50 protein-coding genes and 1 tRNA gene (1 of these 51 running past the window's edge) are annotated in these 57,671 nt (G+C 50.9%); 22 read left to right on the forward strand and 29 right to left on the reverse strand.

Annotated elements, in window-relative coordinates; translation table 11 throughout:
* Positions 1-172: 172 nt before the first annotated feature.
* Complete coding sequence (locus KDM89_RS17700) at positions 173-973, reverse strand: nucleotidyltransferase domain-containing protein (protein ID WP_212689260.1); 801 nt, start codon at positions 971-973, stop codon at positions 173-175.
* A gap of 185 nt (positions 974-1,158) precedes the next feature.
* Here KDM89_RS17700 and KDM89_RS17705 point away from each other — a divergent pair, with 185 nt between their 5' ends.
* From KDM89_RS17705 to sorU, 4 genes are read left to right on the forward strand one after another with little or no spacing between them, the layout of a single operon-like run.
* On the forward strand, positions 1,159-1,857 hold the full coding sequence (locus tag KDM89_RS17705) for a glutathione S-transferase family protein (RefSeq protein WP_212689261.1): 699 nt from the start codon (positions 1,159-1,161) through the stop codon (positions 1,855-1,857).
* Positions 1,858-1,916: 59 nt separating this feature from the next.
* Entirely contained in the window at positions 1,917-3,152 is a 1,236-nt protein-coding gene (locus tag KDM89_RS17710; protein WP_212689262.1) for a DUF2863 family protein, read from the forward strand.
* 59 nt (positions 3,153-3,211) lie between these two features.
* Positions 3,212-4,450 carry a SorT family sulfite dehydrogenase catalytic subunit gene (gene sorT, locus KDM89_RS17715; RefSeq protein WP_212689263.1) on the forward strand — a complete coding sequence of 413 codons (1,239 nt, stop codon included), beginning with the start codon at positions 3,212-3,214 and terminating at the stop codon, positions 4,448-4,450.
* A 41-nt stretch (positions 4,451-4,491) separates the two neighbouring features.
* Positions 4,492-4,821, forward strand: coding sequence for a SorU family sulfite dehydrogenase c-type cytochrome subunit (gene sorU, locus KDM89_RS17720; protein WP_212689315.1), 330 nt, complete (start codon positions 4,492-4,494; stop codon positions 4,819-4,821).
* A 127-nt stretch (positions 4,822-4,948) separates the two neighbouring features.
* Here the strand turns inward: sorU and KDM89_RS17725 are convergent, their stop codons facing one another.
* Positions 4,949-5,779, reverse strand: a complete 831-nt coding sequence (locus tag KDM89_RS17725) for a hypothetical protein (RefSeq protein ID WP_212689264.1) — start codon at positions 5,777-5,779, stop codon at positions 4,949-4,951.
* A gap of 190 nt (positions 5,780-5,969) precedes the next feature.
* Here KDM89_RS17725 and KDM89_RS17730 point away from each other — a divergent pair, with 190 nt between their 5' ends.
* A complete protein-coding gene (locus KDM89_RS17730; RefSeq protein ID WP_212689265.1) occupies positions 5,970-6,272 on the forward strand; it encodes a hypothetical protein in 303 nt (100 codons plus the stop codon).
* A 147-nt stretch (positions 6,273-6,419) separates the two neighbouring features.
* On the opposite strand, the gene KDM89_RS17735 is transcribed toward KDM89_RS17730, so the two are convergent.
* The 3 genes from KDM89_RS17735 to KDM89_RS17745 all read right to left on the reverse strand — a co-directional run bounded on the left by KDM89_RS17735 (position 6,420) and on the right by KDM89_RS17745 (position 9,595).
* A complete protein-coding gene (locus KDM89_RS17735; protein WP_212689266.1) occupies positions 6,420-7,577 on the reverse strand; it encodes a rhodanese-like domain-containing protein in 1,158 nt (385 codons plus the stop codon).
* Positions 7,578-7,934: 357 nt separating this feature from the next.
* A complete protein-coding gene (locus KDM89_RS17740; RefSeq protein WP_212689267.1) occupies positions 7,935-8,399 on the reverse strand; it encodes a CYTH domain-containing protein in 465 nt (154 codons plus the stop codon).
* A 65-nt stretch (positions 8,400-8,464) separates the two neighbouring features.
* On the reverse strand, positions 8,465-9,595 hold the full coding sequence (locus KDM89_RS17745; RefSeq protein WP_212689268.1) for a M14 family metallopeptidase: 1,131 nt from the start codon (positions 9,593-9,595) through the stop codon (positions 8,465-8,467).
* 224 nt (positions 9,596-9,819) lie between these two features.
* Between KDM89_RS17745 and KDM89_RS17750 the strand changes: the two genes are divergently transcribed.
* The 4 genes from KDM89_RS17750 (at position 9,820) to KDM89_RS17765 (ending at position 14,737) form a co-directional block, all read left to right on the forward strand.
* Positions 9,820-9,896 (forward strand) — tRNA-Pro (locus KDM89_RS17750).
* 181 nt (positions 9,897-10,077) lie between these two features.
* Positions 10,078-10,914 (forward strand): DUF2806 domain-containing protein, encoded by an 837-nt coding sequence (locus KDM89_RS17755; RefSeq protein WP_212689269.1) that lies wholly within the window; start codon positions 10,078-10,080, stop codon positions 10,912-10,914.
* A gap of 80 nt (positions 10,915-10,994) precedes the next feature.
* Positions 10,995-11,930 (forward strand): histone deacetylase family protein, encoded by a 936-nt coding sequence (locus KDM89_RS17760; RefSeq protein WP_212689270.1) that lies wholly within the window; start codon positions 10,995-10,997, stop codon positions 11,928-11,930.
* A 128-nt stretch (positions 11,931-12,058) separates the two neighbouring features.
* Positions 12,059-14,737, forward strand: coding sequence for a bifunctional acetate--CoA ligase family protein/GNAT family N-acetyltransferase (locus tag KDM89_RS17765; protein ID WP_212689271.1), 2,679 nt, complete (start codon positions 12,059-12,061; stop codon positions 14,735-14,737).
* Between the two features lie 231 nt (positions 14,738-14,968).
* Here KDM89_RS17765 and rdrB read toward each other — a convergent pair whose 3' ends face one another.
* Both rdrB and rdrA read right to left on the reverse strand, forming a co-directional pair.
* Positions 14,969-17,671, reverse strand: coding sequence for an antiviral RADAR system adenosine deaminase RdrB (rdrB, locus tag KDM89_RS17770; protein WP_212689272.1), 2,703 nt, complete (start codon positions 17,669-17,671; stop codon positions 14,969-14,971).
* A 56-nt stretch (positions 17,672-17,727) separates the two neighbouring features.
* Positions 17,728-20,478, reverse strand: coding sequence for an antiviral RADAR system adenosine triphosphatase RdrA (gene rdrA, locus KDM89_RS17775; protein WP_212689273.1), 2,751 nt, complete (start codon positions 20,476-20,478; stop codon positions 17,728-17,730).
* A 612-nt stretch (positions 20,479-21,090) separates the two neighbouring features.
* Between rdrA and KDM89_RS17780 the strand changes: the two genes are divergently transcribed.
* The 3 genes from KDM89_RS17780 (at position 21,091) to KDM89_RS17790 (ending at position 22,664) form a co-directional block, all read left to right on the forward strand.
* Positions 21,091-21,675, forward strand: coding sequence for a hypothetical protein (locus KDM89_RS17780; RefSeq protein WP_212689274.1), 585 nt, complete (start codon positions 21,091-21,093; stop codon positions 21,673-21,675).
* A gap of 88 nt (positions 21,676-21,763) precedes the next feature.
* Positions 21,764-22,039, forward strand: coding sequence for a hypothetical protein (locus tag KDM89_RS17785; RefSeq protein ID WP_212689275.1), 276 nt, complete (start codon positions 21,764-21,766; stop codon positions 22,037-22,039).
* A 181-nt stretch (positions 22,040-22,220) separates the two neighbouring features.
* Positions 22,221-22,664 carry a hypothetical protein gene (locus KDM89_RS17790; protein WP_212689276.1) on the forward strand — a complete coding sequence of 148 codons (444 nt, stop codon included), beginning with the start codon at positions 22,221-22,223 and terminating at the stop codon, positions 22,662-22,664.
* Positions 22,665-22,812: 148 nt separating this feature from the next.
* Here the strand turns inward: KDM89_RS17790 and KDM89_RS17795 are convergent, their stop codons facing one another.
* From KDM89_RS17795 to KDM89_RS17820, 6 genes are all read right to left on the reverse strand, one after another.
* On the reverse strand, positions 22,813-23,475 hold the full coding sequence (locus KDM89_RS17795; protein ID WP_212689277.1) for an imm11 family protein: 663 nt from the start codon (positions 23,473-23,475) through the stop codon (positions 22,813-22,815).
* A gap of 435 nt (positions 23,476-23,910) precedes the next feature.
* Positions 23,911-24,513, reverse strand: a complete 603-nt coding sequence (locus tag KDM89_RS17800) for a hypothetical protein (RefSeq protein ID WP_212689278.1) — start codon at positions 24,511-24,513, stop codon at positions 23,911-23,913.
* A gap of 101 nt (positions 24,514-24,614) precedes the next feature.
* Entirely contained in the window at positions 24,615-25,820 is a 1,206-nt protein-coding gene (locus tag KDM89_RS17805) for an SGNH/GDSL hydrolase family protein (RefSeq protein WP_212689279.1), read from the reverse strand.
* Between the two features lie 10 nt (positions 25,821-25,830).
* Positions 25,831-27,063: an SGNH/GDSL hydrolase family protein gene (locus KDM89_RS17810; RefSeq protein WP_212689280.1), complete on the reverse strand. Its 1,233-nt coding sequence runs from the start codon at positions 27,061-27,063 to the stop codon at positions 25,831-25,833.
* 31 nt (positions 27,064-27,094) lie between these two features.
* Positions 27,095-28,486 (reverse strand): MBOAT family O-acyltransferase, encoded by a 1,392-nt coding sequence (locus KDM89_RS17815; protein ID WP_212689281.1) that lies wholly within the window; start codon positions 28,484-28,486, stop codon positions 27,095-27,097.
* Positions 28,487-28,633: 147 nt separating this feature from the next.
* Positions 28,634-29,578: a 2-hydroxyacid dehydrogenase gene (locus tag KDM89_RS17820; protein WP_212689282.1), complete on the reverse strand. Its 945-nt coding sequence runs from the start codon at positions 29,576-29,578 to the stop codon at positions 28,634-28,636.
* 90 nt (positions 29,579-29,668) lie between these two features.
* Here KDM89_RS17820 and KDM89_RS17825 point away from each other — a divergent pair, with 90 nt between their 5' ends.
* The 7 genes from KDM89_RS17825 (at position 29,669) to KDM89_RS17855 (ending at position 38,134) form a co-directional block, all read left to right on the forward strand.
* Positions 29,669-30,091 carry a ribonuclease HI family protein gene (locus KDM89_RS17825; protein WP_212689283.1) on the forward strand — a complete coding sequence of 141 codons (423 nt, stop codon included), beginning with the start codon at positions 29,669-29,671 and terminating at the stop codon, positions 30,089-30,091.
* Positions 30,092-30,287: 196 nt separating this feature from the next.
* Positions 30,288-32,522: a YgiQ family radical SAM protein gene (locus KDM89_RS17830; RefSeq protein ID WP_230427958.1), complete on the forward strand. Its 2,235-nt coding sequence runs from the start codon at positions 30,288-30,290 to the stop codon at positions 32,520-32,522.
* 128 nt (positions 32,523-32,650) lie between these two features.
* Positions 32,651-32,941 carry a hypothetical protein gene (locus tag KDM89_RS17835; protein ID WP_212689285.1) on the forward strand — a complete coding sequence of 97 codons (291 nt, stop codon included), beginning with the start codon at positions 32,651-32,653 and terminating at the stop codon, positions 32,939-32,941.
* Positions 32,942-33,034: 93 nt separating this feature from the next.
* Positions 33,035-34,139, forward strand: a protein-coding gene (gene prfB, locus KDM89_RS17840) for a peptide chain release factor 2 (RefSeq protein ID WP_212689286.1) whose coding sequence is annotated in 2 segments (ribosomal slippage) — positions 33,035-33,115 and positions 33,117-34,139 — 1,104 coding nt in all. Because the reading frame shifts where the segments join, the coding sequence is not laid out codon by codon here.
* Between the two features lie 100 nt (positions 34,140-34,239).
* Complete coding sequence (lysS, locus tag KDM89_RS17845) at positions 34,240-35,778, forward strand: lysine--tRNA ligase (protein WP_212689287.1); 1,539 nt, start codon at positions 34,240-34,242, stop codon at positions 35,776-35,778.
* A 75-nt stretch (positions 35,779-35,853) separates the two neighbouring features.
* Positions 35,854-37,644, forward strand: coding sequence for an ABC transporter ATP-binding protein (locus KDM89_RS17850; protein WP_212689288.1), 1,791 nt, complete (start codon positions 35,854-35,856; stop codon positions 37,642-37,644).
* A gap of 25 nt (positions 37,645-37,669) precedes the next feature.
* Positions 37,670-38,134 carry a cupin domain-containing protein gene (locus tag KDM89_RS17855; RefSeq protein ID WP_212689289.1) on the forward strand — a complete coding sequence of 155 codons (465 nt, stop codon included), beginning with the start codon at positions 37,670-37,672 and terminating at the stop codon, positions 38,132-38,134.
* A gap of 66 nt (positions 38,135-38,200) precedes the next feature.
* Here the strand turns inward: KDM89_RS17855 and KDM89_RS17860 are convergent, their stop codons facing one another.
* Positions 38,201-39,199: an NAD(P)/FAD-dependent oxidoreductase gene (locus KDM89_RS17860; protein ID WP_212689290.1), complete on the reverse strand. Its 999-nt coding sequence runs from the start codon at positions 39,197-39,199 to the stop codon at positions 38,201-38,203.
* Between the two features lie 81 nt (positions 39,200-39,280).
* On the reverse strand, positions 39,281-39,733 hold the full coding sequence (locus KDM89_RS17865) for a CBS domain-containing protein (protein WP_212689291.1): 453 nt from the start codon (positions 39,731-39,733) through the stop codon (positions 39,281-39,283).
* Positions 39,734-40,042: 309 nt separating this feature from the next.
* On the opposite strand from KDM89_RS17865, the gene KDM89_RS17870 reads away from it, so the two are divergent.
* Both KDM89_RS17870 and KDM89_RS17875 read left to right on the forward strand, forming a co-directional pair.
* Positions 40,043-40,852 carry an alpha/beta fold hydrolase gene (locus tag KDM89_RS17870; RefSeq protein ID WP_212689292.1) on the forward strand — a complete coding sequence of 270 codons (810 nt, stop codon included), beginning with the start codon at positions 40,043-40,045 and terminating at the stop codon, positions 40,850-40,852.
* Positions 40,849-41,466, forward strand: coding sequence for a LysE family translocator (locus KDM89_RS17875; protein ID WP_212689293.1), 618 nt, complete (start codon positions 40,849-40,851; stop codon positions 41,464-41,466). The genes KDM89_RS17870 and KDM89_RS17875 overlap by 4 nt, the downstream gene beginning before the upstream one ends.
* A 78-nt stretch (positions 41,467-41,544) precedes the next feature.
* On the opposite strand, the gene KDM89_RS17880 is transcribed toward KDM89_RS17875, so the two are convergent.
* From KDM89_RS17880 to KDM89_RS17915, 8 genes are all read right to left on the reverse strand, one after another.
* On the reverse strand, positions 41,545-42,579 hold the full coding sequence (locus KDM89_RS17880; RefSeq protein WP_212689294.1) for a sulfotransferase family protein: 1,035 nt from the start codon (positions 42,577-42,579) through the stop codon (positions 41,545-41,547).
* Between the two features lie 50 nt (positions 42,580-42,629).
* Positions 42,630-43,607, reverse strand: a complete 978-nt coding sequence (locus tag KDM89_RS17885; protein ID WP_212689295.1) for a hypothetical protein — start codon at positions 43,605-43,607, stop codon at positions 42,630-42,632.
* Positions 43,607-44,374 carry an adenylyl-sulfate kinase gene (cysC, locus tag KDM89_RS17890; protein WP_230427953.1) on the reverse strand — a complete coding sequence of 256 codons (768 nt, stop codon included), beginning with the start codon at positions 44,372-44,374 and terminating at the stop codon, positions 43,607-43,609. The genes KDM89_RS17885 and cysC overlap by 1 nt, the downstream gene beginning before the upstream one ends.
* Complete coding sequence (locus KDM89_RS22895) at positions 44,349-46,031, reverse strand: methyl-accepting chemotaxis protein (RefSeq protein ID WP_329604692.1); 1,683 nt, start codon at positions 46,029-46,031, stop codon at positions 44,349-44,351. The genes cysC and KDM89_RS22895 overlap by 26 nt, the downstream gene beginning before the upstream one ends.
* 390 nt (positions 46,032-46,421) lie before the next feature.
* Positions 46,422-46,856: a GNAT family N-acetyltransferase gene (locus KDM89_RS17900; RefSeq protein WP_212689296.1), complete on the reverse strand. Its 435-nt coding sequence runs from the start codon at positions 46,854-46,856 to the stop codon at positions 46,422-46,424.
* An 11-nt stretch (positions 46,857-46,867) separates the two neighbouring features.
* Complete coding sequence (locus KDM89_RS17905; protein ID WP_212689297.1) at positions 46,868-47,860, reverse strand: NADP-dependent oxidoreductase; 993 nt, start codon at positions 47,858-47,860, stop codon at positions 46,868-46,870.
* A 35-nt stretch (positions 47,861-47,895) separates the two neighbouring features.
* Positions 47,896-48,384: a PaaI family thioesterase gene (locus tag KDM89_RS17910; RefSeq protein WP_230427954.1), complete on the reverse strand. Its 489-nt coding sequence runs from the start codon at positions 48,382-48,384 to the stop codon at positions 47,896-47,898.
* Between the two features lie 74 nt (positions 48,385-48,458).
* Positions 48,459-50,276 carry an acyl-CoA dehydrogenase gene (locus KDM89_RS17915; protein WP_212689298.1) on the reverse strand — a complete coding sequence of 606 codons (1,818 nt, stop codon included), beginning with the start codon at positions 50,274-50,276 and terminating at the stop codon, positions 48,459-48,461.
* Between the two features lie 339 nt (positions 50,277-50,615).
* On the opposite strand from KDM89_RS17915, the gene KDM89_RS17920 reads away from it, so the two are divergent.
* On the forward strand, positions 50,616-52,295 hold the full coding sequence (locus KDM89_RS17920) for an MFS transporter (RefSeq protein ID WP_212689299.1): 1,680 nt from the start codon (positions 50,616-50,618) through the stop codon (positions 52,293-52,295).
* 352 nt (positions 52,296-52,647) lie between these two features.
* Here KDM89_RS17920 and KDM89_RS17925 read toward each other — a convergent pair whose 3' ends face one another.
* The 6 genes from KDM89_RS17925 to KDM89_RS17950 all read right to left on the reverse strand — a co-directional run.
* Positions 52,648-53,598: an LD-carboxypeptidase gene (locus tag KDM89_RS17925; RefSeq protein WP_230427955.1), complete on the reverse strand. Its 951-nt coding sequence runs from the start codon at positions 53,596-53,598 to the stop codon at positions 52,648-52,650.
* Positions 53,599-53,635: 37 nt separating this feature from the next.
* Positions 53,636-54,190, reverse strand: a complete 555-nt coding sequence (tadA, locus tag KDM89_RS17930; protein ID WP_212689300.1) for a tRNA adenosine(34) deaminase TadA — start codon at positions 54,188-54,190, stop codon at positions 53,636-53,638.
* Positions 54,190-54,633, reverse strand: a complete 444-nt coding sequence (gene queD / locus KDM89_RS17935; RefSeq protein ID WP_189354991.1) for a 6-carboxytetrahydropterin synthase QueD — start codon at positions 54,631-54,633, stop codon at positions 54,190-54,192. Before queD ends, tadA begins: the two co-directional genes overlap by 1 nt.
* A gap of 18 nt (positions 54,634-54,651) precedes the next feature.
* On the reverse strand, positions 54,652-55,287 hold the full coding sequence (gene queE, locus KDM89_RS17940; RefSeq protein WP_212689301.1) for a 7-carboxy-7-deazaguanine synthase: 636 nt from the start codon (positions 55,285-55,287) through the stop codon (positions 54,652-54,654).
* Between the two features lie 434 nt (positions 55,288-55,721).
* Positions 55,722-56,459 carry an HNH endonuclease gene (locus KDM89_RS17945; RefSeq protein ID WP_212689302.1) on the reverse strand — a complete coding sequence of 246 codons (738 nt, stop codon included), beginning with the start codon at positions 56,457-56,459 and terminating at the stop codon, positions 55,722-55,724.
* A gap of 3 nt (positions 56,460-56,462) precedes the next feature.
* Positions 56,463-57,671, reverse strand: partial view of an AAA family ATPase gene (locus KDM89_RS17950; protein WP_212689303.1) — the 3' portion only. Its footprint extends 231 nt past the window's final position; the window shows 1,209 of its 1,440 coding nt (coding positions 232-1,440); its start codon lies beyond the right edge, outside the window — the gene reads right to left on this strand; its stop codon occupies positions 56,463-56,465.

The following is a 57,671-nucleotide window of genomic DNA, read 5'->3' on the forward strand; positions in this document are numbered from 1 at the left end:
CTCATAGCGCACGCTGGACAGCGTTGGACGCGTTGTGAATAGCACCGCTATTCACTGCCTTGTCCGCCTTGCCAGCCCGCGCTATGAGACAAACGCATCTCGCGGGTATTGATGAAATGAGTTCTAACTTTTTTCATTCTTCGTTAATTTTATTAATTTAATTATTTATATTTTATTCTCCCCATGTCTGCTGCAATACCTTGCGGAACAGTGCAGATAACTGGGGTTCAACCGGTGTACGGGTGAAACGCGGCGGCACGATGGCATCTAAACGCGCCAGTTCTTCCGCAATAAACTGATGAATTACCGGCACTTGCGGACCAAGTTCACTTTCGTTGGCGCGCTTTTTCTTTTCCAGCAGACCCGCAATCGCTGATGTCAGTTCCGGCTGATCGCTGATCAGTGTCATCAGCTTATCGAATTCAATCGGCGCGGGGGTTTGATAACGTTCCAGCCAGCGTGTCGCCAGCAATGGGCGCAATACGTAAAAGTATTTTTTGTAACGCACCAGTTCTGATTGCAGCTCAGAACGGAAATTGGTTTTGGCCGTACTGCGGTAGTGATACATACCGTTTTCAACCGAATACACCGTTGGCATTAAATTCAGGGCTTCCTGATGAAAACACCCGCTTTGCTCATACTGCACCGGTGACAGCATCCATTCCACAAATGCCGGGTTCGATTTCCAGAACAAACGCAGCGCTTTGCGAATATCCCAGCCGTTGATATCCATCTCATCGACAATCGGATATTCAATCACATCGCGTTTCTCTTCCAGTCCGACCGATAAATACCATTCCGGACGATGGACATAAATAAAGCGTGCATCGTAATCGCTGTCGGGAGATGCAAAGCCCCAGGCGCGGCTGCCGGATTCCACTGCCAGCAAAATCTTCACGTCGTGCTCTTGCTCTGCGGCACGCAAGCGACGCGTGATTTCTTCTCTGGCCTGCTGGCCGATGATGTCCTGCATGTATTTCTCCTTGATAAAACCCGGACAGGAAACATTGAATTTTCTGCCATATCGTGACAGCATACCTTGCATGGATGGAAACGTCTGCAAAAAGTCCGGTGCAGGTTCATAATCTGCATGAAGCCGGACGCAACATTCGCCGGATTGCCCTGTTGTCATCACCCTCTGAACACGGAAGGAAAACCATGATTGATGTTTATTCCTGGCCCACACCAAACGGCCACAAAGTGCATATCATGCTGGAAGAATGTGGCTTGCCATACCGGGTGTTTCCGGTGGATATCGGTGCGGGCGATCAGTTCAAGCCGGAATTTCTGGCGATTTCTCCTAACAATAAAATTCCGGCGATTGTGGATTCTGACGGGCCGGACAATAAACCGATCTCTTTGTTTGAATCCGGTGCGATTCTGGTCTATCTGGCGGGTAAAAGCGGGCAGTTTCTCGGTGATACCGACCGTGAAAAATATCAGACCCTGCAATGGCTGATGTTTCAGATGGGTGGCTTTGGCCCGATGCTGGGACAAGCGCACCACTTCCGCATTTATGCACCGGAAAAAATCCAGTACGCCTACGACCGTTACACCAATGAAGCACGCCGCTTGTACGGTGTGATCGATACCCAGTTGTCGCGCACGCCGTATCTGGCCGGTGAGCAATACACGATTGCCGACATGGCCGTGTTCCCGTGGGCACGCTCTGCGGCAAATCAGGGCATCAACTGGGAAGAATTCCCGCACGCAAAACGCTGGTTTGATGAAATCGCTGCCCGCCCTGCTGTGCAACGCGCGGTGCAGGTGCTGGCCGATTACCGCAAGCCTTTAACCACGGATACCGCGCGTGATGCGCTGTTCGGCAATAGCCAGTATCAGTGCAAGACAGCGTAAATAATTGCTGCGCTGATCCCGGCGCAGCAAGGTTTCCGCACACAAGAAAAGAGATGAATATGCGCCGCCCAATCAAACATTCCAGACAAAAACTGGCCGCTGAAAGTCAGCGCCTCGTCAACCTGGCCGTGGCTGTTGCGCAATCTTCCAGCCGTTATGAAGATCAGTTCTGGCAACAGCAGCTGGATGAACAAGTGATCCGCAGCCTGCATCTGCACCATCAGGATATTCTGGATGGTGCGACCGAGCACTTGCTGCAAAAATCCCCGAATGGCTACGAAGTGCTGGCGGAAACCATGGAAACCGTCAGCACTTCGCTGCAGTTTGAACACGAAGGCAAACCGTGGCGCAGCTTAATAATCGCTGCGCCGGTACTGGCCTGGACCCGCTTTGAAATTGCCTCCGGCCCGCTGAACGCCGATATGCAACAGCAATTCGCGCACTGCTTCAGCAAAATCCTGCTGGCACCGGATGCGCGTTTACGGCTGCTGCCGCATTTATTTTCGATTGAACAATTACCGCGCCAGCACTGCGAAACCTTTGCGCTGCTGGAGCAGCAAACCGCCGTGCTGATGCAAGGCAAAACCAGCCAGTCTGCTCCGGAAAATCCGCCAACCGTGCCGTTTCTGGCCGACGTGCGCTTCCTGATGGCAGTGGTGGCTGTACCGGAAGGCGCGCCTGTATTCCGCTGGCAATTAAGCGCAGCGCCATTCGATATCGAAAAAGCGAAAGATGCAGCGCTGAAAGACTGGACGGAAAGTACAGAAGTATTGCTGAACCATCTGATTCCCGGCTGCAATACCGAACCATTGCTGCCGGAATCGTATTTCAGCGCCTGCCGCGAAGCGGATCTGCGTATCCGTCCGGTATCGTTGCAATCGGCGGTGTACTATCTTGGCGAAACCTTTGAACTGCATCCGGATTCAATCCGCGCCGTGATTGCCGGTTTCCGCCATCCAGATACGCCGGATAACGGCGATGATATTGACGAATACCGGATTGGTTTTGCTGCTGCCGATAAACCGGAAATTTTGTACGGTGTGGTCTGGCCTTTGTATCAGCCGGACGACAAAAACACAGCGGTGCAATTCGATGACGCTGGCCGTTTAACCGGCGAAATTTCCGCTTTACTGCGTGAATGCGGTATCGTCGACGTCATCTGGCATAACGAAATTTTTGATGCTGAGTTTTGTGACGATTGCGGCACCCCGATGTTCGCTGATCCTGACGGAGAGCTGGTACATCCGGAAGCACCCGAAGATACACCAGCGCCGGGAACTGCCCATTTTCACTGACGAGATTTTTCTGTTTTGCAGCGGCAGCATAGCCGCACCGATCACATAAGGAGACTTGCATGTCATCACATTCCTCTGAAAAGCAGCCACAAAGTCTGACACGCCGCCACTGGCTGGCTGGCACCGGTCTGGCATTGTCTGCAGCCGGTTTAAGCGGATTTTCCAAAACCGCGATGGCACAGGCCGCAGCAACCGCCGCAGCACCAAAACCGCTGCCGCCATTTGCGAACTGGAAAACAGCGGATGCGATGATCGTGCATTCCTCCAGCACCATCGAACTGAAGCGCAGTGCCTTTGGCAGCAGTGTAATTACACCGTCTGAAAAACTGTTCATCCGCAACAATCTGCCAACACCGGATGCCGCCATCGTGGCAGATCGCGACGCCTGGGTTTTACAGGTGGAAGGCGTCAAAAAACCAGCCAGCTTCAGCCTGAAACAATTGCGTGCCATGGGAGTGGAATCTGTAACCACGGTGTTGCAATGCTCCGGCAACGGGCGCGGATTTTTCCCAAGCAAGCCAAGCGGCACCCCGTGGCAAGTCGGCGCTGCCGGTTGCGTGGTCTGGAGCGGTGTTCCTGTCAAAGCCCTGATTGAAGCCTGCGGTGGCGTGGCCGATGGCATGGCGTTTATGACCGGTACCGGCGGCGAAAAACTGCCGGAAGGCGTGGATCCGAAATCGCTGATCGTTGAACGCTCAATGCCGCTGAAAGCCTTTGAAGATGCGATTCTGGCGTGGGAGCTGAATGGTTCTCCTCTGCCGCTGGCCCACGGCGGCCCGCTGCGCCTGATCGTACCGGGTTACACCGGCGTCAATAACATCAAATACATCAAGCGTCTGGCATTTACCTCCACGCAAACCGAAGCCAAAATTCAAAAGCATGGCTACCGCATTACCGCTGCCGGTCAGGAAAGCAGCCCGAATGATCCATCCGTCTGGGAAATGCCGGTGAAATCCTGGATTACCGCACCGCTGGCAGACAACGGCGAACTGAGTGCAGGTCAAACCGTGATTCAGGGCGTGGCATTCGGCGGCGTACATGCGGTCAAGCTGGTGGAAGTTTCTGCTGATGGCGGCAAAAGCTGGCATAAAGCCCGTTTCTTTGGCCCGGATATGGGCAAATACGCATGGCGTCAGTTCAGCGTTACCCTGCCTTTATCCGCAGGCGCACACAAGCTGGTCAGCCGCGCTACCGATACCGCGGGCAATGTGCAACCGGAACAGCGTCTGGAAAACGCGCATGGCTACAACAATAACAGCTGGGCAGACCATGCCGTCAGCGTGACGGTGGCAGCATGATGCGACATACAATGAACCAAGCATCTGCTGCATTTGCAATGATGCTGGCACTCTGTACCGGCTCTGCGTTCGCACAGACAGCGACATCTGCGGCGGCAAATGCTGCCCCGCCCACCGCTGCAGAACTGGCTGCAGGCAAAAAAATCTTCACCACCAAAGCAGCACCCGCCTGCGCGCTGTGCCACACGCTGAAAGATGCAGACAGCAGCGGCGATATCGGCCCGGTGCTGGATGAGTTAAAACCAGATGCAGCACGCGTCGAAAAAGCAGTACGCGGCGGCATCGGCGTGATGCCTTCGTTTAAAGGCTTGCTCAGCGAGGATGAGATCCGGACGGTAGCGAAATACGTGTCTGCGGTAGCCGGAAAATAATTCTTCATTCCAAGCCCGGAAACAAAAAGCGATGCCGCTGAAACCGGTATCGCTTTTTATTTTCCGGCTGACGCTTCAAAGAGCGTGCTATCCGGCTCTGCTTGTTCGGAATGACGCCAGCAGAAAGTTACTGACGCACATAATCACCAATCAGTTTGATATCTAAATCATCCTGATCAATCAGGCGTTTTGCCAGCGCATCCATCGCTTGCTGATCTGCCGGATACGGATAGTCTGTAATGCCGGTTACACCGTACTTCGTCAGCATGTGCAGATTCGGGAAATAAACCAATGGAGAATCCGGACTGAAGGACATACTACTAACCTGCTTTATATGTGCTTTTATAAAGGCTTGAAAACGCTTTTCTTCTGTAAAGACTTTTTCCTCACTACTATCTTTGAGCTTAGCACGATATACGGTCGGCACGGACCGGGTCAGTTTTCCCGAAATGCGTAAGAGTTCATCATCGAATCCAACAGCATCAAAAAAAGCCCGGCCTCTTTCATTCAGCTGCACAAACTGCTGAAACACTTCATTTTTGCTCGCCTTCATTTTTCGGAATTCATCCGTTCGGGTATTCATTGCACCACCATGAATACCCAGCATCGCTTCCGGTAACAATTTTTTCTCTGAGGCTGCGATAAATAAAAAATTCGCACAAGCTGAGATGCAATAGTCTTTTACTTCCATAACGATTTTATGCTTCTGCATCACTTCGGCAATATTCAGCGCATCTTCCATGCTGCCCCCTTGCGAAGTGATGACGATACGGTTGGTACCTTCATTAATGGCCGCAATCAGGGCCTCAGAAGAAGCCGTGTCGATTAATCCTTTAAAAACGATTGTTTGCCCTTCCTTGCTCAAACTAAATGTCGGTTCATCCGCCCGTGCTGTCACAGTTAAGCAAAGACTTGCTGCCAGCAGAGAAAGGCCGGCGATTTTCTTCAGAATTTTCATGTATGACTGTTGATTTCAGGTTGCTGGTAGTTATGGGAAATAATCGGAAAAAGCCGTATTCCCACGCTGGCGCGAATATTCGTTTTTATTGCAAATTTACAAAAAGAAGAGAATAATATGTTTACTGTGCAACTTTGTCAAAATTACACTGCAATTACTGCACAGCTGAAATTTCTGTGAAAGGAAAATCATGTCAGGCATTCAATTGATTCTGGCAGTGATCACGCTGCTGTGCGCAGTCGCATTTCACTTTGCAGGCACAAAGCCGTTGCTGAATGTAGTCGATTATTCGGCACTGAAAGATCCTGCTGCATTTAACCGGTATGTAGGCAAACTGATGCTGATACCAGCAGCCGTTGCGGCACTGAGTGCTCTGATCAGCTACAGCTATCCTGCATTGGCGGTTCCGCTGTTATTTCTATTTCCGGTCAGTGTGCTGGCGCTGGTGGTCTGGATTGCTTCAGGTAGTAAGCGTTTTGCTGGAAATGTCTGAATGTCTAAATATAATAATTAAGAATCCACAATAAAAAAACCGTTCAGTGCACACTGAACGGTTTTTTGTTTCCGGTACATTGCAGAGCCGAAATGCTCTGCGATGAATGTAATCTTACATTCGATCAATCACATCGTTGCCGCACGCTTATTTCGCTTCGACCGGCATTTTATTTTCGCGCCAGTCCGGCATGCCTTCGCGGTACCAGTAGATTTTCTGGATGCCGGCCTGCTTTGCAACAATCACAGCCTTATAGGACTTCCAGCATTCCGGTCCGTTGCAATAAAAGATGACGGCTTTGTCTTTCGGTAAGCGGCTGATTGCTGAATAGTCATCCAGCTTTGCATCAAAATCGCGGTCTTTCAGGCTTTTTTCGATGTAAGGTGCGTGGATTGCACCGGGGATGTGTTCCTGATCAAACTCTTTCTGAGAACGGGTATCCACCGGCGTCATGCCGGAGGCGATCAGTTTTTGCACCATTGGCGTATCAACGGTCGTCACGCCCGGAATGGTTGGCGGGGTCAGAATACCCAGTGTCGCGATATAGCGGTACAGACTTTCATCCGCCAGCGTACCCTGCTGCATTTTTCCGAGTCCGGCATTTTCCGCATCTGCTGAAACTGCCCAGCGCAGGATTTTCTTTTTCTCGGCGTCGCCCATGCTTTTTTTCACCATGATCGCCAGACCGGCAGGAACCGGTTGCGTTACCTTGATGATCTTGGCGAGTTTAGGATTCGCCTTCATCCATGCTTCGGCTTCTTCCTTACCCGCGACGGTAACATCTGCCAGATTCGCACTCAGCGCCAGCAAACCGGCGCCGCTGGTTTTGCCGTAAATCACGGTTTTAAACGATTTCAGCGTTAAGCCGGATTCCTCAATCATGGCTTTCGCCAGATAAGCACGAACGGAATCTTGTTGCGTCAGGTAAAGGCGGGTTCCGCTCATTTGTTGTGGCGCACCAATATCAGCCCGCGCAACCAGCACAAATTCGGCATTTTGTTTCTGACGGGCGAGTAACTGATAGTGATGGCTGATGGCCGACGCAGCGACGTGTGCAGGGCCGACGACCATATCATTCTCTTGTGTGCGGGTGGCGCGCATTGCATCGGTCAGATCTGCCGTCTGACGCAGAGAAACCTGGGTACCGAGTGCGCTGCTGATACCCGGCGTCGGAGAAACCAGCGTCGCCAGATTTTTACTCTGCATATCCGCCGGATCAACACCGATTAACACCTTAAAATCCGCATATGCAGACACAGAGAAACACGCAGACGCCAGCAATGTGACGAAACCGATTTTTTTCATGGGAACACCTATTCTGCTCAAACCTGAATCACTACCTGGTTGCCAAGCATGCACGTGCATGCCGCAAAGGCGCCATTCTGGCCGAGAATGAATATGAATATCAACTGAAACACCACGGTTTCCCGACCTGATCTATACAGTGAGCATCATACTTCGTGCAGAAATTTGCACACCGCATTTGTCCGACAATCGGTAAGACAACAGAATGTCCGGTCGTTATGCGGGGTGTGGCAAATCTTGTCCGACAGAAATGCTGCGCCGCCATATAAACAGTGTTAACACCGAATTTTTACTGTTTTATGTAAGCTCGTATCAGATTTGCATATTTACCACAGCCTGCCGCACAAGTACGACGGCTTACCACTGACTGAATGGCTTACGAATAAGGCTCGCGTTCGCATAACGGCGGTCTTCCGTCACTTCTTCACCCAGCCAGTCCGGATGGACGAAACTCTGCTCTTCTGATTCCAGTTCGATTTCCGCCACTACTAATCCGGCATTTTCGCCGAGAAACTCATCCACTTCCCACAGCACACCGTCGCGCGCGATACGGTGGCGGTATTTTTCAATCAGCGGCTTTTCGCATACCTGATCCAGCAATTCTGCTGCATCCTGTAACGGCACCGGATATTCCCACTCGCCGCAGCTTGCGCCGCTTGCCATGCCTTTAATCGTGATGCAGCCATGGTCGCCATCGATACGCACACGCACGATACGGCCCGGCTCGGCGCTGATATAACCTTGTCTCAGCAAGGAAGACTGCCCTTCACTGCGCCATGCATCCGACGTCACCAGAAACTTACGCTCGATTTCTTTTCCCATTTTTTCCTCATAAAAAAAGCGCCTGCCGCAGCAGACGCTTATCAGATTCCGTATCCGGAAAGCGCTTATTCAGCCGCTTTCAGTGAAGCCAGAATCGGCTGCAGCATGGCTTCGCCCAGTTTAGCGCTGCGTGCGCCATCCCAGCCGACAAATTCATCCGGCAGATTCGCATTATCCTTGAACGGCAATTCCAGCGTCAGCGATACGCATTTGAAGGTATGACCGATGTATTTGGATGCCAGTTTCAGCATATCTGCATTGTACTTAGATGCTTCGTAACCGTATTTGGTCTGGAAATCCGGACTGGAAGCACAGAAAGCATCGACAAAAACCTGTTGCTCACGCGCTTGTTTCTCAGTGAAACCTTCGATCATTTCACTGCCTGCCACGAAAATGTAAGGCAGCGCTTCATCGCCGTGAATATCCAGGAACATATCGCAACCGGTTTCGTGAATTTTGTTTTTCACGTAATACACTTCCGGCGATGTTTCCAGCGATGGCGTCATCCATTCGCGGTTCAGGTTGGCACCGGCCGCATTGGTACGCAGATTGCCGCGCACAGAACCATCCGGATTCATGTTCGGCACCACATACACTACTGCACGCTGCAGAATTTCACGCGCAAACGGATTTGCAGGGTCCAGCAACGCATTCAGCGTGCCTTCCACCAGCCATTCCGCCATGCTTTCACCCGGATGCTGACGTGCGATGATCCAGATTTTTTTCGGCGCTTCAGGGTCCCCCACCACCACCATATTCAAATCGCGACCATCCACGGTGCTGCCCAGATCTTCCACACGTGCCAGCGGCGAATGTTCTGCACCGCCCAGCAAAGACAGATGACGCTCCCAGCTGTATGGCTCAAAGTAAGCGTAATAAACACTGTCACGTTCCGGTGTATGGCGCACGGTCATCACCTTGCCATCAAACTCAGTATCCACGCGGAACCAGGTTTCACGGTCATAACTGGCCACTGCGCGGTAATCTTCCCAGCCTTTAGCGTAAGTCGCCTCACCGGCGTTCAGGAATTGCATGACCACTTCCTGATCACGCGCACCCTGCAAACGGAAATGGAACCACTGGCAAAAATCCGCGTTCGAATCTTTGCGCAGATTCAGCTGAATATCGCCCGCCTGCTCTGCCTTTACCACCTCGATGGCACCCGCATCAAAATTCTGACTGATTTTGATTGTCATGATGTTGTCTCACTCTCTGTATTCCTCGGCAGGACACCACGTCCGCCGCTTTGTGGCGCGTATTGTTGCAGTTTTTTGCGCACAATTGATGAACTTTTCAGCGAAGTGTGGAAATTTTTTTCCACTTTTTGAATCACACACCCCGGTTTATGTCATTTCCCGGTGCGCCCACCGGCAGCAAGTAGAAATTCAGTATCCTTTCGTCTATAATCAGAGGTTCGAGTCGGGGCGTAGCGCAGCCTGGTAGCGTACCTGCATGGGGTGCAGGGGGTCGGAAGTTCGAATCTTCTCGCCCCGACCATCAAATTAAAAAAGCCAATCTTCGGATTGGCTTTTTTGTTTTTCCGCCTCCATTTCCTAAATTTTTTCAGCAGCTTTACTACGGCTTTGCAATTACAATATTTGCACTATTTTTCGATTTCGATGGGTGACAAATGCCGGATGTAAGTATATTGAATAACCTAGGGGAGCTTTCGAAACCTATGACCCTGCTCATAAAAAACATTTCGAAAGCAATAGGCGGAATTTTCGAACCTGTTCAAATGCAGCGAATTGCAAAAGCTGAGGTGGCAGTAGCAATGATTCGAGCCGAAGGAAAGATCGCATTAAGTGAAATCGAAGAAAGGGCTATTGAAAGATTACTTAGACAAGAAGCACGTAAGCAGGAAATTATCGAAAAAATTGTTTCTGAAGCACTCAAAGATCTCCCTGATCACTCCAATCCTGCGGAAATCGAAGAAGACTGGCTGGCCTATTTTTTCAAAAATTGTGACACTGTCTCAGATAATGAGATGCAGTCTCTTTGGGCAAAAATGTTGGTTGGAGAAGCTACAAGTCCAGGGACATTTTCAAAGAGAACAATTGATTTTGTTCGCTCGGTCGAAAAAGAAGATGCTCATCTATTTACCAATCTCTGCCGATTTGTATGGCATTTAGGGGAGCCGTTGCCATTAATATTTGATGTCCGCGAGCAGATATATTCTGATCGAGGCATAAATTTCAATTCGCTTAAGCATCTAGAAACGATAGGCCTAATTTCTTTCGAGCTTAACGGTTTGTACAATGAATGCCCTGACCAATTCACGACAGCATCCTATTGGAACAAAAAAATAAAAATTGAATTTTTGGGTGAAAAAGACAACAAACTGCAAATTGGTCAAGTACTGTTTAGCAAAATTGGGAGGGAATTATTCCCGATTTGCGGTGCGTCGCCAGACCTTGAATTTTATGACTACGTTTTACAATATTGGAAAAACGCCGCAATTAATCCAAATTTCTTCGCTGACAACACTCACCTAAAAGAAGTCAACGAAATTTAAACAACCTGCATTTAAACGTAAGCAAACCATAAGCCTGTCTCCCTATAATCATCAGCGGAGACCAATATCTGATAAAAATTATGTTACCTGCTTATCTGAGTCATGCGGATTGTCTGAAGCATGAGATGGGGGCGCAGCATCCTGAGAGTCCTGAGCGGCTGGGTGCGGTCAGTGATCAGTTGCTGATGCGTGGTTTGCTGGACTATATGCATGCGTTTGATCCGCCGCTGGCGACGCAGGATCAGCTGGCGCGGGCGCACAGTGCGGACTATCTGCAGCAGTTTGCCGATACCGGTGCGAATGTGCCGGAGGATGGCTATGTGCAGATTGATCCTGACACCCGCATCAATGCTTATTCCTATCGCGCTGCCCTGCGCGCTGCCGGTGCGGCAGTGATGGCGGCGGATCTGGTGGCGACCGGTAAGGCGCCGGTGGCGTTTTGCAATATCCGCCCGCCCGGCCACCATGCAGAACGGGCTGCGGCCGGTGGGTTCTGCTTCTTCAATAATGTGGCGGTGGCGATACTGCATGCGCTGGATACCTACGGGCTGGAGCGCGTGGCGCTGGTGGACTTTGATGTACATCACGGCAACGGCAGTGAGGATATTCTGGCCGGCGATCAGCGCGTGTTAATGTGTTCCAGTTTTGAAAGCGGCATCTATCCATTTTGCGGTGACGTGCCCAAGGCAGCGAATATGGTGAACACCGGCCTGCCTTCGCGCTCTGGCGGTAAGGCTTTCCGCGAAGCGGTCAGCCAGCACTGGATTCCGGCGCTGGATGCATTCCGTCCGCAATTGCTGTTTATTTCTGCCGGATTTGACGGTCATCGCGAAGATGACATGGGCAATCTGGGTTTAACCGAAGCCGATTTTGAATGGGTAACGCGGGAACTGGTCGGCGTGGCGAACCGTCATGCAAAAGGCCGGATTGTTTCCTGCCTGGAAGGCGGCTATGAATTGTCGCCGCTGGGACGCAGCGCCGCTGCCCACGTGAAGGTGCTGATCGGCGCGGACTGAGTTTCTGCGCCTTATGGAGCTTTTGAATCACGCTGAAACACACGAAAAAACCCAACAACGCAATACCGCACCGACCGCAGACTGCATACACAACACCGCTGAAGTCTTCACTGAGAACACTGAACATTATGGACAAACACTATCTCTCCAATCTGTTTTCACCGCGTTCGCTGGTGGTTTTTGCGGGCAATCCTGCGCAGCCGGACAGTCTGAATGATCTGGCGACCCAGTTACTGAAAGATCTGGAAAGCGGCGGCTTTCAGGGCCCGGTCAGCTTTTTAGACAGCAGCATGACCGGCACGCTGGGCGATCTGGCGGCGTCGAAAGCCGATCTGGCGCTGATTGCCTTGCCGAATGAAGAAATTGCGAATGCGCTGGAAGTGGCCGGACGCATACAGTGTAAGGCGGCGGTGGTGTTGTCTCAGGGTGTGGATGCTGCGCTGGCAGCGCGTTTATATGCGATTGCCGCGCAGCATCAGATTCATTTACTGGGGCCGGACAGTATGGGTTTCCAGCGTCCGAAAGCCTTACTGAATGCCAGTGTGATGGGCAAACTGGCGCGCCCCGGCCATATCGCCGTGGTGTCGCAATCCGGTGCGCTGGCAAGTTCCGTGCTGGACTGGGCAGAAAAAAGCGGCATCGGTTTTTCTTCGCTGATTACGCTGGGCAGCAATACCGCAGTCGATATCGCGCAGGTACTGGATTTTCTGGCGGAAGACCGCGATACGCGCAGCATTGTCGTGTATCTGGAAAGCATACGCCATGCACGGCGCTTCATGAGCTCATTACGCGCGGCGGCGAATGCCAAGCCGGTCATCGTACTGAAATCCGGCCGCGAAGAAGACGGCTCCCGGGCCGCCCTCACCCATTCCGGCAATATTGCAGGCAGCGATGCGATCTTTGACGCCGCCTTGCAGCGCGCCGGTGCGGTGCGCGTCGGTTCGATGGTGCAAATGTTTGCGGCGATTAAATGTCTGTCCTCACCGTATCTGCCGATGGGTCGCCGTCTGGCGATTATTTCCAATGGCGGCGGGCCTGCTGTGCTGGCGGCGGATGCGGTCAACGAATTGCGTTTATCGCTGGCAAGTCTGTCAGCGGCATCGGCGGCAACCTTAAAACCGCAATTGTCGCCACTCGCCAAGATTGATTCCATCCTAGATCTGGGACTGGATGCGAATGCAGAACATTACCGCGCCGCGATCAAAGCCTGCGCACAGTGCAGCGAGATCGACGGCATACTGGTGATGCTGGCACCAACGCCGGGCGCAGACAGTTCCGCCGTAGCGCAGGCGCTGGCAGAAGAACAGGCACTGGCCAGCAAAACCATCATCAGTTGCTGGATGGGCGACGACCGCGTAATTGAAGCGCGCCGCATTCTGTACAAAGCCAATGTACCGAGCTTCCGCACACCGGAAGCCGCGGTCGATGCCTTCCACCACATTTCCCTGTTCCATCAGAACCAGCAATTGCTGCGCCAGGTGCCCTCTTCCTTATCGCAACTGGCGGAACCGGATATCGAAGGCGCAAGGATCTTGATAGAAAGCGTGCTTGCAGAGCGCCGCAAAGTGCTGACCGAAATGGAATCAAAAGCGCTGCTGTCGGCATTCCATATTCCGGTCACCAAAACCATACTCGCCCGCAGCAATAACGAAGCGATGCTGGTCGCCAATCAGCTTGGTTATCCGGTCGCATTAAAAATCGACTCAGCGGAAATCTCGCATAAATCTGACGTACAAGGCGTGGCGCTGAATGTCAGTAACGCAGCAGCGGTGCGCGAAACCTGGCAAACCATGATGGCGCGTGTCAGCAAACTGCGTCCGGATGCACGCATCAACGGTGTCACGATACAAAACATGGCAGGCAAAACCGAAGGCCGCGAATTGTTTATCGGCGTCACCAGCGATGAATTATTCGGCCCCGTGATTTCATTTGGCATTGGCGGCATCATGATAGAACTGATCGCTGACCGCAGTCTGGAACTGCCACCGCTGAACCAGTTCTTAGCCCACCGCCTGATTCAGCGCGTGCGCTCTTCGCACATACTCGATGCATGGCGCGGTTATGCGCCGGTACACCGCGAATCCATCGAACAAATTCTGCTGCGCGTATCGGAAATGGTATGCGCGCTGCCGCAACTGAAAGAAATGGATATCAATCCGGTCATCGTGGATTCCGAAGGCGCGATTGTGGTGGATGCGCGCATTGTGGTGGAAAACGTCGCGCTGAAACCCGGCAATTACGAACATCTGGCGATTTCGCCCTACCCCGCCGGCAGCGAAATGGAATACCCGCTGCGCGACGGTTCGCACTATCTGGTGCGTCCCTTGCATCCGCATGATGCCGACATGCTGCAAGCGCTGGTACGCGGCTTGTCGGAAGAAAGCCGTTATTTCCGCTTTGTATCGTCGATTAAAGAATTGTCTGACCGCATGCTGGCCAAATTCACACTGATCGACTACGACCGCGAAATGGCGCTGGTGGCGGTCTACCGAGAACGCAAACCGGATCAGGAAGGCGGCTTCACCGAAACCGAAAAAATCATCGGCGTCTCGCGCTACGTCACCAACCCGGACAAAACCACCTGCGAATTCTCCCTGCTGATCGCCGACGAATTCAGCGGACAAGGCCTCGGCTCCCGCATGATGCGCTCCATCATCGACGTCGCCAGCCAGCGCGGCCTGCAAAAAATCGAAGGCCTGGTCCTCGCCAAAAACAGCGGCATGCTGAAACTGATGCGCAGCCTCGAATTCCAGATCATGAAGTACGAAGAAGACGAGGACTTCAAACTCTGCGTAAAACCGCTGTAACCCTGCGCTCCGTTTAAGGATCGCAGTTCCCCCAAACACCCCGCCGCCGCTGGCACCAACAAAAAAGTGCGTCCCCCTGATTTCAGGTGACGCGCTTTTTTATGAACGCTCAAAAATCACTCTTATACACGCTTATTATGCAGAACTCCGCATTTGAGGGTAAAACAGCACTTTGGAAGGCAAATTCACAATCTCCGAAATACCGGATATCAGCCCCAGCGAACTCCCACGTCAGACTGGCTCAAACACCGGTAAATGATTGCGATGAAACTGCTCGATTCCATACTGGCGCAAAGTCTCCAGCCAGCGTTCTGCAACAGTGCGACCAACCTTCAGTTCCAGCGCCGCTTCGCGTAGCAGCAAGAACTCCGTACGCAACGTGGTCGGCATAATCCCGGGATCGTCAGTATTTACCAGTACACGAACCGGCCCTCGGCGCAGCCCGTAAAGATTGGCGTCAGCGCCGGTGTCGAGTTTCGATTCATCCGGTGGATGCCAGCGGAAAATCGGATGCTCAGCGTGTGATTTCAGCCGCGCTATATAGACATTGGATGTAGGGTTCGCCTCAATAATCAGCCCTAACTTGTCATATTCGGTAAGTAACCAGTCTTGCAGTGCATGCATGAATTCCAGCTCGGCGGGTGTATCAACATCTTCCAGTATGTCTTTGTTGCCCCCAAGTCCTGCACTGGCACGCGCTTTTGAATGGAATCCACCATGCGCTGCTGCCTCATCACCCATACGCACAATGACCATCGGCGCCTCTTTCAGCGTCGCGAGCCAGCTATGGCGTGCAAGATACAGCTTGCTTGCCAGGGTGCGTTGCTCTCTTAATTCCTGATTGTCCGGTAAGGCGCAGAGCTCACGTGAATCAACCGGCCACGCTCCATTCAGAGACTGGAAGCGATAATGACAATTACGCCGCAGCCACCAAGCCTGATACAGATCATCCGGCCTTGCATGGCACAGGGGCGAAGTTTCGAACCCTGCAGTCAAATTAGAATCTGGCTGCTGATTCGTAGCAGCACCTGCCATCAAATCGTTTGCCTGCCACCATTGCGACAAACGCCAGAAACGCACAATGCGGCGCTCTAACGAGGGCAAAACCTGCTGCGCCAGCGGCAAAACGCCACTCAGTACTCCGGCGTGATGCCATAACCAAACGAGATTATCCAGATGCTCATCCAGCGGCAGCACCATCTCTCCCTGCCTCGCTGCCCATTGCTTCGGCACGATACCAAGTGCCAGAGCATGGCCCAGCCGGTCGCCCTCGCGCATTTCACAAAAACGCACGGTCTCGTCAATATGGCGCATACCCGACGCAGGATGCGCGTAATCCTCACCGGCATGGATGCTCAGATGAAAACCCGTACTGGCGCGCTCGCCATCTGGTCGGGATTTGAAGCCGCAGCGCAGCCATCGCAGTACCGGCGCAAACCATTCGATTTTCAGTGCATTTTCATCGCCCGCCACATCCAGCCCGCGAAACCATCTGGCAGGCTGAAAATGAAAGTTCGGGTTCAGTTTTCCGCCCAGAAATTCAGATGCATTCCAGCCAGACCGACTTTGCAGGTTACACATCAGTTTTTCAGCGTCTTTCCACAGCTGATTGCTATCAGCCTTGGGACGTCGGTTTTGCTTATGACGTTGTGAACGGGAGAAATGGCCACAAAACTGCCATCGTTCCAGATTCTGCAAGTAACTCAACGCTTTACCGTCGGGCTTGATTTCATGCTCGCCAAAAATGTACGGTGGTTTTGGTTGGCTCAATTCCGCTGTTTTTGTCATTCCCTTGGTAAATGAGCGCGTAAATTTTCCGGAAAATGCATCTGGCCCAGATTTAATCTCTGCTACATCAGCGTTGGAAGACCAGAGACGCCGAAAATTATCATGCTGTTTTGGCTTACGATGCATTGCCGAGCCAAAATACCGCTCCGCAAAACGGGTCAGTCCTTGTCCATCCATGATCAAACTGCGACGCAGCTGATTGACTGTCTGCCAGAAGCACAAGATCGCTGCGCGTTGCAGCGGATGTGTGTCCGCGTCGCTGTAGCAAGCACACAGATAGATATACAGCCACAGCCAGCGATTCGCGTCACCACGGCTCATCGCCTGAGCGAACTCGCCAAGCAACCAATCGGCACTGCCAGTTTTTGCGGCAGACAGGCTGCTGGCCAGCAAATCCCAGTCCGGCTGACGACAGGGGTCGTGTGTAGTAAGCGTAAAGCGCGCAAGATGTTGCGGCCAACCCGCCGAATGCGATGACCAGACACTTTGCGTACCATGTGAGATACAGTGCTGCTCCCGTGGTTCTAACAGCAGCACCAGCAATTGCCGCGCACGTTGCAATAAAATCTGCAGATCATCGTGCTGTTCGCGCTGCCACAAACTCGCCTTTTCATTAAGAGATAAGGCACGATTCGACAGAAGAAACTCATCAAGAATTGCACTATCCGCAGTAACACCCCAGAAATGTACATGCCCCTCGGCAAATGGCAATGACGGGTTGCCCGGCGGTGCGAAAAACGCAGTCTGCGCCGACACAATGCGGCGAATGTCATTGACGTTAGGACATGAAATTTCCGCTAACCAGCTTGCAAAGTGCCAGCCAGCTAACAGCGTCGGATCCAACCCTGCCGCCAGACGCACATATGCGCGGACTTCCCCTTCGCGGTAGCACAGCAAGTCACCATTACGTTGCATGAGCCGTTGCTGCAGCTCGTCCAGCCACGGCAGTACCGGTGTTAGCAGCAGGTCACCATCAAGCATACGCCCCATCAACTGACGAACGTCTGTCAACCGGTGTTCACGCGGATAGCGCGCCTCGATAACCTCTACCAGCAGATGGTAAAAATTCTCCTGCAGCTGATGCCAGCGAGCAGACTCAAGCTCATTTGTTGGTTTGAGCAATGCTTCCCAAAGCCATGCCGCCAATGTCTCGTCGCCGAAAAAACACTCGGCGGCACATTCAGTCAAAGTACGCTGTAGCATTAGAAATGTTCAGGAAGTTTTGTGTTTAATGCCTTCAGCAAAACCGTGCGTTCCGTAGCTTTTGGGTATATTTGTTCCATTTCACTGTTCAGTGCGCGACATTCATCGACTGTCCAGTTCAGAATTGCCATTCGTATGCTGGCCTCAGTGAGTCTTTTTTGTGTATCTAATTGCAGTTTCCCACACAACCAAGCTTTCGCTACGGAGGCCTGCCCTACAGTCGCATCTGCAGTTTCCTGCGTTTGTGGCGATGGGGGTGGTGCAAATGCATCACCACAAACATAATAAGAAATCTCTTCGATCCAGTAGCGCAACGGGTGATAAGCCAATACGTATGTTAAGGACCTCGTCGCAGCACCATATTGTTTTCGATGCTGGGCTGTGACAACATCAGGAAATACTAGTTGATGACTACGAGGTGCCAAATGACCTACGTTCATTCTGAAATGATCGTTGTTTTCGAAATTTTGTATCTTACGTAAGCTCACGCCTGTAACAAGTTCAGGTAAGCCGAACAAGCGCCCTTTCTCGAAATGACCAAACGCAGACCAAGTCGCATAAAATACCAACCCAGCTTTATTCAAAGCAACATCTAAATTACTCAGCCCATTCCGATACTCTTTGTTATCCGATATCGCGGAATAAACTTTTTCAAAAACCTTATAAATCAGCCAAGGAGAAATATCTAACTGAGCAATGGCATGTTCTTTGCGCCAATCTGCAATTCCCTTCAACAAATCGACCAACGCCAAATCGAGCGGATCCACAGTATTTTCATTATTGCTGTCATCGGTTGATTCCTCCCCGTCATCATTTTCTTGTTGCTCCGAAACCGCAATCTCCTGCACTTGTGACTTTGCTGAGAAAAATGGAGCCGAATGCAGAATCCGCTGCAAGTCGCTCAACTCCACGTCGCCAAGCAGACTCGCGATAATTAACTCAAAAATACGACCAATATTCAGCACTACTGTACGTTGGGCAGGCTTATAGAAGTAATGTTCGGCCAGCAAATTTAATAATAATCCTGCCTTCCGACAACGCTGCTCATCATTTGCAACGTCAGGTGATAGTTTACCAAGCTCACTCATCCAGGTTTGGGGGTTTGTTTTACGGCTCGCCGAAAGCTGTTTTTGCAAATTTTTATCAATATTGCAACCAACTTCTACCAGTGGGTATGGAAGAATTGTTTTCAGCCCCTCTAATCCTCGAAACCATACTTTGGGAAGTCTATTTCTCAATGCATCCCCCCAATCTGATAAATCATATCTTTTATCAAAAAGTTGGTAGTTTGCCTGATCATGCAGGCGTGGCTGGAACAGCGGCGTATCAAATACACTGCCATTACGCTGACCAGAAAGCGTATCCGACCATCGATGCCAATGCAATCGTGCTTGTAAAACCAGATGTGCGGGGCCACCGGTAGGTTCAGAACTAAAATGTTTATCCAGATTGAATATCCATGCCTGACGGTCAACACTGCTCCAGTTCTCTTTTACATCAGCTGAAACAGATTGCTTCGCAAAGTCATAAAATTTTACATAGGCCGGACCATATGCACGTTTTTCATCCACATGCCGTTTTTGATATTCCCTCTCAAACTCTTCAATCGCTTTTTCCGGCACATCCGGCATTTGCCATGCTCGCTTAACCTGCAGGGGGGTATCAGCCTCTCTGATGCCCTTGGGTAGCGCTGGAATCAACTGACGGCACTGATTTAATAATTGTGTCAGCGCGCGCATTGATGGAATCGGCAACGATAAATGGCTATCGCCCAGCCCATTGACCGGCCCTGCCAAAAAAATCTCCAGCCAGGCAATAAAATTAGGCAATGGCATCGCTTCATTGCCCTCTCTACTAAGTCTGATTTCCGAATTTTCACAGTACTTGCTAACATCTGGCATGGTTAAGCGGCGCGGGAAAGGCAATATTTTTCTCTGATATTCCACCGCCAACTCGACAGCTCGCTCGTACGCATCTTCTGACAAATGTTTGGAATCTTTCGTCAAGCGCCCATGAAAATCGCGCCAGGTAATTTCATCGTAAAGTGAACGGTCACCGCAAATGATAGGTAAAACATAGGGCGTTGCCAGATAACGCCGTACGATTTCGAGATTTTCAAAGGCGCGGTTTAACGAAGTGTCGACATCGTCAATTGGCAGAATCAGCAATTGTTTGCCCAGCAACCCCAGCACTTCTCGGAAAAAATCCTGTACGCAGTCCGCCAATTGCTTATTGCTGTACATCGCACGAACTTTGTCCATGCCATGGCGCTCTTGCTGAGTCTCGACCGATTCCAGCGAATGGGCGAGCTTTTCCAGGGTCTGATTCAGGTGACGGGCTTTGTTAGGGTCTTTTCTTTGCGCTTCTTTCACTTCATTGTCGTGCAGTACAGCAGCAACAATGATATGTAAAAATAATGACTCGCCGTTTTCTAACAAGGTAGGATCAACTGGATCAAGAATGTGGACTTTGTTCAGAATATCTTTGTGCTTGTCCTGATTCAGATAACTTTTCAGGTTGACCAGTACAGCAGTCTTACCGGTGCCACGCGCACCGTCAATTGAGATGGCATTATGTTCGCGTAACTGGTTCAGCGATTTGCCTTTCGCTGCCTCGGCTTTCTCCAGTGCCTCTTTGATCATTTGCGCTAGCGGCTCATACACTTCATCACGTGGCAACAACGTGTTAGCGTCAGGTAAAACAGCACTTTCAACAGCATCAATGGGAATGTATCGCTTGTTCTGGGTCATGATCGGCGCCTGACGAATGGTCAGAAAGTTTATTAATGGAAATGGTAATAATCATATCATGGCATATGTGCATGGCATTTTTTATACCAATGAGTACATTAAGAAACGCATAGAACAGCGCCGGTTCTGTTGCTTTTATTTCTGACGTACAGCTTCGCCGACACGAACCCGCCATCTTTCAAAGTCATAAAGAAACAGCGTCCATCAGGATATTTGCCGCAACGGTGGCAAATCAATTTCATGAATCCCAAAAAATCAGGCTAAGTATGCAGAATTCCGCATTTGCCTTTCGCAGATAGCCAGACTTTCTGCCGACGACCGCCGGATGGCTGTGCTGAACACCGCATTTGGGGCTGAAAATCCTTTCCGGCGGTGTTTTATCGATGTGTTTCCGGCATGAAAACAACACTGGCACCTCGAGCACGACAGGCAAACGAGACGGCATGCATTATTTACCCGACAATGTTGCAAGTAAGACTAAATGTAACTTGCTATCGGAATTTCTGACGCCGGGCACAGACCGCCCGACGATTTGTTGTACGTTTTGTGTGCCGGAAAATCCGGGCAGGATGCGAAGTCATTATTCGCAAATATATTTCACACGGAGAGAAAATGGGGATTCACTGCCCGCAATGCGATAGCGCGAATGTTCAGGCACTGCACTTAATTCTGGATGCAGGAACAACGCACCATAGCGGAAACTGGTCTGGATATGTTGCCGGAGCTGATGCCAATGGCGGCACAGGTGGATTTCTGAGTGGAAGTGTTGAGACCACATCAAAAACAGGGCTGGCAAGAGAAGTCGAAAACTTCATTTATAAAGGATGTCCGGAAAATTCTAATAATCTTCATGGCCTCATCTGGACTGGCATATTGGCTGCGGTAACCTGGGGATCTATCTCCATGTTGATGGAGTTTTTACACCCTAAACAAAAATGCGATTACACCGGAAGATGTATTACGGAAGATTTTCCATTCTTTGCTTTAATGCTCGGAGAATTACCATTTTTTCTGATTGCAATTTACTTATTGCAAAAATTGAAGAAATGGGTTGCGGTAAGAAATAATTACAACAAAGAATATCCAAAATGGCTTGAGGCAGCAAACTACAAATATTTAAATTATTTTCTTTGTAAAAAATGTGGTTCATTTTTCGACAAAAATGACGCGGAAGATTTTAATTCTTCGGAAAACTGAACTCGTGCCAGCCGAATAAAGCCGTTCTTCATTAACAATCACAGTTATTTAACTTTATCAGCACCTCAACAACAGGAGCATTCACATAGTGAAAAACAAATTAATCGCACTGGCTTCCGCGTCTTGTCTTTTTCTGCTTGCCGGTTGCGGCAGCGAGCCATCGGAAAGCAATATGAAGGAAGCGATTCAGAAGTCGCCAATGAAGATTGCATTTTCTGACAAGGATCTGGCCAGCATCCGTAAAATCTCTTGCAAAAATGACGGGGACAAAGCGTACAACTGCGATATGGAGGTTTCGGGCATGGCGATTCCGGTGCGCTTCGTCAAAGGTAGCGACGGCTGGCTCGCGATGAAGAAAGAGTAATTTCTGTCGAAAGCAGGCACGCCCCGGCGACGGGGCTTACAACATCAGACTCCTTCGCGGAGTCTTTTTGTTTTAGGGATATCAAAGCACCTGGCATAAACAAAGGGCTTTAAAGAAACAAAACAACGTGCGGCGCAAACAATGTGCCCTGCGGACTGCCCGACTATTTTGGAGTGAGACATTGTTGGACATTGTTGGTAATTTCGTGGATGCAATGCAGAAAAGGCTCGGACCTGCTGAAACGTTCCGCTATGTTTGCGGTTTTATGACTGCTTATCTTGATCTGTTTTGCTTGCCGGTGGTCGCAAGAGAGTCCTTAGAGCTCGCTAAGCGCTTTCAGCGTTCTGAGGCTTCGACGGCGCAGCTCGAACACGCTCGTATTCAATGCTGGGAATTTCTGGATAGCAAGTCCGCAAGTGCAGATTTTTCCGAATCAGAAACTTGTGCGATACGAGCAGCGATATGTTTCCTCTATGCCGAGTCACCGTCCGAGGATATCTCTGAGTTGCTTGCTTGGTTCTTAACCCTGGTGGAGAAAATGAATGTGGATAAGGCCGTGGTGGATGCTGCGTGCTTCCTAAAGACTTATTTCCCCGACGAGCGGGGTAATCATCCCGAAAATTAACAATCCCAAAAAGCAGAACTGTCTCCTGCGATCAACGCAGAAGATCCCTGATGAAAACATCACATTCAGCGACCGCAAGATAATAGCTCGTCTGCAAGCGCTTGAACCGGAAAATGCTCGGCTGAAAAAATGTACGCCGGAGAGCGGCTCAAAGCGGACTTTCTTGTTGATTGCGTGGTGCGGTGAGCGGACGGCCTAAGTCGTCAAAGCCGTATCGATGTGCTTCGCTATCAAATTCACACCTCACCGTTAATCCAGTCAAACCAAGTGACTCCACTTTTTTGACAAAATTTTCAGTAAAGTACCAACCGCGTCGACCCGGCAGGCAGAAAATATCGACATGCTCCAATCGCTCTGTGTGAAATGCCAAGGGCGACATGATTCCTTTTTGTCTTCCAAATGATTTGAATGGCGGCGTCATCTCACGTCCTTCAAAAACCGGGCGTGATCTTTCGTAATCCAGCGCATCCACTTCTTTCAGGACATTCAGCACCCAGAACTCTGCCTCATCGCAGATCAACGGCAAAAGTTCACCGTATCCGGAAAGATAGTCGCGAAGACTTTCTGCGGCATGTTTTGACATGATGAGAGAACCAAGCATGTGACTGGGAAAATCAGCCGGATTTAACTTCTTTTTCCTTCTTTTATTGAAGTGATGTTGCCAATCGATTTCCACTGCAACTGGATTCCAGTTTTCTGAAAGAGGTACCCTATCGTTAAACCAAAGTATCGGAGAAGAAGGGTCAGGATCTTTCGTTTTTTGATACAACATAAAATAGTCATCACTCGCTGATAGTTTATAAATTTTCATATTTCCGCTCATTTCATAACGCAAGGCTTCGCACCAGTAATTCGCTCGTACCGAAAGTTCGTTAACAATCCTGCGGCCTCAGATGCATTGTTTGCTGACAGTATATTGTCATTCACATATCCGGGATAAGGCTTTGTTTGAGTGGATTTATTACGTAAGCCTGCGCTTCGCGCCGTTCTGGTAACGCGACATCTGACGACATCACTTATGCCAGTTTCCGCATTTGCTATTTACGGAGGGGCAGACTTTCTGCCGACGACCGCCGGATGGCTGTGCTGAAGTCCGCATTTGGGCTTCAAAATGGCGTTTCAGCGGCTTTTTGGGGGTGTGGCTGAAACTTGCCTGAGCTCTATCCGCTGCCTGCAAAAAACAAAGCCGGTGCGCTTCCACGGCACCGGCTTTGTTTTGTTTAATTCAGAAAGCGGGAATCCGTATTCAGGCGCTGGCGGAGAACAGGCTGCCGACGGATAAGCTGCCCTGCACTTGTGTGGCGACCAGTTTCAGGAAGGATTGCAGATCGCCTTGCTGCGGGTTGCCGCCGCTGGCTTTGATCAGGGTGTTAAACGAAGATTGCAGGTTGCTCAGCAAAGGGTTGGCCTGATCGCCGCTGTCTTGCTCAAGCTGTGAAATCAGCTTTTGTATGCCTTGCTGCAGCGGATAGGTAGGGCTGCTGGTATTCAGTTGGGCGGGCTTGGCATAGACGTTTGCGCCGCTGGTTTTGCCGGACGGCATGCCCTGCACTTCCGGCATGGCGGCGTATAACTGGCTTAAGAACTGGTTACCGCTGCTCTGGCTGTCGTCAGAATCGGAAAACAGACTGCTGATACTGCTGCCCGCGCTGAACTGCTGCAGGGATTGCATCAGGGCGGCTGCCATCACGGATTTGTCCTGCAAGCCATTGGTGCTGCTGGCAGGTGTGCTGGCGGACGATGCGGATGTACCTGCAGCGCTGCTGCCGGTCTGCGCCGATTTGACGGTGGGTGCGAGGTTACCGAGTAAGGAACTCAGGGAATCGCTGCCAACTCCGGAAATAGCCATGTTTGCTCCTGGTCTGCGCCCGGTCTGCGATGCTGCAAACAGGGACTGATACTGGCGTTTACGGCAAATTCTGGCGGCGACACAGGGCTGGCCGGAAAAATTTATCCCTTGCCCTGACGTCCGCGCTGGTAGGCCTGAATCAGCGCTTCGTAAAAAGCTTCGCCATTCATTTCGTAGCCATCCTGCGTGAAATGGATCAGGTCTTGTCCCGCCAGCGGTGGCGTGGCGCTGGCATAGCGCTGAATTGCACAAGTACCACCCATCGCAGCCATCCAGTCCCAGAACAGGATTTTTTCTTCGACCGCCACTTGCCGCTGTATTGTTTTGACATGGTTCAGGCCGCTGGGCTGACGGAAGCGGCAGCCGACGTAATCACCGGGGCCGGTACGGCGTGCGGAGTCCGGCGCACCGATCAGCAGAATAGCGGCAGATGGCGCTTTCTGGCGCAGCAGACGAATCGAATTTTTGAGATCCTGATAATAGGCATCCCAGTCCGGCTTAGGATCGAAGGCTTCGTTGGTACCGTAGGCCAGCACGATTAAATCAGGCTGACGCCAGCGCAACTGATCGCTGACGGCTTCCTGCTGCCAGCGCAAGGTCACGCGCTGCATCGCGCCGACGATGCCGAGCGCATCGACCGTGACTCCGGGATTCAGTGCATCAATCGCAATGCCGCCCAGTTCTGCGGGGTTGTCCTGCGCTTTCAGAAAAAAGCTGTTCAGTTCATTGCCGTTGCCAAGCACGTAAGACATTTGCCAGTCGGAACTGATCGGCGGTGACAGCTCGCGGACCTCGCCGTTTGGCAGCGTCAGTTTCCACGGCGATACCGGCAGATCATTGACTTTGCGCGACCAGACCGACACTTTGTACATGCCGTTCAGCGGGAATTTCGGGACCAGTTCGGCTTGTGCGCCGGGCGCCGGTAAGTTACCGATGCCGCCAACCGGCAGGTTTTCCGGATTGGCGCGGCTGATACGCATATTCCAGTCGCCACTCATTTTCATCAGAAACTGGGCGGAACGCTGGTTTTTGACGTAACCGGGGGTAATCCAGCCGGGGCCGCTGTTGCCAAAGCGTTGTTGCAGGCGGCTGCGGTAAGCCTGGGTGAAATAATCACCGGCAGTATGTGAATCGCCAAGCTGCAGTATGCGCACCACTTCCCTGCTTTCATGCCGTTCCAGCGCCGCCAGTTGCCGCCATAAACGCGGCGCATTCGGATCGCCGTAATCGACGACATTCGCCGCCAGCGCGGGGCTGGCCGCGAATACACTGCCGCAGAACAGCAGCGGCAGGGTTTGTTTCAACATACTACGCATATCAGGACTGGGGTTGCGGCGTCGGCAACACCAGCTGCTTCAGCACTAATTGAGTCAGAATTTTGTGACCGTCGCGGGTGAAATGAACACCGTCTTCACTGCGCACCACCACACTGGTGCCATCTTCTTTGGTGATGTACCGCTGGTAAACATCGGCATTATCGCTTAAAGCTTCGCGGGTGGATACAAAGCGGGAAATACCGTCCGTCATCGCTGATGCATACAACTGATTCAGCAAGCGGACGCCATTGTTCACTTTTTCTTTACCCATATTCGGCGCACCGAGCCAGATCACGCGTACATGCTGCGAATGGGCAAACTGCAGAATACTGGCGACACGCTGCGCATAAATGCTGCGCCAGCGCTCGGAACCGAAGCGTTCGTATTTCCCTGCCAGCACCATGTCCCAGGTATCGTTTGCACCCATCATGACGACCAGCACACTGATTTTTTCTTTCGGAATCAGTTCGCGGATTTTTTCCGGCCAGTCAAAGTAAGTCGGATAGGTTAAGCCGGTACTTTGTTTGCTGGCATCAATCGCTTTGACATGGGCTTTTTGCAGGGCTTTGGCCAGATGCGGCGCAACGCCCTGCATCATGGAATCACCGACCAGCAGCACGCGGTCGTTTTCGTTCAGGACCAGTCTGCCATCCGGCCCCAGCTTCACAAAATGACGGACTTCGTTGCTTTCTGAGGATGCAGGCTGGCTGGCACTGCTGTCTGCCGCCGGAGTGCTCACTACGCCGGACGCAGCGACGACTTCAGGCGCACTGACTTTTTGCCCTTTATCACCCGCCGCTGCCTTGTTCGTGCGTGCCGGTTTAGGGGCGTGAATCGCATCAGAATGCAGTTTGAGCTGAGAAGACGTTACCACAGCCACCGGTTCCAGCGCTGTTTTTTCTCCGGCAAGCACTTCTTCTTTACCCAGCATCAGCACATTCACTGCAGTGACCATGCGGTCGCGGGTTTCAGCCTGCCATTCTGCAGGTACGGTCAGCATGACTTCCAGCGTATGACTGAGCTTCGCACCGCTGGCCCACCAGCTTTGCGCGTTCAGTGCACTCAGGCCGGAATCCTGATGGCGGGTTTGCTGCCAGTAATCGTGAAACGCATCGGCACGACACCAGAACACCAGCCCCACCGTTGCCGCCAGTACGGCCAGCGTCCCGGGTAATCCGCTATAGGATGTTTCTTCTTCAGAGCGTTCGCCAAAATACATGTTGTTCACCAGCACAGACAATCTTGTTGTTAAGTTCAGCGCAAAATCAGTAAGAGTAATACAAAAATGCCGGTACGCCGGAAGGTCCGAGCAAATGCAGCACCAGCACCACAGCCGCCAGCAACAAAGGCTTGATCAGTAAAGGCGTTGCCGCCAGTCCGCGTACCACCAGCTCCTGCGTGCGGCGTGCATACACCGAAATCACAAAAAACACGCCCAGCGCTACCAGTGCAGCCAGTACATTCAGCGTGACGGGGCCATCAATACGCACCAGTCCGGCCAGATAGTGATTCGCATCCTGAAAACTGTCAGCACGGAAATACACCCATGCCAGACACACTGCATGGAAACTCAGCACAGCGCTGATCCAGCCGGAAGGCGTACGGCGCGTGATTTTTTCCAGCGTATTTTGAGCCACCATTCCGAGACCATGCATGCCGCCCCAGATCAGGTATTTCAGGCTGGCACCGTGCCACAACCCACTGATCAGCATCGCAGCAAAAATATTGCATTGCGAACGCAACCAGCCGTGACGGTTACCGCCGAGCGGGATATAAACGAAGTCACGGATCCAGCTGGACAGGGAAATATGCCAGCGCCGCCAGAAATCACGCAGATTGCGTGCCAGATACGGCTGGTCAAAGTTTTGTGGTAACTGGTAACCGAGTAACAGCGCCAGCGCGATTACCAGATCGGAATAACCGCTGAAATCCAGAAAAATCTGAATCGCAAACGCATACATGCCGACCAGCAATTCTATGCCCTGATAGCTGTCCGGATTCGCGAATAAAGGATTGACCCAGTTTTCTGCAACCCAGGTCGCAATCCAGACTTTCTTCACCAGCGCAGATAACAGCAGATACACAGCCAGATCCGGTGCGAGGATGGTTTTCTGCGCCGTATCGCGAATCTGGGTCAGCAAATTATCGGCACGGCAAATCGGCCCGGCGAATAAGGTCGGAAAGAATGCCAGATACAAAGCACTTTCTTCTGCGCGTGCCGGTTCGCACTGCCCTTTGGCCACGGATACCAGATAAGCGATCGCCTGAAAGGTGTAAAACGAAATCCCAACCGGCAACAAAATATCCAGCGCAGGGAAAGCCCAGTGCAGCCCTGCACCGGCAGCCATTTGCTGTATGCCTTCGCGGAAAAAATCGTAGTATTTAAAGACTGCCAGGTTCGCCACGGCAAGTATCACACCGGTGCCGCAAATGCCGCGCCGCCATGCGGGTCGCCATGTGCTCAGGGCCATCAAGCCGGTCAGTGTCGAAGAAAAAACCGCCAGAATCGCGGCGAAGCGCCAGTCTATGGACGCATAAATGGCGTAACTGGCCGTCAGGAGGCTCAGCTTTTGTGCGCGGGGCCATCGTACCAGCCCCCAGTAAAGGATCAGAAAACCCAGAAATACCAGCGCAAACTCAGGGGACAAATAACTCATACTTCTAATCGGAACGAGGATGGCGCTGAAGAAAACTGCAGCAACAAAACAGACTGCGAGGCTGCCGGAACATCAGCAGCGAATACGCAGCAAAGTTTGCGAATTTACATGAATTACACAGTTTATTGCAATGTTTTTCAGGCAAATTCAATAGCCTTGTTGCAGATCGACGGTTTCCGGCATCACGCCCGACGCCAGCCAGCGCCGCAGATTTTCTGCGACAATCTGCGCGGCAGTGTCACGGCTGGTGGGTGCAGAGATATGCGGCAGCACTGTTACTGAGGGATGGGACCAGTGCCAGCTTTGCGGTGGTAAAGGTTCCTGCGAAAAGACATCCAGTACTGCATGACGCAAATGTCCGCTGTCAATCACCGTGCGTAAATCAGCATCATTCACAATATCACCGCGGGCAAAATTGATCAGCGCCGCACCGGCAGGTAATTTTTTCAGCAGCGCTGCATTCACCAGTCCGCGTGTCTGCGGCGTCAACGGCAATAGAAGCACCAGAATATCCGTTTGCGTCACCAGTTCCTGTAAACCCTGCTCGCCGGAAAAACAGGAAATGCCTTCAGGGCCATTGCCGCTGCGGCTCCATCCGGCAACCTGAAATCCGGTTTGTTGCAGCAATTTCATGGCCGCGCCGCCAAGTGCACCCGCACCAAGTACACCTATTCTGCGGGCGCGGGCAGGAATATAGTCCAGTGGCTGCCAGCGACGTTCCGTTTGTAATTGCCGGTAGGCCGGCATATCGCGATGCAAATACATGGACCACGCGAGTACCGCTTCCGCCATGGTGCGCGCCAGTTCCGGATCTTTCAACCGCACCACTGGTAATTGCCAGTCCTGCAAATGACTGAGCAAGCGTTCCACACCGGCCCACACGCTGTGCACCCATTTCAGATTCGGCAACAGCCGCAGGGTTTGCGGGTCCGGATTAGCAACGACTGCGACCTGCACCAGCGCACGTTGTTCCGTACTCAGAAATTCCACCGGCACCACGGTGCACTCCGGCAAGACCTGCTGCAGCACCTCCACCCATTGCGTAGTGAAACGATATCCGGGGGCGGCAATGAATGGGATAATGGTAGACATGCTGTGAAATATCCGGTTGGCAAATGACTGAAAAACGCGCAAAAGGATAGCACAGCGGCCTCATATCACACTCGCACTGCTGAAGCACCGATGAAAAACAAATCTGCCCTACCCGACGCCGACTGGCATGCCGCTTTCGACGGTTCATGCTCCCCCAATCCCGGGCGCTGCCGGATCGCGGGTGTGTTGCGCCATCTGCCGACGGGAGAATCTTTCCAGTGGGCCAGAAATGCTGGCGAAGGCGACAGCAGCGATGCGGAGTATCAGGCATTAATCGCCTTGCTGCGCGAAATGGAACGGCATTATCAGGCAGGACAAAGTGTCCGCATTCAGGGTGACAGCCAGGTAGTGATTCAGGATGTGCTTGGTACGGCCAGCCGGCCGGCTGCTGTGCTTGCGGCGTATCGGGAAGAAGCTCAGGCAATTCTGAGCCGTTTTCCTCACTGGCAGTTACGCTGGGTTCCGCGTCATCGCAATCAGGAAGCTGATCAGTTACTGCGTCAGCCTGCCTGAACTTGCTTAATGCTTAAGCAAGTTCTTCAGATGTACGCAAGTTTTTGATTCTTCAGCAAAATTTCACATTGAGCAAACGCAAGCTTTTGTACTTTCCGGTACAATCGCGCCTATGAATGCTCAACCAAAAAATCTCTTTTCTTATCCTAAGCACCGCTACGAAGTAGGCGGTGACTATGCCGCCCCTTTTCTGCCAATGTCGCGCGCAGAAATGGATGCGCTCGGCTGGGATAGCTGTGACGTCATCCTGATCACCGGTGACGCGTATATCGATCACCCTAGTTTCGGCATGGCTCTGATTGGCCGCCTGCTGGAACACCACGGCTTCCGCGTCGGCATCATCAGCCAGCCGGACTGGCAAAATGCGGATGCATTCCGTGCGCTTGGCAAACCCAATCTGTATTTCGGCATCACCGCCGGCAATATGGATTCCATGGTCAACAAGTACACTGCAGACCGCAAAATCCGTTCCGAAGATGCCTACACGCCGAACGGCGAACGCGGCAAGCGTCCGGACCGCGCAGTTACGGTGTATGCGCAACGTGCGCGTGAAGCCTTTCCTGATACCAATATTGTGGTCGGCAGTATTGAAGCCAGTCTGCGCCGTATTGCGCATTACGATTACTGGTCTGACAAAGTCCGCCGCTCCGTACTACAAGATTCTAAAGCCGACATTTTATTGTTCGGCAATGCTGAACGTGCGCTGATTGAAATGACGCACCGTATCGCTGCAGGCGAGCCGATTAAATCGATCCGCGATATTCGCGGTACGGCATTTATGGTGCCGAAGGGCTGGTTGCCGGATGAAGAATGGACTGAAATTGACTCAGTTCGCATCGACAAACCGGGCCGCATTGATCCGCCAACCAATCCGTATGCGATGGTGCCGGAAAATGACGCAAAGTGCAGCACGGGCAAAGATGGCGCGAGTGAAAACACGGCAGCAGAAACCAAACCTGATGTCGTACAGGCGCAGGCCATGCGTATCATGAGCCGCGAAGAACGTCAGCAAATGATTAAAAACCGTTTGCACAAAACCGTGATCCGCATGCCATCGTTTGATGAAGTCTCGGCCGATCCTGTAATGTACGCCCATGCTTCACGTGTTTTCCATCTGGAAGCCAATCCCGGCAATGCGAAAGCACTTGTGCAGAGTCACGGCAACCGCGACGTCTGGCTGAATCCGCCTCCACTGCCATTGGGCATGGATGAAATGGATGGCGTGTACGACCGCACATATGCCCGCGCACCGCATCCGAGCTATGGCGACGCCCGCATTCCGGCATGGGAAATGATCCGTTTCTCGATCAATATCATGCGCGGCTGTTTTGGCGGCTGTACTTTCTGCTCGATTACTGAGCACGAAGGCCGCATTATTCAGAGCCGCTCCGAACGCTCTATCCTGCGCGAAATCGAAGAAATCCGCGATAAGGTTAAAGGCTTTACCGGCATTATTTCCGATCTCGGCGGCCCGACGGCCAACATGTACCGTATCGCATGTAAAGACAAGAAAATCGAAGAATCCTGCCGTAAGCTGTCTTGCGTGTATCCGGGCATTTGCTCAAATTTGAACACGGACCACAGCAAGCTGATTCAGATTTACCGTAAAGCCCGCGCTATTCCCGGCATCAAGAAAATTCTGGTTTCATCGGGACTGCGTTACGATCTGGCAGTGGAATCGCCGGAATACGTCAAAGAACTGGTGACACACCACGTTGGCGGCTTGCTGAAAATTGCGCCGGAACATACCGAGCAAAACACGCTGTCCAAAATGATGAAACCGGGCATCGGCAGCTACGACAAGTTCAAAGCGATGTTCGAGAAGTATTCGCGTGAAGCCGGTAAAGAACAGTATCTGATCCCTTACTTCATCGCGGCCCATCCGGGTTGTACCGATGAAGACATGGTCAATCTGGCACTGTGGCTGAAGAAAAACAACTTCAAGCTGGATCAGGTACAAACCTTTATGCCAACGCCAATGGCACTGGCAAGCACGATGTACCACACGCGTAAAAATCCGCTGAAGAAAGTCACGCAAGATTCTGAAGTGGTGGAAACTGCACGTGCTGGCAAAACCCGTAAATTCCACAAGGCTCTGCTGCGCTACCATGCGCCGGAAAACTGGGAAATTGTGCGGGATGGTCTGGTCTATATGGGACGCCGCGATCTGATCGGCACCGGCCCGAATCACCTGATTCCGCCACGTCCGCCTGCAGTGCGTGTCGCCATCCAGGAAATCGGCAAGGAAAATGGCCGCCGCGTCGCTGCACCGAAACTGAATACTTTTGGCAAAAACTCTGTTCAGTCGGTTGCACGTAAATCCGGCACAGCGAAACCCGGCGCACCTTTACGCGCAGGTGCAAAACCCGGAAGCACTGTTCGTCAGGGAGCTGGCGGATTTAAACCGCCAGCACCACGCAAAGGTCGCTGATTGAAAAGCTGCATATCCTGATGGAATGCAGCTTTTTTTTCGTACCTCCCCTGCCCTTCACAAGGCTTGCATATACAATGGATTTCAGATGAAGCCTTTCAACTGCATCACCCTGCGAAGGAGGAAGTATGAAGCACATGAAAACCGTTCTGATCCTTGAACACACGGAAGAAGTTTTTGATAAACTGACCTGCGACGTTTGCGGCACCGAATCGCGCTGGGACGAAAACTGGAGTGAAAAAGAGCACGAGAAAGTCATCACCACCATCGCAATGGAGGAAGAGGAATCTCTGCCAAGCGGCGGAAGTTCCCGTCTGGTGCAATACCATATCTGCCCGGATTGCTTCAAAAATCACCTCAGCCGCTGGTTTGAATCGCACCGCGGTGGCAAAGCAACCGAAACCACCTCTGTCTGGTAAGCTTTTTTCAGTACATTCCCGCATTGTGCAGAAATTCCCCGGCGAGCTCAGGTTATAATGCAAGGTTTTAATTGCATTGGAAATTACAGGATTATGGAAGCCGAACGTCTGAATAGTCTGTCCAACCTGCTCGCCGACCTGACCGCGCGCGAAGCTGATTTACGGAGGTATCTTTGACTTCGATATCAAGTCAGAGAAACTCGAACAAGTTAACGCAGAATTAGAAGATCCGAATGTCTGGAACGACCCGAAACGGGCGCAGGATCTCGGTAAAGAAAAAAAATCGCTGGAAGCCATCGTCAACACCCTGACTGAAGCCAACAACGGTCTGACCGATGCGTCAGATCTGTTTGAAATGGCAAAGGAAGAAAACGACGAAGACACACTGGCATCCATTGAATCCGATGTGGAACGCATCCGCGGCCTGATCGAAGGCATGGAATTCCGCCGGATGTTCAATAACCCGATGGATCCGAACAATTGCTTTATCGATATTCAGGCCGGCGCTGGCGGTACAGAGGCACAGGACTGGGCATCGATGCTGCTGCGTCAGTATCTGCGCTATTGCGAACGCAAAGGCTTCAAAGTCGACATTCTGGAACAGTCGGACGGCGACGTTGCCGGTATTAAAACCGCAACGCTGAAAGTTGAAGGCGAATACGCTTACGGCTTCCTGCGTACCGAAACCGGTGTACACCGTCTGGTGCGCAAATCACCGTTTGACTCGAATAACGGTCGTCACACTTCCTTCTCCAGTTTGTTTGTCTACCCTGAAGTAGACGAATCATTTGAGATCGAAATCAATCCGGCGGATGTTCGCACCGACACTTACCGCGCATCCGGTGCCGGTGGTCAGCACATCAATAAAACAGACTCTGCTGTGCGTTTAACTCACGCACCGACCGGTATCGTCGTGCAATGTCAGAACGACCGCAGTCAGCATCGCAACCGTGCAGAAGCATGGGAAATGCTGAAAGCAAAATTGTTCGAACTGGAATTGCGCAAACGGATGGCGGAAAAACAAAATCTGGAAGATTCCAAAACCGACGTCGGTTGGGGTCATCAGATTCGTTCCTACGTGCTGGATCAGTCACGCATTAAAGATCTGCGTACCGGCCATGAAACCGGCAATACCAAAGCAGTACTCGACGGCGAAATCGATGATTTCATCGCTGCGTCGCTGAAACAAGGTGTCTGATCTGCACCTGCATACATCATGCGATCCTGACGCAGGCGTGTGTCTGCGTCAGAAATTCAACAGCAAGGGCCAGAGGGCCCGGTCTTACTGAGAGAAACTTATGTCAGAAATCAACCAAGCAACTGTCAGCAGCGAAGTGCATGCCGACGACAATGCCATTATTGCAGAACGCCGTGCCAAGCTGGACGCGATCCGCAAGAAAGGCATCGCGTTTCCAAATGATTTCCGTCCTCAGCACAAGGCTTCTGACCTGCAGGCACAGTACGCGGAGCAAAGCCGCGAAGAACTGGAAAGTCTGAATGTGGAAGTTGTTGTCGCGGGCCGCATGATGCTCAAGCGTGAAGCAGGTAAGAAAGCTGCATTTGCGACTTTGCAGGATGCATCCGGTCTCAAAGCAGATGGCCGCATTCAGATTTATGTGACACAGGATAAAACCGGCGAAGAAGCGATGGAAGCTTTCCGTCACTACGACCTCGGCGACATTCTGGGCATCCGTGGTGTACTGTTCAAAACCAAAACTGACGAACTGACGATTAAAGTTACCGAACTGCGTTTGCTGACCAAGTCTCTGCGCCCTCTGCCGGACAAGTTCCATGGCCTGTCGAATCAGGAAATGAAATACCGTCAGCGTTACGTTGATCTGATCACCAGTGAAGAAACCCGTCGCACATTCAAAGCACGCACAGCAGCGATGACTTCGATCCGTAACTTCATGGCCAGCCATGACTTTATGGAAGTTGAAACACCAATGCTGCACGCAATCCCGGGTGGTGCAGCAGCAAAACCATTCATCACCCATCACAATGCGCTGGACATGGAAATGTTCCTGCGTATTGCACCAGAGCTGTATCTGAAGCGTCTGGTCGTTGGCGGCTTTGAGCGCGTGTTTGAGGTTAACCGTAACTTCCGTAACGAAGGCGTTTCTCCACGCCACAATCCGGAATTCACCATGATGGAATTCTATGCAGCCTATGTTGACTACAAATGGCTGATGGACTTCACTGAACAAGTGATTCGTAAAGCAGCAGAAGACGCACACGGCACCGCCGTTCTGACCTATCAGGGCAAAGAGCTGGATCTGAGCAAACCGTTTGAACGTCTGACCATCGTTGGTGCAATCAATAAATACGCGCCGGGTTATACCGATGAACAGCTGCACGATGTCGCGTTCCTGAAAGCAGAACTGGCGAAATTCGGCGTCAAACCGCTGGCTACCGCTGGCCTCGGCGCGCTGCAACTGGCACTGTTTGAAGAAACCGCAGAGTCCCAACTGTGGAATCCGACTTACATCATCGACTATCCGGTTGAAGTTTCGCCGCTGGCACGTGCATCCGACACGGTTGCAGGCATCACTGAACGTTTTGAACTGTTCATGACAGGTCGCGAAATTGCGAACGGCTTCTCTGAATTGAATGATTCTGAAGATCAGGCTGCCCGCTTTATGGCGCAGGTTGCTGCGAAAGAAGCCGGTGACGATGAAGCAATGTATTACGATGCCGACTATATCCGCGCACTCGAATATGGTCTGCCACCAACCGGTGGTTGCGGTATCGGCATCGACCGCCTGATGATGCTGATTACAGATTCTCCGAACATCCGTGACGTGATTCTGTTCCCGCACCTGCGTCGCGAAGACTGATGTAATCTGAACTTCTGCACAAAAAAGACGAAGGGACTGTATGATTGCAGTCCCTTTTCTTTTTTGCATGCCTTTATGTCTGCTGCCTCCCTGCACCCGCTAAAGCGCCTGTTGCGCTACGCCAATAACTACCGGCGCGATTTTCAACTGGCGACACTGTATTCCATTCTCAATAAATTTTTTGATGTATTGCCTGAAGTACTGATCGGCGTAGCGGTTGATATCGTCGTCAATGGTGAAAAGAGCTTTCTGGCACGTGAAATTCTCGGTCAGTTCGGCATCACCCAGACCTGGCATCAACTGATTTTGCTGGGCGCACTGAATGCTCTGATCTGGATGGGCGAATCCTGGTTTGAATATTTGCTTTGCCTGCGCTGGCGCAAACTGGCGCAGAACTTGCAACACGATCTACGCCTGGATGCATATGACCACGTGCAAAAGCTGGATATGGCGTATTTTGAAAATCAGCGCACCGGCAACCTGATGTCTGTGATGAACGAAGATATCAACCAGATGGAGCGCTTTCTGAACGGCGGCGCAAACCAGATTATTCAGGTGGTTTGTTCATCGTTAATGGTTGGAACCGTGTTCTTCGTTCTGCAACCTAAACTTGCTGTGATTGCCCTGCTACCTGTCCCTGCAATTTTGTTTGGTGCTTTCTGGTTCCAGAAAAAACTTGCTCCGCGTTATGCAAAAGTACGCGAAGCGGCCGGTGATGTCAGCGCACGCCTGAATAATAATTTACTAGGCCTCGCCACGATTAAAGCTTTCGCAACCGAAGAGTTCGAAAAGCAGCACATCGAGCAAGCCAGTAAGGCATACAAAGAAGCAAATGCTGCAGCTATTGCAGTCAGCTCAGCAATTACACCCGTGATCCGGATGGCAATTCTGGCAGGGTTCACCGCCACACTGGTGTACGGTGGCTGGCTGACGCTTCATGATGAGCTTGCAGTCGGCGCATATTCCGTACTTGTCTATCTGACCCAGCGTCTGTTATGGCCAATGACTGGCCTTGCGGAAGTGGCTGACATGTATCAGCGGTCGATGTCCGCGATTGAACGTGCGATGAACCTGATCGATACAAAAATCCAGATCAGCTACGCAGGAAATACTCTTTCTGCGAATGACGTCAAAGGCGAAATTGCCTTTGAAAACGTCAACTTTAGCTACGGTGATCAAAGCACCCTGAAAGATATCAGTCTGACGATTCCGGCAGGAAAGACCGTTGCATTTGTTGGCTCGACCGGCTCCGGAAAATCTACGCTGGTAAAACTTTTATTGCGCTTCTACACACCGCGATCCGGACATATTTTGCTGGATGGTCAGAAAAGTGATCAGATCAATCTTCAGGATTTACGCCGGGTCATCGGGTACGTGGCACAGGACAGTTTCCTGACGGATGGCACTATTGCAGAAAATATTGCATACGGCATGAGCAATGCCAGTGATGAAGCGATTTACGATGCAGCACGCGCGGCAGAAGCGCTTGAGTTTATCGAAAAATTACCGCTTGGATTCGCTACCAAAATCGGTGAGCGCGGACAGAAATTGTCTGGCGGCCAGCGCCAGCGCCTCGCTCTTGCGCGTGCGATTCTGAAGAATCCGCCAGTTCTGATTCTTGATGAAGCAACCAGTGCTGTCGATAACGAAACCGAAGCTGCAATTCAGCGTAGTCTGGATGTCATCAGCCGCAACCGAACCACTATTATTATTGCGCATCGATTATCGACAATTCGCAACGCGGATCTGATTTGTGTATTAGAAAACGGTAAAATCACTGAGTCCGGAACCCACCAGACATTGCTGCAAAATCAGGGGATGTATGCAGCGCTGTGGAAATTGCAAACGGGTGAACGTACTCACTAATCAGATAAAAAAGACTATCCATTCCATGAAACGCATTTTATTTTCCGGTATCGCTGGTGCAGTCGTCACTCTGGCCGCCACCCAGATATTTAATATTCTTGAACACCGTAACAATATCGCCGCACCAAGCAGTGCTGCGGGTCACCCCCAACTCAAACCACTGGATGTCAATCCTGCCTGGGTGATTGATGGCAAGCCCAACTTCCGTGCCACAGAGTTTTTTAAATCCAGCGACGGGAAAACCAGCTCCGGCATCTTTGAATGCGATGCCAGCTCTTTTGAGTGGCACTATTCACACGACGAAGCGATCTACATTCTCGAAGGCGGCGTTGAACTGGAGTATCTTGGAAAGAAATTCAACCTTCAGGCCGGTGACAGTGCGTTCTTCCGTGCAGGAACTGTCGCACGCTGGAAAGTACCGCAACATGTCCGGAAAACATGGACGCTGTATGACGCAGGCAAATTAGCGCGCAAATTTGCACCTGTCTGAGTTTTCGCTTTGCCCGAAAGCGAGAAAAGGCTGCACTCTGTGCAGCCTTTTTATTTTAAGTTGAACTCAGCTACCCGCTTTTTTGCTGAGACTTAATGCACTGAGGAAGGCATTTTCGACTTTACCTCCCCCATCGAGTCCAGCTCTGAACCAGTCACCACAGACACCAATCCCATATTCATCTGAATACAGGTAATCCGCATCCAGTGGATTTTCGGCCTGCGCATATGCCCAACGATGAACAACGGCGTGCATAGGTTGAATATGACTACCGGTTTCTTCGTGAAACGCCTTCAGCATTTTTTCAAGAACACGCTCTGGCTCATCACGCAAATGCTCCTCGCTCCATGCAGGGCCTGCCTGTGCAACCCAACGCTCGCCAGGGCGATGTCCAGGCTTAGAATTATCTCTTGCGATCCAGTTCAGGCGATGACTATTCACAAAAGCAGCGTCATACGGCAAATTCAGCTCAAAAGAAAATCCCAGCATCATAGTCCAGCAAGGTGACATGTGTACGCCACTCGCCTGCGCTGCCAGTTCCGGGACTACAGACAATAAGGGCGCTGCTTGTTCTGCCGGTACAGCGAGAATCACACGATCGAAAGGCCCTGCTGTTGCTTCTATCTCCACGGTCGGACAACGAAAACGCAGTAACCACTGGCCATCCAACCGCTCGCATGCGGTAATCGTGTGTTCAGTGCGAACGTCGAGTCCGTGCTGCAATTGTTTACCAAGCGAATTCATACCAGGCACAGCAACAAAACGGGCCGTTTTCTTTTTCTCAGCAGTCACCTGCCCGTGCTCCAGGGCAACGACACGCGCATCCCATTCTGTAACCCATCCGTGCTTTATCCAGTCAGACACTTCCTTCCTGAATCTGTCTGTCCGGGCAGTAAAATACTGGGCACCATGATCGAACCCGCCCAGCTCAGTCTGGCGAGTACTCATACGGCCACTGACTCCCATCGCTTTTTCATAGACGGTGACGTGATGTCCTGCATGTTGCAAATGTCGCGCAGCCGTCAAACCTGCAAGCCCGCTACCGATCACAGCAATATTCAGCATGAATTACTCCTGTTCCAACAATAAAATTCACCAACAAAAAAGCCCGCTCTGTTAAGCGGGCCATCGTCAAACATTACAGCGTTATTCTTCACCTTCCTGCGCAGGCCAGTCACGAATATACGCCTTCAGCATTTTATTTTCAAAGCTCTGGGCTTCCAGAACAGCCTTCGCCACATCATAAAACGAAATCACGCCCAGTAAAGTTCTTGCATCCATAACCGGCAAGTAGCGGGAATGCTTCTCCAGCATCATCCGGCGTACTTCGTTCACTTCAGTTTCCGGTGTCACAGTAATTGGATGATCATCCATAAACTTACGAACAGTGCCGGCCTCAGTGAGTGTTCCCTTATTTCCATGAATGCCGCGAATCACTTCACGGAAAGTCAGAATACCTGCTAACTCGCCGTACTCCATCACCACGAGAGAACCAATATCTTTTTCTTCCATTACGCTGACTGCATCCATAATTGGCGTGTCTGGCGTTACGGTGTACAGGATGTTTCCTTTCACCTGCAGAATTTCAGATACCTTCATTTTTTCCTCCGGGCGGGTCTGTTTTATAAACTGCATATCAATGTATCTTATGCGCTGCAAAAAATCCAGCCTGTACACAATGGATATAAATCAAGAAACCTTGTACACGAAGCACTTTTTGAGAGTGCACCATGAGACTGGCGCAATCTCACAAACAACAGAACAACGCCCCGTAAATTTTCAGGCTACTCATAAAAAGGCATAATTCGTGGGCATTTTCATTCCAGCTTCGTGGAAAGACGAAAATCCGGAATACCTGTGCGCTGCAACAATGAGGTTTTCTTCTAACAACTAATTCGATACAACAAAATGAAACACTGCATACAAGGAAAGCAGGCATATATCGGTAACGGCGGAAAACCATGGTTGCCAGACCAGCCATGGATCTTGCTTTTACATGGCGCACAGAATGATCACAGCGTATGGGAAATGCAGGCGAAAACGATGGCACAAACAGGATGGAATGTCGTTTCTCCGGACTTACCTTGCCATGGGCAATCTGAAGGACAGCCACTGGTTACTATAAACGCGATGGCAGATTGGGTCGCGTCATTAATCACTGAATTAGGGATCATCAACCCAGTGATTGCCGGACACAGCATGGGCTCACTGATTGCAGCAGAATTAGCCACAAAATCTCAGATCGGGTGCAAGCAATTGATCTTGCTGGGGACTTCGTTACCAATGCCGGTATCTGATCAACTCCTTGTAATGACTAAGGAAAACCCTGCGGAGGCGATGCGCCTGATCTGCAAATGGTCGCACAATCCTGGCAAGACACTTTGCGGCCCACACTCTGCTATGGATATTGCCAGTGCGAGCCAGCGACTGATGGAACGCATCCATCAGGAAAACTCAGCGTTGACGCTTTTTTCTGATATGAATGCCTGCAATACATATCAGCCAGATCTCAAAGCACTCCAAGACATTCTCATTCCTGTTCACGTGATAGCTGGTGAAGCCGATAAAATGACCCCTTTGGCGGCAGCCCGTAAAGCTGCCGAGTGCTTCCCTAATGGTCGGCTTCATAGCATTCCCTCTGCCGGGCACTCACTGATGACTGAATCAAGTAAAGAAATAACTGACTTAATGTTTTCTATTCTGAATCGCAGTTTATGAATTACCAGAGCCTTGCTTTATTTACGCTGACAGAAGCAGCACTTTCACTCTCACCAGGTCCAGCGGTGATGATGGTTATCACCTGCGCTCTGACACAGGGTTGGCGCCGGTCAGTCTATGCGACATTGGGAATTCTGAGCGGTAACGCGATTTATTTTGCGCTTTCTGCCAGTGGTATCAGCGGCGTAATACTGTCAGCTCCCGGATTGTTCGTTACGATCAAATATCTCGGTGCACTGTATCTTGTCTACCTTGGCGTATCTGCCCTGACAGGTCGCCCGTCACCATTGACTATCAGCCAATTGAAGAGAACATCTCAGTCTCCCATCAGTATTTACCTTCAGGCATTGATGTTACAACTGACGAATCCGAAAACATTGCTAATGTTTATCGCAATTCTGCCCCAGTTCGTCGACGTATCACAACCTGTCGGTTACCAGATTTTACTGCTGGCAATTTGTTCGATTATTCCGGAATGGTTTATTTTGCTCGGCTACGGTATCGCGGCAAGCCGTACTCGACATTTGATTGCTGAGGAAAAATACGCCTTAATCACAGAGCGCGTCGCCGGACTTCTGGTCTTATTTGCCGCACTGATGGTTGTGATCAATTAAAGGCATGAAAAAATCAGGCACACGGACGTATAGCAAAGAGGGATTAGCTGAACACCAGTGCCTGATTACAAAATCTATTTAAATCGTTCGCGTTGCGAGGCTATTCAGATAATCGGCGCGAAAACGTCTCAGAATAAAATCTTTGAAGTTATTCTCTTTCAACCTGACCCAGGCTTCAGTTCGCTTCATTTTGGAAACAGCTTTCGCTTCCTCCAGCATAGACGAGCTTAAATGCGTTGCAGCCTTTGTCATACGTTCATACCCGTACAAATCCATCCATTCGCCGCAGATCGATTCAATCGCGTCAATTTCATCCAGTCTCAGCTGACTCAAAAACTTGTCTTTGTTTGCCATAATCGGTGCAAAACAATTACTTTCCCACAATGCAGACATACGGGAAATTTGCTGCGCCTCGGCAGAATGGGAAACATCCAGCATCTGGGGAAGAAATGCGATGCCAAAAAAAGTACAGATTCTGCGCAGAACAGTTTCCTGATCAGCCAGAAAATCTTCGTAACGGATGGTCAGCACACGATCTGGCCATTTTTCGACGACATTTTTTGCTAAGGCATGCGCCTCGCACCAGGTCAGCGCATTCAAACGAGAATCATAATCATGGATGATTGCTTTGTTCATTGAAGCAACCTGTGCTCTCGGATCACGAACAACATTCAGGAATAACATGTCAGGAAATAATGCCATCAGTTCATCGGCATACCGCACGCTATCCAGAGATTTATCCATGACAACTCTTGCCTGATGCTGTTCACCGGCACGCAGCAACAATTCCCACAAAATACGATGCACTGAGCGCGGTTCGTCTCTTAATACCTCAAATAATTCTGCCGGATCAAAAACAATATCTTTCCACTTCACCATACTGACAGACTGCAGTCCAATAACATCCACCAGCAGACGGAAATAGTTTTCGTCGTTCGCCAAATCACCATACTGCGGTAACAAGGGCATGAAATCGATAATATGCAATGGATATGGCGAATAAAATTCAGGACTGTTATTCAATCGCAAACGCAGCGCATGACTTCCGCAGCGACGTAACGGGATCATCAATACAGGTCTTGGACGTGAATCACTTTTTTCTTGTATTGCCATGGCACATCTCCTTTTCTTCACTGCGCACATGAGTCAGCCAGACAAATTCGTCAGCCGGAAAAATACTGAAAAAACTGCCGTACAAAATGGTCTAGTTCTGAGGTAGGTAATACATTAATTCCGCCAGCCCCACGACGACCACCACCGGTCTCAAACCGCTCACAGAAAATATTCGCGGGTAGCTGATCTGGCTTTGCCGATCGTATGCTGACAACAAACGCGGAATTCGCTTTCGGAACGATGACAGCACATGATTTCAAAGGATGGTCCGCCGTAAGCTGGTTGGCGAATTCTCCGGAAATTCGTCGCGCCCAAGACTGATCCGGCAAAACATACAGAATGGCATCCTTGCCGGTTTCCGCAGGGTTCAGAGAATTAAGATACAAACGGTCGCTGTGATACCCTCTTTGCAGGGTTCTGAAGGCGCTTGCCTCGTCAATCATGTGAAAAGGATCTTTATACTGACTCACCTCTGCATACAACAACGCCGGATGAAAATGCAGATCTGCCAGCGACTCACCATAAGCGTTGTAATTCAACAGCTTTCCTAATTCACAAAGCTGCCCGGACTGATGCTCTGTTAACTCAATTTTTTCAGCCCATTTACGCGCAACATCGTTCAGATTATCGCCATAGGCAGCGACAATTGCCCATTCCGGGTAACGCCCTTCCAGTGCATTATTTACGAGAATGCTGCTGCAAACTTTAGGGTGTTCGTCCCAGTGCAATGACAAACGCGGATGTTCAAACCTGTTACTGGCACTATGGTGATCAAAATACGTAATCGCTGCCCCTGCATCCAGTAAGCGACGTATCGATGGAACATTCTGATCAAAACTGATATCGAACACAGTAATGTTATCTCCCGACGCCGCATTAAGATTTTTTAACAGACTAATATCGCGTTTGGCACCAGTGACCAACTCTGCATCCGCAGGGAATGCCATACGCCACATGTGAACAGCACAGATTCCATCGGCATCGCCATTAAAAACATCAATATCTCTGCCGCTCGCGGTAAGTGACATTACTTATCCTTAAAAGAGTCGCCCGTAAAACTATGTTCAGACAAATAATCAAACAGTACCTGCACTGAACCGCCCACAGTTTGCCTGTCACTCTTGAGAACAATTTCCGGTTGCAGCGGAATATCATAGGGCGCGCTCACACCGGTGAAGTTTGGAATTTCTCCTTTACGGGCACGCTGATACAAGCCTTTCGGATCACGCAACTCACACACCGCACTGGCAGCATCAACATATACTTCGACAAAACGCGTATCGCCAATAATTGCCCTCGCCATTGCACGATCGCTGGCAGACGGAGAAATGAAGGCCGTAATAACGATCATGCCAGCCTCGTTAAACAAATGCGCCACTTCAGCTGCACGACGTAAATTTTCACGCCGGTCTTGCTCTGTAAAACCCAGATCACTGCATAAATGATGGCGGAGATTATCGCCGTCCAGCACAACACAGGCATGTCCGGCCTGCAGCAGTTTTTTTTCTAAAGCATACGCAATTGTTGATTTACCGGCGGCACTCAACCCTGTCATCCAAAAGCAAACGGGTTGCTGATGAAAAAGAGCATGCCTCTCATGTGCGATGACACTGGTGGGATGCCAGACTACCTGCTGCTGAACAGGGGCTGGCTGATGTAAAAAACGTCCGAAGCTTTCCTGACGATCAGCAATTTCGTTCAGTAAATTTCTCATCGCCGTAGCGGGAGCAAGCGAATTCATTTCAACCTCCGCATTCAAACAACTAGAATTAACGCCGGATTTGTTTAACTGCATTGCTGCGTTTCGGAGCGATGTGTGAAACAGCTCGCTTCGGCAAAGCAACTACTTCAGCAGGTGCGACTTCCGGAACTGATGGCTTGTGCTCCTGAACCACAAACGCTGACACAACATCGTTCAGTAAATCAGCCTGATCTTGCAAAGACCGCGCTGCTGCAGCAGCTTCCTCTACCAGAGCGGCATTTTGCTGCGTCGTGTCGTCGAGCTGCACAATTGCCTCGTTAATTTGTTCGATACCGGAACGTTGTTCCTGAGTAGCAGTCATGATTTCACTCATGATTCCGGTGACTTTCTGAATGCTGCTGACAACTTCAGTCATGGTAGTGCCGGCCTGATCTGCCAGCTCGGTACCCGTCACAACTTTACTGACAGAGTCTTCAATCAGTTTTTTTATTTCACGTGCAGCCTCGGCAGACCGCTGAGCGAGGCTTCGCACTTCGCTGGCGACCACAGCAAAGCCCCGCCCTTGCTCACCAGCCCTTGCTGCTTCAACTGCAGCATTCAGCGCCAGAATGTTTGTCTGAAACGCGATACCGTCAATCACGCTGATGATTTCCACGATTTTTCGGGACGAATCATTAATCGCTCCCATGGTCTGCACAACTTCATCCACGACCGTTCCGCCACGTATTGCGACATCAGCAGCAGATTGCGCAAGCTGATTTGCCTGACGGGCATTTTCCGCATTTTGCTGAACTGTGGATGTCAGTTGCTCCATTGATGATGCGGTTTCTTCCAGTGCACCGGCCTGTTGTTCGGAACGCTCTGACAAATCCATGTTCCCTGATGCAATCTGACGTGAAGCTGCTGCAATCGTTTCGGTACCGGTACGCACTCTGCCGACGATGTCACCCAAACCGTTCCGCATGTCACGCATTGCATGCATCAGGCTATGCTGATGCTTCTCGTCCACACGAATATCCATACTAAGGTCACCACCGGCAATACGTTCTGCAATTTTGACCGCGTAAGAAGGCTCTCCGCCGAGCTGATTCAGCAAACTTTTCACAATTAGCCATGACGCAGCGATTCCCGTCAGCAGCGCCAGCCCGCCGAGCGTCAGCAGCAAGGATTTCGCCGACTGATATCCCTGCTCAGCCGCTTCAACTGCCTGCAGATTTTGCTTTTCTTCAGTCTGAATGAACTGAGAAATCAAATCCCACCATTTTTTCTGAACCGGGCGATAGTCATAGCGCAAGTGCTTATAAGCTTCTTCTTTTTTCTTTTGCATCGCGAGATCCAGTCCCTTTGCGATGAAAGATTCACTGAGTTTTGCCTGTTCGCTGATCGCTTTCAGCATCACAAGTTCGGCGTCCGTCGATTCCGGATCTTTTTTTACCAGTGCATCCAGTTTTTCCTGAGCCTGCAGATATTTTTTGTTCTGTGCGGCAATGCGCTCCACTTCAATTTGTATCTCTTTTTCTTCTTCCAGCAAAATCAGGTTACGCAAGGCAAGTGCGCGTTCCGTAACGGTGAGATACATGGTTTGCGCAAGGCGAATTTCCTCATCATTAAATTTAACAATGTGTTCGGCACGGTCATGAATACGCTGCATATTGGCGATACCAAGGCCCAGTATCAGCATCAGAAAACATAAAACCATTCCGAAACCTGCAATCAGACGGGTCGATACTTTTGTATTTTCAATTTTCACATTCGTCTCCCTTAACTCACAGCTGTTTTTAAATTAACCACTTGTTGCTATGATTCTGATTCGCATGCTAATGCACGCTATATTTAATACTTATTGATAGTTTTAAAAGCATTTTTTATACCATCAACGCACCCTCATCAAATACTCTGCAATGATCAGTTGCTGAATCTGTGAAGTCCGACAATGACAAACCATTGCGAACGTCTAGTTCAACATAGTGTGAAATTTTGTAAAATCCAGCGATATCCCGAATTTGTCTGAATTCAACTAACAACATATGTTTTTGAGCATAAAAAAAGCCGCTAAAAGCGGCTTTTTCTCAAAATACTTTAGATTTTTATCGGAAACCATGTCAAATTTTACGTTGACATGTCAATTTCTGAAATTTGATCAGAGCAGATTTCTTTGCATGGCGATGTGCGGAATACCAGCCTCTTCGAAAATTTCACCAACCCGCACGAATCCCTCTTTCTGGTAGAACGCTTCGGCTGATTGTTGCGCATTAAGCATCACAATACCGTCGCCTCTGTTTTTTGCCTGCGCCATCAGCTTGCGCAAAATCTCGGCACCAACGCCATTACCTCTGACAGATGCAAGTACAGCCATCCGGCCAACATGACCGTCAGGTAATAAGCGCCCGGTTCCGACCGGTTCCCCTGTCGTGCTGTAGGCAACTGCATGCAGGCAATTGACATCGTTGGCATCCCATTCCAGTTCTGCAGGAATACCCTGCTCTTCAACAAAAACCGCTTTACGCACAAACTGTGCATCTTGTTGCAGACTACCCCAGTCACCCAGTCTGACAGTAAATTCACTCGTTGCCATACGCCAATTCCTTAAAAACGTACCAGTTGTTTGCCAAAATTACGTCCCTTCAGCAGCCCTATCAATGCTTCCGGTGCACTCTCCAGCCCCTGGGAAACCGACTCGCGAAATTGTAATTGCTGATCTCTGACCAATACCTCCAGTTCAGACAATCCCTGCGGCCAGCATTCCGGATGCTCAGTCACAATGAAACCCTGCACCATTAAGCGCATGGTCAGCAAGGCACGTGAATTGAGGATTGGAATATCTTCGCCGTTGTAGCCGGAAATCATGCCACACAATGCAATCCGTCCAAACGGATTCATACGTGCAAGACTCGCATCAAATATTTCTCCGCCGACGTTTTCAAACACTGCATCGATTCCGTCAGGCGTTGCACTTGCGAAAGCATTCTTCCAGTCCGCCTGCTTGTAATCAATACAGGCATCAAATCCAAGTGCTTGCTGCACGTATGCACATTTTTCCGGTCCGCCGGCAATGCCGACAACACGGCAACCAAGCCGTTTTGCAAGCTGCCCTGCCGTTCCGCCAACAGCGCCGCTGGCAGATGAAATGACAACTGTTTTTCCGGCAACCGGTTTCAGTATCTGATTGATGCCATACCAGGCGGTCATCCCCGGCATTCCGAGAATACCGAGGTAAGCAGACGCCGGGATATCGGCACTAATGCGGCGTAAGCCCTGGCCGTCAGAAATCCCTAGCTCACTCCAGCCAAACATGCCAGCCACACGGTCGCCAATTTTCCATTGCGGATTTTCGCTGGCGATCACTTCACCAACCGTGCCGCCTATCATCGTTTCATTCAGTGGCTGCGGATTTGCATAGCTCTTGCGCCCACTCATGCGTCCCCGCATATAGGGATCCAGTGACAAATAATGGTTCTTAACCAGAATCTGCCCAGGCACCAGCTCGGGGACAGGTAAGGTTTCCAGTCGGAAGCATTCGCTGGCTATCTCCCCTTTCGGGCGCTGAGCCAGCACGATGCGTCGGTAAGTATTCATCATGTTCAGGAACAATCATTAAGTCGGTTATTATTCGTTCAGCGGCACATACGGCGCAACTGCGCTGCTGAATTGGCGATTTTCAGATATTTGAAGGTACCGCTGGCTTTTGCAATTAAACGCTCCCCGTCACGGATTTCAGCTTCGCAAAAACACATCGTGGTTGATTGAAAAACCACACTGGCAAATGCCTCAATGTTTGCGTCTGCAACTCCACCGGGCTGCAGGAAAGTTGTTTTCATCTCCACGGTAACAACACCCCGCTCGTCACCAACAAGGCTGCGCGCTGCGTTCGCCATGGACACGTCCAGCAGCGTCATCAGCACACCACCATGGGTAATCCCCCAGCTATTCATATGAGACGCAGTCAGTGGCAACAAAGTTCGCGCCTGTCCAGCAGGGCAAGTTCCGAACTGTACGCCAAGCGTATGCAGATACGGATGCGCTTCTGCTGTTACGGGTGTGTAGATACCATCAAAGGCGGTCGTGCCATCCGGTTGAGAATGGCTATTGTCTTGCGAAATCAAGCTGTGCTCCGGGTATGAAAAGCAAAACGCGCATCATACCCGAACCTGCATGCACCGCAGAACAACCGTGACTTTCAAAAAGACAGATCCGAAAATCCGATGACTGATTTATCAGCCTGCATCATCTGATTCAGTGTCAGCTCTGCAACGGGTAATTCCCAGAGATAAAAATAATCGAGTGCGGCCAGTTTTCCGGCACAAAAGTGAGCATCTGTACGCGCAGCGATCTGATCACAACACAAGGCCAGATCCAGCCAGATCCAGGCAACCACGATATGTCCGAACGCTTCCATATAGGGCGAAGCCTGCGCCATTGCACGTTGCTGCTGATCGTCGCTTAACAGCTGGCGCGTCACTCTGGCCAGCAAATGCATTGCCCGGGCGAGATGTTTTCCATGCACAGCCAACACATCATGCTGACCGGCTTTCAGTAAGGTTTTATGCATGGTTTCCCCAAGCAGTTCCAACGCCGTTCCGTCTTCCAGACGCAATTTCTTGCTCAGTAATTCCAGCGCCTGCACACCATGCGTCCCTTGCTGTATCGCATTCAGGCGACTATCCCGGAATAATTGTTCGGCCGGACACTGGCGTGTATAACCGATCCCGCCGAAAATCTGAATCGCCAGATGATTTGCCTGTAAACCCCACTGCGCTGACCAGCACTTTGCCACGGGTGTCAGCAACTCACGTAACAGCGTGGCATGGCGACGCAAATCTGCATCCGGTGCAGCAGACTCTTCATCACTGAGCCTTGCGCAATACAGACTCAAAGCCAGTGCACCCTCGCTGTAGCACTTCTGGCGTAACAACATGCGGCGAACGTCTTCATGCTGAATAATCGGAATTTGCGGCGAGGTCGCAGATTTATCCGCCCATGCCCTTCCCTGACGCCGCTCCTTCGCATACCGGAGTGATAGCTGATAACCTGCGCTGGCAATAGAAGCAGCAAACAGCCCCGTGCCGGCACGTGCCTCGTTCATCAGTTGCAGTAAGGGGGCCAGTCCACGATGTAACGGGCCAATCAGCCAGCCCGTGGCACCTGCTTTACCGCCCGGCCGGTGTACGCCTTCACCAAAACTCAGACTGCAATTGACCAGTCCGCGATACCCCATCGTTCTGTTAATGCCGGTTACGGCGATGTCATTCTGTGTGACCGTTTCACCATTACCGTGCCTTATCAGCGCGGGAACCAAAAACAGCGACAGGCCACGCACGCCGGGAATCAGATTACCGTGATCATCCGGCACGCGTGCCAGCACCAGATGGACAATATTGTCAGCCATCGTATGCGCACCGCCCGCCACCCACATTTTGTGGCCGTACAAGCGGTAAGCATTGGGACCATCTGGTACTGCTCGGGTTTCAATGTCTCCCAGACTGGAGCCAGCCTGTTGCTCTGCCAGGCACATAGTGCCGAACATCCGCCCGGCAAACATTGGTTTTGCGTACTGACTGATCTGCGCCGGTGTACCCCAGTGTTGAATCGTCCGTGCACAGGCCAGCGAAATTTGCGGATAGGCGGCGACAGCCGGATTGGCCGCAGCAAATAAGGCAAAGCAGGCGCGCTCCACCAATACTGGCAAGCCCTGCCCCCCATCGTTTGTCGATTGTGTCAAACCGAAAAACCCCTGATCGCGCATCGCATGCAGCGCATTGCGGATTTCCGGCGGCATGCTGACGATGCCATGCTCAAGAACCGGCTCATGTTCATCCGACAACCGCTGACACGGCCCCAGCTTCTCTGCAGCCAGCGCGGCAGCACGATCGAGCAATGCAGCAAGGCTTGCTCTGTGATGCATTTGCTTTGCGCTGTGATGCAAATACTGATCCGCCTTCAGCCAGTCAAAAAGCAAAAAATCCAGCGTTTTCCGGTTGATGAGCGACGTTGGCATGTTGTTCTCCCGCTGGACGATGACAAATGACTGACAATCATGCATCCAATGTAGTGCTTTTCCAACAAGCATGCCAGCTTCCGGATCAAGGAATTATCTGCCCTTGTCCGGTTTTACGTTTTTTTGAATATTTCTTTGTTTAAAAAGCGATTTTCAGTCATTTTTTACCGGGTAAAAATACATTTTCCCTCAGCATTTCCCTGCTGTAAGTTTCTGTAAGTTTCAAGCAAGACTCTAGTAAGGTTTGTCTCCCACACTGAAAGTAAGCAACTGAGTCAGGTGTTGCAGTTTGCCTGACGCGGCGGCCCTACACATTTAATTACACAACAGGAGACAAGCATGGCGACAGCACAAAAAGCAGCGTCAAGCGGCATGACAGCAGAAGAGCGCAAAGTAATTTTTGCGTCCTCTCTGGGTACAGTATTTGAGTGGTATGACTTTTATCTGTACGGTTCCCTCGCCGCGATTATCGCTAAACAATTCTTTGCCGGTACTGATCCGAATACCGGTTTCATTTTTGCGCTGCTGGCGTTTGCAGCAGGCTTTATCGTCCGTCCGTTCGGCGCGCTGGTGTTCGGTCGCCTCGGCGACATGATCGGTCGTAAATACACCTTCCTGGTCACGATTCTGATCATGGGTGGCGCAACGTTCGGCGTTGGCTTACTGCCGAATTTCACGACCTGGGGCATCGCAGCACCGATCATTCTGGTGACACTGCGCGTTCTGCAAGGTCTGGCACTGGGCGGTGAATACGGTGGTGCAGCGACCTACGTGGCAGAACATGCACCGAACGGCAAACGCGGTGCTTACACTGCATGGATCCAGACGACTGCAACCATCGGCCTGTTCCTGTCCCTGATGGTGATTCTGGGTACGCGTACCGCCATTGGTGAAGAAGAGTTCAACAACTGGGGCTGGCGCGTTCCTTTCCTGGTATCGGTTTTCCTGCTGGCGATTTCTGTCTGGATTCGTTTGTCTATGAATGAATCCCCTGCTTTCGCCAAAATGAAAGCAGAAGGCAAAACGTCCAAAGCACCGCTGACAGAATCTTTCGGTCAGTGGAAAAACCTGAAAATCGTGATTCTGGCACTGGTTGGCCTGACTGCTGGTCAGGCTGTGGTCTGGTACACCGGTCAGTTCTACGCGCTGTTCTTCCTGCAGCAAACACTGAAAGTCGATGGTGCAACGGCGAATATGCTGATCGCTGCGTCACTGGTCATCGGTACACCGTTCTTCATCGTGTTCGGTTCGCTGTCTGACAAAATCGGCCGTAAGCCTATCATCATGGCAGGCTGCCTGATTGCTGCTGTGACTTACTTCCCGATCTTCAATGCGCTGACCCACTATGCAAACCCTGCACTGGAAAACGCACTGAAAAACTCCCCGGTTGTGGTGACAGCTGATCCGGCAAACTGCCAGTTCCAGTTCAACCCGACTGGTACGAAGAAGTTCACTTCCTCCTGCGATATTGCAAAAGGCGTGCTGACTTCCTCTTCCGTGAACTACTCCAACGTTGAAGCACCTGCAGGTTCTGTTGCAACCATCAAAATCGGTAACGAAACTTACACATCTTTTGATGCGAAACTGACACCTGACGGCCGTAACTTCGATGCTGACAGTAAAGCGAAAGAAGCAGAATTCAAGAAAACCATTGCTGCTGCGATTAAAGCTGCTGGCTACCCAGCGAAAGCCGATCCTGCGCAAATCAACAAACCAATGGTTCTGGTTCTGCTGGTGATTCTGGTGCTGTACGTCACCATGGTGTACGGCCCGATTGCAGCGATGCTGGTAGAAATGTTCCCAACCCGTATCCGCTACACATCGATGTCTCTGCCTTACCACATCGGTAACGGCTGGTTCGGTGGCTTGCTGCCAACCACAGCCTTCGCGCTGGTGGCCTTCAAAGGTGATATTTACTACGGCCTGTGGTATCCGATCATCATCGCTCTGGCAACCTTCGTGATTGGTGTGCTGTTTGTCCGCGAAACCAAAGACAACGACATCTACTCGCAAGACTAACCCTGACCTGACTTGCCAGTGCCTGGTGAAGGTCACCGGCAGTCAGACAACAAAAAGCCCCGCCAAATTGCGGGGCTTTTTGTTTTTCAAGGATTTAGCTGTTTGCAGGTTTGCAGGCTTACATAAATCGCGACATTCATCACAACTTTGCCGGTAAAACGATCTGTCTCCCTTACGTTGCCGGACAAACTACGCAGCTGAGACAACACTCCGGATTGCCCGCAGAAGCCCGAAACTGGCCAAAACAGGCTCAAATGCGGTGTTCAGCACAGCGATCCGGCGGTCGTCGGCAGAAAGTCCGGCTCTCCGAAAATACCGGATGCGGATACCTGCACAATCCCCGCGCACATCATCAGCGCGAAACGCTTGCCAGATGCGGCAGACGGTAATGCATGGTCAGGCTGACTTCCGCACCCTGCACCAGCAATTGCGCCTGACTGCCCACCACCAGCGTTGCACGGTCCGGAATATGCCCGAACGGCAAACCGGTCACGATAGGCACCGTCACCAGCGTACGAATGTAAGCCAGCATCGCAGCAAAATCATAGCCCTGATCATGTTCCGCCAGTTTGTAGCCAGAGAAATCCCCCAGCACAATCGCCTTCTGACGGTTCAACACGCCTGCGTAATGCAGTTGCAGCAGCATGCGCTCCACACGGTAAGGATGCTCACCAATATCTTCGAGAAACAGAATTCCGTTCTGCTCCTCATGCCAGTAAGACGTACCCAGCGTATGTACCAGCATCGCCAGATTCCCGCCCCACAAACGGCCCTCTTCTGCCACCAGCATTCCGGCATCAACGGCTTCGGCCTGACGGAATTGCAAACGATGCGTGTCATGCTCCAGCACATCCACAAACTGCTGCAAGGTCCAGTGATGCAAAGGACCACGCAAAGCGTCGTCGCACAGCATCGGTCCTGCCAGCGAAGGCACGCCACGGCGCAGCAATTGCTGATGACATAATGTGAAATCGCTGTAACCAACACAGGTTTTACCGGCGGCAGCGAAGCGATCCCAGTCAATCAAAGGCATCAGCCGCGATAAACCGTAGCCACCGCGCAAAGCGAGCAAAATACCGGCATCCGCATCGTTTGCGGCTTGCATCATGGACGCAGCACGCGCAGCATCCGTGCCGGCAAAGCGTTGATATTTTGCGTCCGCATCGTAAAACGAACGTAGCGCAAAACCCATCTCGCGCAGACATGCCAAGCCCTGATCAGGATTCTGACGCGGCATCGGTGCACTACTGGGAATAACCACCGCAAGAGTTTGCGGAGAAGACAAACGAGGTAAATCAGACATGGCAGCACCGGTAAAAAGACCAGTGCAGGAGCTTAACTCAGAGCGCCCCGTTGCCGCAATGACAGGTGCAGGAAGCAGCAGCTTCTGCCCTTTTTTGTTTATTCAGACGCCGCCTCTCCGCGAAAAAACTGCGCAGCAAACCCACGCATTCTTCCGCCATCACATCGCGTGTGACCTGCGTATGATGATTCAGCTTGTCCTGTTCGAATAAATTCGTCACCGAACCCGCTACGCCGGTTTTATGATCGCTGGCCCCGAAAATCACACGACGAATCCGCGCATGCATCATCGCGCCCGCGCACATCGCGCAAGGCTCCAGCGTCACATACAAATCGCAATCCGGTACGCGGTAATTTTGCAGAGCCTGCCCGGCTGCGCGCAACGCCATCATTTCGGCATGGGCAGACGGGTCGTGCAGGCCTATCGGCTGGTTGTAGCCGGTGGCAATCAGCTTGCCATCTTGAACCAGCACCGCCCCCACAGGCACTTCGCCGATCGCTTCGGCTTTTCTGGCTTCCGCAATGGCCAGTTGCATCCACTCCGCATCCTGCGGCTGGGCTGGCACATCACGCAAATACGGCACGGCTTCCATCAGCCGTCGATCTCAGCCCAGCAGTTCGGGGTTTCGTACAGCGTGACTTTTTTCAGTTCCAGCACGCGGCCAAAGCGGTTGTGATACACCTCTTTCAGGATATCAAACGCAATCTTGGCCAGATTTTCCACCGTCGGCACACGGTCGATAATCACCGTTTTATGGCCGGGCAGTTTTTCCAGGAAATTACGCACCAGAAAATCTTTTTCATACACGATAAATGCATGGTCCCACAGATTCACCAGATGCTGATTTGCCAGCGATTTGATATCGCCGAAATCCATAATCATGCCGTTATCAGATTCACCGTCATGCTCCACCACCTCGCCAGTCAGCGTGATTTGCAGCGTGTAACGGTGCCCGTGCAGGTTTCTGCACTGGCTGCTATGGTCAGGAATACGATGACCCGCATCGAATTCCAGTTTACGGGTAATGGTTAACATGAAACTTCAGATATTCTTTTAAGGGATTTGTAACAGCTTATGCGTTTGCAGACTGAGTTTCCATTGCGGATGCTGCTTACAAAACTCAATCGCCAACCGGATATTATCCTTCTGATCCGGCCCGTCCATTGCCTGTACAAAATAATGTTCAAAATCAAGGCTGGCATATAAAGCCATATCCTGACCATCCTGCGGTATGACCACCTTGATCTCGTTACCGCGTCGCACCACCAGCTCGGAACCCATTTTCGGACTGACACAAATCCAGTCCACCCCCTCGGGTACCGGCAGCGTGCCGTTGGTTTCAATCGCAATCTCAAAACCCTGCTGATGCATCGCGTCAATCAGCACCGTATCCAGCTGCAGCAGCGGCTCACCACCGGTGAACACCACATATTTGCTTTGCGGATACGACGCAGGCCACAGGCTGTTAATCCGCACTGCCAGTTGCTCCGCCGTCGCAAACTTACCGCCGCCCTCGCCATTGGTACCGACAAAATCGGTATCGCAGAAACGGCAAATCGCCGTCGCCCTGTCCTGCTCGCGCCCGGTCCACAAATTACAGCCGGAAAACCGGCAAAACACCGCCGGACGCCCGGCATGATTGCCCTCGCCCTGCAGCGTATAAAACATTTCTTTGACGCTGTAAGTCACGCCTGATTCCCACTCTATGGACTATGGCCGCTTTCAAAGCACGCACACCAACCGGCGCACCGTTGCCTGAAATGCCACGATATTAATTCGATTCAAAACGACAACGCCGACATACAAATCGGCGTAACCGCATATGATACCACAGGCAAGTACTCAGGCTAATTCCAAACTCGTTCATTGCCAAACATGCAATCCAACTCAGAAATCAAGGAATTCAAAAATAGAATGCCATAGAAAATACCAAAATCAGACTTAATGCATCACACCATTCAGCTCAACGCACCTAGAACAAAGCAGCCAAGCTCTCCAGTGCCAAATTCACTTACTATAACCAACTTGGTTAGAACTCTGCGGTTTGCAAATATCCTTAAGGGCCTTTATTGCCAAAATTAGTACCCGTGATTATATCGATTTACCACAGTAGAACTTAACGCTTATAACTTAGATCCATCTCTCAAATGATCGCGGTTAGGGGCCGGGAACACCAAATTTGTTGTCGTCGGATCAAAGCAGCCACTTTCCGCCGTTCCCGGAAATGCTTCAATAAATCGTTTTCGCATATCAATATCACCTAGGAAAACAGTCATCCAGACACTAAAAAAACCATGCGCAAGTGCTAATTGCACAACGCAATCTCTTAAGGCATTATTGTTAGGTTCACGGACTATCTGATCCTTAAACATTGATGCTATCCCCCAAACCTCCATTCGCTGAGAAACCCGATCCAGAGCAATTTGCTTATCGTTTGCATCAGTGAGTTCTGATATTTTTTTATCCAATCCAACCAAAGCAAGCAAATCACTCGCACGATCTTGGTCTACAGGAAGCGTTAATGTGGATGAAAGCGCAATTTTACCGTCCTCCGAATATACAAATGCCGCAGACGTATTATCCCTATCTGGCAAAAAGAGGTTTGCAAGCACGACGGGTTTATCTTTTTTGGTTGCATTACAGTTAACACAAGCTAACAAAAAGTTACTCCAAGTACCTATGAGTGCCTTAGATGCAGCCAATCCCTTCGGCTGAATGTGCTCCACAGCTAAATTAGTGTTCACGCGCCTTTCACAATAGCTGCAATATGAGCCAAGCCGAGAAACCAATTCTGGTTTGGCATCCACGTAATTACTAAAATCTGATCTTTGAGGCGACACTCCACGTCTAACTGGCCGCATCTCTTACTCCCCCAACTTTGAAACACGCTGCATTTCCAAGAATGCTTGATAAGCAGGATTGTTCGCATAAGGGGCGATTGCCTCAGCTAATTTATGCCGAAACTCTTCTTGTGCTTCTCTGGGCGACCTTGCGGCCTCTTCTAATATTTCCAAATAATCTTTGGCCGCCTGTTTCATAGCTTCGTATCTTTGACTTACATCGGTGTTACCAGCACCCATAACCCCACGTGCAATGTCTTGTATTGGCATCTGCCCTAAATTTGCTGGTGGCTGCCCATCAAGTACAATCAGCTCCTCCCCAGTACGTAGCGACTGAATAAGAAATGGCGAGTGTGTCGTACAGATAAACTGCATTAATGGGAATGTGCGTCGAAGATCCTCAATAATTCGCCTCTGCCATTTGGGATGTAAATGTAGATCAAGCTCATCTATAAGAACTACACCAGGGGTCATTTGTAATGCTTGCTCTGCCAACTGAGGATTAAGCATAGCAGCTTTAATTGCCAGATCAGATGCAATCGCAACCACATTACGATAACCATCACTTAACTCAGAAAACGTATGCCATTCGCCACTTTCATATTTTAAAACCAAAGTTCTCAACTTGATGCTATAGCGTGCGTATTCAATTTCGGGCAACATCGTTTCAATCGCTCGGTACACCAACCTCAACGCTAGTGAATTAACTTCCTCATCTATTTCATTTCGACGCTCAACCCCCATCCACCGAATCAAATCATCTGGATTGCAGCGTTTATCCACACTCATGCGGTATCCATAAAATGGCTCGGATAACTTTTTTGATTCATGCAAGAGTTTTTCCAACTCATCAGCGTCATCGGCAAGTTCTGCCGGCAGCTTCCCCTTATGTTTACTTAGCGCCTTACCTGTGGTGTCGCGAACGGACTCCCATAATCGCCCGGCACCAAAATACCTAATTACCGGTAGTACATATGGCTTTTGATTTAGGACACCAACAGCCATAGATTCTGCAATTTTCTTTAGATCATTTGCTCCACGTCTGGTCGTTTTCCCACCTGCAGCCTCAACTGAACGCTCCCATTGAACAATTTTTTCAGATGAAGACGATTTTTCAGATAGTCCACCTGATTCGTACGTGCGCCCATCCTCTATATCCAGTCTACCAGCCAACTCAAATTGAATTATTCCACGAGCCGTAATACGGACTGGATATTGTGGCAATTCCCGGTA

The organism is Cognatundibacterium luofuense (assembly GCF_018139685.1).
GTDB lineage: Bacteria > Pseudomonadota > Gammaproteobacteria > Burkholderiales > Burkholderiaceae_D > Undibacterium > Undibacterium luofuense.

What these genes read in the sequence shown, in the direction of transcription:
- KDM89_RS17700 (WP_212689260.1), bottom strand. Translation starts at nt 973, where the DNA reads ATGCAGGACATCATCGGCCAGCAGGCCAGAGAAGAAATCACGCGTCGC.
- KDM89_RS17705 (WP_212689261.1), top strand. Translation starts at nt 1,159, where the DNA reads ATGATTGATGTTTATTCCTGGCCCACACCAAACGGCCACAAAGTGCAT.
- KDM89_RS17710 (WP_212689262.1), top strand. Translation starts at nt 1,917, where the DNA reads ATGCGCCGCCCAATCAAACATTCCAGACAAAAACTGGCCGCTGAAAGT.
- sorT (WP_212689263.1), top strand. Translation starts at nt 3,212, where the DNA reads ATGTCATCACATTCCTCTGAAAAGCAGCCACAAAGTCTGACACGCCGC.
- sorU (WP_212689315.1), top strand. Translation starts at nt 4,492, where the DNA reads ATGCTGGCACTCTGTACCGGCTCTGCGTTCGCACAGACAGCGACATCT.
- KDM89_RS17725 (WP_212689264.1), bottom strand. Translation starts at nt 5,779, where the DNA reads ATGAAAATTCTGAAGAAAATCGCCGGCCTTTCTCTGCTGGCAGCAAGT.
- KDM89_RS17730 (WP_212689265.1), top strand. Translation starts at nt 5,970, where the DNA reads ATGTCAGGCATTCAATTGATTCTGGCAGTGATCACGCTGCTGTGCGCA.
- KDM89_RS17735 (WP_212689266.1), bottom strand. Translation starts at nt 7,577, where the DNA reads ATGAAAAAAATCGGTTTCGTCACATTGCTGGCGTCTGCGTGTTTCTCT.
- KDM89_RS17740 (WP_212689267.1), bottom strand. Translation starts at nt 8,399, where the DNA reads ATGGGAAAAGAAATCGAGCGTAAGTTTCTGGTGACGTCGGATGCATGG.
- KDM89_RS17745 (WP_212689268.1), bottom strand. Translation starts at nt 9,595, where the DNA reads ATGACAATCAAAATCAGTCAGAATTTTGATGCGGGTGCCATCGAGGTG.
- KDM89_RS17755 (WP_212689269.1), top strand. Translation starts at nt 10,078, where the DNA reads ATGACCCTGCTCATAAAAAACATTTCGAAAGCAATAGGCGGAATTTTC.
- KDM89_RS17760 (WP_212689270.1), top strand. Translation starts at nt 10,995, where the DNA reads ATGTTACCTGCTTATCTGAGTCATGCGGATTGTCTGAAGCATGAGATG.
- KDM89_RS17765 (WP_212689271.1), top strand. Translation starts at nt 12,059, where the DNA reads ATGGACAAACACTATCTCTCCAATCTGTTTTCACCGCGTTCGCTGGTG.
- rdrA (WP_212689273.1), bottom strand. Translation starts at nt 20,478, where the DNA reads ATGACCCAGAACAAGCGATACATTCCCATTGATGCTGTTGAAAGTGCT.
- KDM89_RS17780 (WP_212689274.1), top strand. Translation starts at nt 21,091, where the DNA reads ATGGGGATTCACTGCCCGCAATGCGATAGCGCGAATGTTCAGGCACTG.
- KDM89_RS17795 (WP_212689277.1), bottom strand. Translation starts at nt 23,475, where the DNA reads ATGAAAATTTATAAACTATCAGCGAGTGATGACTATTTTATGTTGTAT.
- KDM89_RS17800 (WP_212689278.1), bottom strand. Translation starts at nt 24,513, where the DNA reads ATGGCTATTTCCGGAGTTGGCAGCGATTCCCTGAGTTCCTTACTCGGT.
- KDM89_RS17805 (WP_212689279.1), bottom strand. Translation starts at nt 25,820, where the DNA reads ATGTTGAAACAAACCCTGCCGCTGCTGTTCTGCGGCAGTGTATTCGCG.
- KDM89_RS17815 (WP_212689281.1), bottom strand. Translation starts at nt 28,486, where the DNA reads ATGAGTTATTTGTCCCCTGAGTTTGCGCTGGTATTTCTGGGTTTTCTG.
- KDM89_RS17820 (WP_212689282.1), bottom strand. Translation starts at nt 29,578, where the DNA reads ATGTCTACCATTATCCCATTCATTGCCGCCCCCGGATATCGTTTCACT.
- KDM89_RS17825 (WP_212689283.1), top strand. Translation starts at nt 29,669, where the DNA reads ATGAAAAACAAATCTGCCCTACCCGACGCCGACTGGCATGCCGCTTTC.
- KDM89_RS17830 (WP_230427958.1), top strand. Translation starts at nt 30,288, where the DNA reads ATGTCGCGCGCAGAAATGGATGCGCTCGGCTGGGATAGCTGTGACGTC.
- KDM89_RS17835 (WP_212689285.1), top strand. Translation starts at nt 32,651, where the DNA reads ATGAAGCACATGAAAACCGTTCTGATCCTTGAACACACGGAAGAAGTT.
- lysS (WP_212689287.1), top strand. Translation starts at nt 34,240, where the DNA reads ATGTCAGAAATCAACCAAGCAACTGTCAGCAGCGAAGTGCATGCCGAC.
- KDM89_RS17850 (WP_212689288.1), top strand. Translation starts at nt 35,854, where the DNA reads ATGTCTGCTGCCTCCCTGCACCCGCTAAAGCGCCTGTTGCGCTACGCC.
- KDM89_RS17855 (WP_212689289.1), top strand. Translation starts at nt 37,670, where the DNA reads ATGAAACGCATTTTATTTTCCGGTATCGCTGGTGCAGTCGTCACTCTG.
- KDM89_RS17860 (WP_212689290.1), bottom strand. Translation starts at nt 39,199, where the DNA reads ATGCTGAATATTGCTGTGATCGGTAGCGGGCTTGCAGGTTTGACGGCT.
- KDM89_RS17865 (WP_212689291.1), bottom strand. Translation starts at nt 39,733, where the DNA reads ATGAAGGTATCTGAAATTCTGCAGGTGAAAGGAAACATCCTGTACACC.
- KDM89_RS17870 (WP_212689292.1), top strand. Translation starts at nt 40,043, where the DNA reads ATGAAACACTGCATACAAGGAAAGCAGGCATATATCGGTAACGGCGGA.
- KDM89_RS17875 (WP_212689293.1), top strand. Translation starts at nt 40,849, where the DNA reads ATGAATTACCAGAGCCTTGCTTTATTTACGCTGACAGAAGCAGCACTT.
- KDM89_RS17880 (WP_212689294.1), bottom strand. Translation starts at nt 42,579, where the DNA reads ATGGCAATACAAGAAAAAAGTGATTCACGTCCAAGACCTGTATTGATG.
- KDM89_RS17885 (WP_212689295.1), bottom strand. Translation starts at nt 43,607, where the DNA reads ATGTCACTTACCGCGAGCGGCAGAGATATTGATGTTTTTAATGGCGAT.
- cysC (WP_230427953.1), bottom strand. Translation starts at nt 44,374, where the DNA reads ATGCAGTTAAACAAATCCGGCGTTAATTCTAGTTGTTTGAATGCGGAG.
- KDM89_RS17900 (WP_212689296.1), bottom strand. Translation starts at nt 46,856, where the DNA reads ATGGCAACGAGTGAATTTACTGTCAGACTGGGTGACTGGGGTAGTCTG.
- KDM89_RS17905 (WP_212689297.1), bottom strand. Translation starts at nt 47,860, where the DNA reads ATGATGAATACTTACCGACGCATCGTGCTGGCTCAGCGCCCGAAAGGG.
- KDM89_RS17915 (WP_212689298.1), bottom strand. Translation starts at nt 50,276, where the DNA reads ATGCCAACGTCGCTCATCAACCGGAAAACGCTGGATTTTTTGCTTTTT.
- KDM89_RS17920 (WP_212689299.1), top strand. Translation starts at nt 50,616, where the DNA reads ATGGCGACAGCACAAAAAGCAGCGTCAAGCGGCATGACAGCAGAAGAG.
- KDM89_RS17925 (WP_230427955.1), bottom strand. Translation starts at nt 53,598, where the DNA reads ATGTCTGATTTACCTCGTTTGTCTTCTCCGCAAACTCTTGCGGTGGTT.
- tadA (WP_212689300.1), bottom strand. Translation starts at nt 54,190, where the DNA reads ATGGAAGCCGTGCCGTATTTGCGTGATGTGCCAGCCCAGCCGCAGGAT.
- queD (WP_189354991.1), bottom strand. Translation starts at nt 54,633, where the DNA reads ATGTTAACCATTACCCGTAAACTGGAATTCGATGCGGGTCATCGTATT.
- KDM89_RS17945 (WP_212689302.1), bottom strand. Translation starts at nt 56,459, where the DNA reads ATGCGGCCAGTTAGACGTGGAGTGTCGCCTCAAAGATCAGATTTTAGT.